The organism is Pontibacter aydingkolensis (genome assembly GCF_019443125.1).
GTDB classification, from domain to species: domain Bacteria; phylum Bacteroidota; class Bacteroidia; order Cytophagales; family Hymenobacteraceae; genus Pontibacter; species Pontibacter aydingkolensis.
The window spans coordinates 1-57,671 of sequence record NZ_JAHYXK010000004.1; the positions used below are offsets into that span (position 1 = coordinate 1).

Annotated in this window: 51 protein-coding genes and 1 pseudogene (1 of these 52 running past the window's edge); 39 read left to right on the plus strand and 13 right to left on the minus strand. The window is 45.7% G+C overall.

The window, feature by feature from the left end; translation table 11 throughout:
* Window positions 1-136 precede the first annotated feature (136 nt).
* The 6 genes from K0O23_RS06210 to K0O23_RS06235 all read left to right on the plus strand — a co-directional run bounded on the left by K0O23_RS06210 (window position 137) and on the right by K0O23_RS06235 (window position 4,469).
* Window positions 137-850, plus strand: a complete 714-nt coding sequence (locus K0O23_RS06210; protein WP_219876543.1) for a hypothetical protein — start codon at window positions 137-139, stop codon at window positions 848-850.
* 2 nt (window positions 851-852) lie between these two features.
* Window positions 853-1,404 (plus strand): hypothetical protein, encoded by a 552-nt coding sequence (locus tag K0O23_RS06215; protein ID WP_219876544.1) that lies wholly within the window; start codon window positions 853-855, stop codon window positions 1,402-1,404.
* A 117-nt stretch (window positions 1,405-1,521) separates the two neighbouring features.
* On the plus strand, window positions 1,522-1,932 hold the full coding sequence (locus K0O23_RS06220; RefSeq protein WP_219876545.1) for a hypothetical protein: 411 nt from the start codon (window positions 1,522-1,524) through the stop codon (window positions 1,930-1,932).
* Between the two features lie 56 nt (window positions 1,933-1,988).
* Window positions 1,989-2,555 (plus strand): alpha/beta hydrolase family protein, encoded by a 567-nt coding sequence (locus tag K0O23_RS06225; protein WP_219876546.1) that lies wholly within the window; start codon window positions 1,989-1,991, stop codon window positions 2,553-2,555.
* Between the two features lie 149 nt (window positions 2,556-2,704).
* Window positions 2,705-3,805, plus strand: coding sequence for a Fic family protein (locus tag K0O23_RS06230; protein WP_246596960.1), 1,101 nt, complete (start codon window positions 2,705-2,707; stop codon window positions 3,803-3,805).
* Between the two features lie 172 nt (window positions 3,806-3,977).
* Window positions 3,978-4,469, plus strand: a complete 492-nt coding sequence (locus K0O23_RS06235; RefSeq protein ID WP_219876548.1) for a hypothetical protein — start codon at window positions 3,978-3,980, stop codon at window positions 4,467-4,469.
* Window positions 4,470-4,634: 165 nt separating this feature from the next.
* On the opposite strand, the gene K0O23_RS06240 is transcribed toward K0O23_RS06235, so the two are convergent.
* The gene (locus K0O23_RS06240; protein WP_219876549.1) at window positions 4,635-4,868 is read right to left on the minus strand and encodes a hypothetical protein; all 234 of its coding nucleotides are present in this window, start codon (window positions 4,866-4,868) and stop codon (window positions 4,635-4,637) included.
* 222 nt (window positions 4,869-5,090) lie between these two features.
* Between K0O23_RS06240 and K0O23_RS06245 the strand changes: the two genes are divergently transcribed.
* From K0O23_RS06245 to K0O23_RS06255, 3 genes are all read left to right on the plus strand, one after another.
* A complete protein-coding gene (locus K0O23_RS06245) occupies window positions 5,091-5,984 on the plus strand; it encodes a transglutaminase (protein ID WP_219876550.1) in 894 nt (297 codons plus the stop codon).
* Between the two features lie 193 nt (window positions 5,985-6,177).
* Window positions 6,178-6,816, plus strand: a complete 639-nt coding sequence (locus tag K0O23_RS06250) for a YczE/YyaS/YitT family protein (protein WP_219876551.1) — start codon at window positions 6,178-6,180, stop codon at window positions 6,814-6,816.
* Window positions 6,817-6,920: 104 nt separating this feature from the next.
* A complete protein-coding gene (locus K0O23_RS06255; RefSeq protein WP_219876552.1) occupies window positions 6,921-8,384 on the plus strand; it encodes an aminoacyl-histidine dipeptidase in 1,464 nt (487 codons plus the stop codon).
* 231 nt (window positions 8,385-8,615) lie between these two features.
* Here the strand turns inward: K0O23_RS06255 and glgP are convergent, their stop codons facing one another.
* A complete protein-coding gene (gene glgP, locus K0O23_RS06260; RefSeq protein WP_219876553.1) occupies window positions 8,616-10,268 on the minus strand; it encodes an alpha-glucan family phosphorylase in 1,653 nt (550 codons plus the stop codon).
* 350 nt (window positions 10,269-10,618) lie between these two features.
* Window positions 10,619-10,888, minus strand: coding sequence for a hypothetical protein (locus K0O23_RS06265; protein WP_219876554.1), 270 nt, complete (start codon window positions 10,886-10,888; stop codon window positions 10,619-10,621).
* A 532-nt stretch (window positions 10,889-11,420) separates the two neighbouring features.
* On the opposite strand from K0O23_RS06265, the gene K0O23_RS06270 reads away from it, so the two are divergent.
* From K0O23_RS06270 to K0O23_RS06330, 13 genes are all read left to right on the plus strand, one after another.
* Window positions 11,421-12,317: an EboA domain-containing protein gene (locus K0O23_RS06270; protein WP_219876555.1), complete on the plus strand. Its 897-nt coding sequence runs from the start codon at window positions 11,421-11,423 to the stop codon at window positions 12,315-12,317.
* A gap of 52 nt (window positions 12,318-12,369) precedes the next feature.
* Window positions 12,370-13,311 carry a TatD family hydrolase gene (locus K0O23_RS06275; protein ID WP_219876556.1) on the plus strand — a complete coding sequence of 314 codons (942 nt, stop codon included), beginning with the start codon at window positions 12,370-12,372 and terminating at the stop codon, window positions 13,309-13,311.
* Window positions 13,312-13,315: 4 nt separating this feature from the next.
* Window positions 13,316-14,224 (plus strand): UbiA-like protein EboC, encoded by a 909-nt coding sequence (gene eboC / locus K0O23_RS06280; protein WP_219876557.1) that lies wholly within the window; start codon window positions 13,316-13,318, stop codon window positions 14,222-14,224.
* 101 nt (window positions 14,225-14,325) lie between these two features.
* A complete protein-coding gene (locus K0O23_RS06285; RefSeq protein ID WP_219876558.1) occupies window positions 14,326-15,513 on the plus strand; it encodes a 3-dehydroquinate synthase in 1,188 nt (395 codons plus the stop codon).
* A gap of 150 nt (window positions 15,514-15,663) precedes the next feature.
* Window positions 15,664-16,944, plus strand: coding sequence for a metabolite traffic protein EboE (gene eboE / locus K0O23_RS06290; RefSeq protein WP_219876559.1), 1,281 nt, complete (start codon window positions 15,664-15,666; stop codon window positions 16,942-16,944).
* The gene (locus K0O23_RS06295) at window positions 16,889-18,292 is read left to right on the plus strand and encodes an alkaline phosphatase family protein (protein ID WP_219876560.1); all 1,404 of its coding nucleotides are present in this window, start codon (window positions 16,889-16,891) and stop codon (window positions 18,290-18,292) included. The genes eboE and K0O23_RS06295 overlap by 56 nt, the downstream gene beginning before the upstream one ends.
* Before the next feature lie 215 nt (window positions 18,293-18,507).
* Entirely contained in the window at window positions 18,508-18,939 is a 432-nt protein-coding gene (locus K0O23_RS06300) for an HYC_CC_PP family protein (RefSeq protein ID WP_219876561.1), read from the plus strand.
* Window positions 18,940-19,036: 97 nt separating this feature from the next.
* On the plus strand, window positions 19,037-22,798 hold the full coding sequence (locus K0O23_RS06305; protein ID WP_219876562.1) for an efflux RND transporter permease subunit: 3,762 nt from the start codon (window positions 19,037-19,039) through the stop codon (window positions 22,796-22,798).
* Complete coding sequence (locus K0O23_RS06310; protein WP_219876563.1) at window positions 22,795-24,267, plus strand: TolC family protein; 1,473 nt, start codon at window positions 22,795-22,797, stop codon at window positions 24,265-24,267. The genes K0O23_RS06305 and K0O23_RS06310 overlap by 4 nt, the downstream gene beginning before the upstream one ends.
* Window positions 24,251-26,017, plus strand: a complete 1,767-nt coding sequence (locus K0O23_RS06315; protein WP_219876564.1) for an efflux RND transporter periplasmic adaptor subunit — start codon at window positions 24,251-24,253, stop codon at window positions 26,015-26,017. Before K0O23_RS06310 ends, K0O23_RS06315 begins: the two co-directional genes overlap by 17 nt.
* Before the next feature lie 232 nt (window positions 26,018-26,249).
* Window positions 26,250-26,882 (plus strand): DUF3347 domain-containing protein, encoded by a 633-nt coding sequence (locus tag K0O23_RS06320; RefSeq protein WP_219876565.1) that lies wholly within the window; start codon window positions 26,250-26,252, stop codon window positions 26,880-26,882.
* A 301-nt stretch (window positions 26,883-27,183) separates the two neighbouring features.
* Window positions 27,184-29,604 (plus strand): outer membrane beta-barrel family protein, encoded by a 2,421-nt coding sequence (locus K0O23_RS06325; protein ID WP_219876566.1) that lies wholly within the window; start codon window positions 27,184-27,186, stop codon window positions 29,602-29,604.
* A 125-nt stretch (window positions 29,605-29,729) separates the two neighbouring features.
* Window positions 29,730-30,185, plus strand: a complete 456-nt coding sequence (locus K0O23_RS06330) for a DMT family transporter (protein WP_219876567.1) — start codon at window positions 29,730-29,732, stop codon at window positions 30,183-30,185.
* A 10-nt stretch (window positions 30,186-30,195) separates the two neighbouring features.
* On the opposite strand, the gene K0O23_RS06335 is transcribed toward K0O23_RS06330, so the two are convergent.
* Complete coding sequence (locus K0O23_RS06335; RefSeq protein ID WP_219876568.1) at window positions 30,196-30,417, minus strand: hypothetical protein; 222 nt, start codon at window positions 30,415-30,417, stop codon at window positions 30,196-30,198.
* 257 nt (window positions 30,418-30,674) lie between these two features.
* On the opposite strand from K0O23_RS06335, the gene K0O23_RS06340 reads away from it, so the two are divergent.
* The 3 genes from K0O23_RS06340 to K0O23_RS06350 all read left to right on the plus strand — a co-directional run bounded on the left by K0O23_RS06340 (window position 30,675) and on the right by K0O23_RS06350 (window position 33,878).
* Window positions 30,675-31,304 carry a hypothetical protein gene (locus K0O23_RS06340; protein ID WP_219876569.1) on the plus strand — a complete coding sequence of 210 codons (630 nt, stop codon included), beginning with the start codon at window positions 30,675-30,677 and terminating at the stop codon, window positions 31,302-31,304.
* A 516-nt stretch (window positions 31,305-31,820) separates the two neighbouring features.
* Entirely contained in the window at window positions 31,821-32,825 is a 1,005-nt protein-coding gene (locus K0O23_RS06345) for an L-threonylcarbamoyladenylate synthase (protein ID WP_219876570.1), read from the plus strand.
* A gap of 87 nt (window positions 32,826-32,912) precedes the next feature.
* Complete coding sequence (locus K0O23_RS06350; protein ID WP_219876571.1) at window positions 32,913-33,878, plus strand: sodium-dependent bicarbonate transport family permease; 966 nt, start codon at window positions 32,913-32,915, stop codon at window positions 33,876-33,878.
* A gap of 40 nt (window positions 33,879-33,918) precedes the next feature.
* Here K0O23_RS06350 and K0O23_RS06355 read toward each other — a convergent pair whose 3' ends face one another.
* Window positions 33,919-34,842 (minus strand): LysR family transcriptional regulator, encoded by a 924-nt coding sequence (locus tag K0O23_RS06355; protein ID WP_219876572.1) that lies wholly within the window; start codon window positions 34,840-34,842, stop codon window positions 33,919-33,921.
* A gap of 63 nt (window positions 34,843-34,905) precedes the next feature.
* Between K0O23_RS06355 and K0O23_RS06360 the strand changes: the two genes are divergently transcribed.
* The 3 genes from K0O23_RS06360 to K0O23_RS06370 are packed head-to-tail and all read left to right on the plus strand — an operon-like array spanning window position 34,906 to window position 36,396.
* Entirely contained in the window at window positions 34,906-35,262 is a 357-nt protein-coding gene (locus tag K0O23_RS06360; protein ID WP_219876573.1) for a hypothetical protein, read from the plus strand.
* A gap of 11 nt (window positions 35,263-35,273) precedes the next feature.
* Window positions 35,274-35,594, plus strand: coding sequence for a hypothetical protein (locus tag K0O23_RS06365; protein WP_219876574.1), 321 nt, complete (start codon window positions 35,274-35,276; stop codon window positions 35,592-35,594).
* Entirely contained in the window at window positions 35,533-36,396 is an 864-nt protein-coding gene (locus K0O23_RS06370; protein WP_246596961.1) for a DUF6671 family protein, read from the plus strand. The genes K0O23_RS06365 and K0O23_RS06370 overlap by 62 nt, the downstream gene beginning before the upstream one ends.
* A gap of 241 nt (window positions 36,397-36,637) precedes the next feature.
* On the opposite strand, the gene K0O23_RS06375 is transcribed toward K0O23_RS06370, so the two are convergent.
* Entirely contained in the window at window positions 36,638-36,820 is a 183-nt protein-coding gene (locus tag K0O23_RS06375) for a hypothetical protein (RefSeq protein ID WP_219876575.1), read from the minus strand.
* 464 nt (window positions 36,821-37,284) lie between these two features.
* Here K0O23_RS06375 and K0O23_RS06380 point away from each other — a divergent pair.
* Window positions 37,285-38,178, plus strand: a pseudogene (locus K0O23_RS06380) (dienelactone hydrolase family protein).
* A gap of 145 nt (window positions 38,179-38,323) precedes the next feature.
* On the opposite strand, the gene K0O23_RS06385 reads toward K0O23_RS06380, so the two are convergent.
* Window positions 38,324-38,797 carry a vitamin K epoxide reductase family protein gene (locus K0O23_RS06385; protein ID WP_219876576.1) on the minus strand — a complete coding sequence of 158 codons (474 nt, stop codon included), beginning with the start codon at window positions 38,795-38,797 and terminating at the stop codon, window positions 38,324-38,326.
* 156 nt (window positions 38,798-38,953) lie between these two features.
* Here K0O23_RS06385 and K0O23_RS06390 point away from each other — a divergent pair, with 156 nt between their 5' ends.
* The 8 genes from K0O23_RS06390 to K0O23_RS06425 all read left to right on the plus strand — a co-directional run bounded on the left by K0O23_RS06390 (window position 38,954) and on the right by K0O23_RS06425 (window position 48,532).
* Window positions 38,954-39,997, plus strand: coding sequence for an SDR family oxidoreductase (locus tag K0O23_RS06390; RefSeq protein WP_246596962.1), 1,044 nt, complete (start codon window positions 38,954-38,956; stop codon window positions 39,995-39,997).
* Window positions 39,998-40,423: 426 nt separating this feature from the next.
* Window positions 40,424-40,870, plus strand: a complete 447-nt coding sequence (locus tag K0O23_RS06395) for a hypothetical protein (protein WP_219876577.1) — start codon at window positions 40,424-40,426, stop codon at window positions 40,868-40,870.
* 199 nt (window positions 40,871-41,069) lie between these two features.
* A complete protein-coding gene (locus K0O23_RS06400; protein WP_219876578.1) occupies window positions 41,070-41,531 on the plus strand; it encodes a GbsR/MarR family transcriptional regulator in 462 nt (153 codons plus the stop codon).
* Between the two features lie 76 nt (window positions 41,532-41,607).
* A complete protein-coding gene (locus tag K0O23_RS06405; protein WP_317195656.1) occupies window positions 41,608-42,969 on the plus strand; it encodes a TolC family protein in 1,362 nt (453 codons plus the stop codon).
* A 20-nt stretch (window positions 42,970-42,989) separates the two neighbouring features.
* Window positions 42,990-44,045 carry an efflux RND transporter periplasmic adaptor subunit gene (locus tag K0O23_RS06410; protein WP_219876579.1) on the plus strand — a complete coding sequence of 352 codons (1,056 nt, stop codon included), beginning with the start codon at window positions 42,990-42,992 and terminating at the stop codon, window positions 44,043-44,045.
* 197 nt (window positions 44,046-44,242) lie between these two features.
* Window positions 44,243-47,422 (plus strand): efflux RND transporter permease subunit, encoded by a 3,180-nt coding sequence (locus K0O23_RS06415; protein WP_219876580.1) that lies wholly within the window; start codon window positions 44,243-44,245, stop codon window positions 47,420-47,422.
* Between the two features lie 92 nt (window positions 47,423-47,514).
* Entirely contained in the window at window positions 47,515-47,778 is a 264-nt protein-coding gene (locus K0O23_RS06420; RefSeq protein WP_219876581.1) for an acyl carrier protein, read from the plus strand.
* Between the two features lie 271 nt (window positions 47,779-48,049).
* The gene (locus K0O23_RS06425; protein ID WP_246596963.1) at window positions 48,050-48,532 is read left to right on the plus strand and encodes a DUF4126 family protein; all 483 of its coding nucleotides are present in this window, start codon (window positions 48,050-48,052) and stop codon (window positions 48,530-48,532) included.
* Window positions 48,533-48,595: 63 nt separating this feature from the next.
* Here K0O23_RS06425 and K0O23_RS06430 read toward each other — a convergent pair whose 3' ends face one another.
* The 4 genes from K0O23_RS06430 to K0O23_RS06445 all read right to left on the minus strand — a co-directional run bounded on the left by K0O23_RS06430 (window position 48,596) and on the right by K0O23_RS06445 (window position 52,969).
* Window positions 48,596-49,666 carry a fatty acid desaturase family protein gene (locus tag K0O23_RS06430; RefSeq protein WP_219876582.1) on the minus strand — a complete coding sequence of 357 codons (1,071 nt, stop codon included), beginning with the start codon at window positions 49,664-49,666 and terminating at the stop codon, window positions 48,596-48,598.
* A 226-nt stretch (window positions 49,667-49,892) separates the two neighbouring features.
* On the minus strand, window positions 49,893-50,642 hold the full coding sequence (locus tag K0O23_RS06435) for a metallophosphoesterase family protein (protein WP_219876583.1): 750 nt from the start codon (window positions 50,640-50,642) through the stop codon (window positions 49,893-49,895).
* 3 nt (window positions 50,643-50,645) lie between these two features.
* On the minus strand, window positions 50,646-51,401 hold the full coding sequence (locus tag K0O23_RS06440) for a nucleotidyltransferase (RefSeq protein ID WP_219876584.1): 756 nt from the start codon (window positions 51,399-51,401) through the stop codon (window positions 50,646-50,648).
* A 236-nt stretch (window positions 51,402-51,637) separates the two neighbouring features.
* Complete coding sequence (locus K0O23_RS06445; protein ID WP_219876585.1) at window positions 51,638-52,969, minus strand: glycoside hydrolase family 2 TIM barrel-domain containing protein; 1,332 nt, start codon at window positions 52,967-52,969, stop codon at window positions 51,638-51,640.
* A gap of 191 nt (window positions 52,970-53,160) precedes the next feature.
* Between K0O23_RS06445 and K0O23_RS06450 the strand changes: the two genes are divergently transcribed.
* Window positions 53,161-54,981 (plus strand): glycosyltransferase family 2 protein, encoded by a 1,821-nt coding sequence (locus tag K0O23_RS06450; protein WP_246596964.1) that lies wholly within the window; start codon window positions 53,161-53,163, stop codon window positions 54,979-54,981.
* A gap of 83 nt (window positions 54,982-55,064) precedes the next feature.
* Window positions 55,065-55,988 (plus strand): hypothetical protein, encoded by a 924-nt coding sequence (locus K0O23_RS06455; protein WP_219876586.1) that lies wholly within the window; start codon window positions 55,065-55,067, stop codon window positions 55,986-55,988.
* 49 nt (window positions 55,989-56,037) lie between these two features.
* Here the strand turns inward: K0O23_RS06455 and K0O23_RS06460 are convergent, their stop codons facing one another.
* Both K0O23_RS06460 and K0O23_RS06465 read right to left on the minus strand, forming a co-directional pair.
* Complete coding sequence (locus K0O23_RS06460; RefSeq protein WP_246596965.1) at window positions 56,038-56,967, minus strand: glycoside hydrolase family 25 protein; 930 nt, start codon at window positions 56,965-56,967, stop codon at window positions 56,038-56,040.
* 2 nt (window positions 56,968-56,969) lie between these two features.
* On the minus strand, window positions 56,970-57,671 hold the 3' portion of the coding sequence (locus K0O23_RS06465) for an alanine racemase (protein ID WP_219876587.1). It continues 408 nt past the right edge of the window; the window shows 702 of its 1,110 coding nt (coding positions 409-1,110); its start codon lies off the right edge, out of view — the gene reads right to left on this strand; its stop codon occupies window positions 56,970-56,972.

Here is a 57,671-nt window from a genome sequence, read left to right on the forward strand (position 1 = left end):
TACTCGCAGTCCTTACTTGGAAAAAGGGAGAACAACCTCGACCAACAATGTCTAGATGCCATTGGAGGTACACGCAGAGCACAGCGACCCTCCAACGAAACACCATCTAGACCAAACGTTGTGTCAAATAAAAAGCATGAAAACACTCTTTGCCATACTTAGTTTAACCGCTCTATTTTCTTGTAGCTCCGTTTCAGAAAAGGAACCAGAAAGGACACCTGACTACCAAACTTCAGGAACACCTTTGCCAGTTACAGCAGAAGAAGATACACTAAGGTTACCATATCATCAGTATTATCTTGCAGACCTAAGTCAACAGGAAATAGTAAGGCTAATTTTAGAAGGCAGCCTTCAGCCAGCGGATAATCACGTGACATTTGCCCTAATGGATTCATTAAGTTCTCCCAATAAAGCAACTAGAGATTTTATTTTTCCTGCCTTTAAGGAAGTTGTGGAAAAGTCAGATGGTGCATTATCTGAAGTTGTAGGACTTTACGCTATTAAATATGTGGAAGGCTACCCGAAAGAGTTTGCTGAAAGATACTCTTGCTGCCTTGCAGAGCTATCGCAACTGACCAACTATATTGGGTACGAAATTATGATGTCACAAGAACCAACATCTGAATATAAGCAGCTTTTTGAGACAATAAATCAGAAGTACCCGAAGTACGAGCAAGACAAAAGTATGCGAGCCTTCAAAGAGAAGCTTGAAACATACATGCAGTCCTTACTTGGAAAAAGGGAGAACAACCTCGACCAACAATGTCTAGATGCCATTGGAGGTACACGCAGAGCACAGCGACCCTCCAACGAAACACCATCTAGACCAAACGTTGGCGTCAATAGATAATTATGAACAAGTCCTTACATGTAGTTTTACTGTTTTTTCTGTTTTCCTGTAATGGAACAGAAGAAAGAGCACATGTAAAGGAAAAAGAGCATCAAATAAAGCATTTTGAAGAATTTGTCTTTTCGATAGAGCCGGGCTGGAGCACAGATGACAGCAAGGATGTGGAAATACATAAAGACGGCACTACTTATCTTCGCTTGAGAGACAATAGAGAAATCAAAGAGAACTATAAAGCGAAACTTGACTCTCAGAGCCTAAGGCAGATTTTTCTACTTGTTGACTCTATGAACGTTGAAGCGTTAGATACTTTTTACCAAGAGTATGAAGATGGAGCCTATTACTCAATGCGTTTGAAAAATAATGGCAAAGAAGTAAGAACTAAAGGTATGGACTTTCCGATTGAAGTACAGAAAATGCTCATGGAGTTGGTTGAAATTGTGGAAGGGCAGCAATTAGTCAAAACTTTTAACAGACGCTTTGCAACAACCAAAGATGTCTTGTGGCCACTCCCTCCAGGTTATGTGGAATCACAGGCTGTTTTAGATAGCTTGTAGTAAAGAAGGGGTAAAACTAATAACGCCAACAAGGTTCATAGTTCAGGCTGCGGCTATGCCTTGTCCATACTATGCACGAAACGTTGAGCGGCTAATAAATCAAATACAAACTGAAGAGTGAAAAGGCTTTACATATTTTTCGTCTTACTTAGTTGCTTTGTCATTCAGGCAGTAGCACAATCTGGAAAGCCAGAAGACTTTGGCTACCGTCACCTGCAAATGCGCTACCAGAATGATCCTGTAGACATACTGGTGCTGTCAAAGAAAGGTGAAGAGCAAAAAGCAAAGCCAATTATTCTTTTCGACCAAGGCTCTCAGGCACGCCCTCTTATTTTACTTGACAATGAAGGGAAGCCTTATAGGGTATTTCCATATCAGACCGATAGCCTATTGGTCAATTTCCACTTGGTTGTAGTTGGGAAGCCATACGTGCCGCTTATTGCTAAACACAGCGACTTAAAGAACGGTGCTTATGCTGACCCAAAACAGGTATTCCTCCTGCCCAATTATATTCCCGGGATAACGTAGACTACTACGTCAGCCGAGCTCAAGAAGTAATAAAGCATCTCAAGAAAAAGCAATGGGTGAAAAAGGACAAGCTGATAGTGGCAGGTCACTCAGCAGGCTCAACCGTGGCGGCGAAGCTTGCCTTTGAGAGCAAAGACGTGACGCATCTGATCTACTCAGGCGGCAATCCTTTTGGTCGAATGGCCTCGATTGTCTCTCAAGCCAGAGCTTATGATGACTCCACAGGCACAAGGGCTGAGAGAAGCTTCAAATACTGGGAAGAAGTAGTGAAAGACCCCGCCGATGTTGCATCTCAGGGCGGTGACTCAAACAAAACTACCTATGACTTCTCCTTGCCTCCAATTGATTACCTGTTGAAGCTACAGATACCTGTGCTTGTCACTTATGGCACAAAGGATCATGGCGTTGCTTTCAACGACTACCTGCGGCTGGAGACTATTAGAAAAGGAAAGAGCAACTTTACCTTTAAGCCATACATTGGAGTTGAACATAACTACTTCGGCTTTGACAAAGCAGGTAAAATCGACTATGACAAGTTCGGCTGGGATCAGGTGGCACTGGATTGGCAGGCTTGGCTTAAAAAGAAAGAAATTCATCGTTCAACCAAACCTATAGTGCATTAAAACACACCATAGCAAAACCGTTTTGCTTCAAGCAGTATATGGATTGAACCTACAGGAGTAATTTTTACATCTAAATAAACAACAAGTGTAATAAATTGCTATTTTTACCCTTGTTTATAAAACAAGGGTAAATGTTACCTCCGTTATCTATGGCTCCATTTCACAGAGAAAAACCTTATAATGATTTACCCCTGCTTCCTCCGGAGATAGATCTGGAAACAAGGGACGTCATGCGTAAGACCGTAAAAGCGAGCAGGGCCTTGGCGCAGCTGAATGGAGCCATAATCAACCTGCCCAACCCAAGCCTCTTCTTGGACACAATTCATCTGCAGGAAGCCAAGGCAAGTTCTGAGATAGAAAACATTATCACCACGAATGATGATCTCTACAAATCAGTTGTGGCTGAAAAAAGGTATGAATCCACGGCAGCAAAAGAGGTTATAAGCTACAAAGAGGCGCTATGGTACGGCTTGGAAAAACTAAAAGAGCGGCCATTCATCACAACGAACCTTTGTGTGGAGATCATGCAATGCATCAAGCAGAACACATCAAGTATCAGGGCCACTCCGGGCACGACCTTATCCAACACGCAGGGTGAAATAATTTACACACCACCGGCAGGAGAAGCAGTGATACGTGAGAAACTGGCCAACCTGGAGCACTTCATTAACGAGGAGAGCACGCTAGACCCGCTCATCAAAATGGCCATCATGCACTATCAGTTCGAGGCTATACATCCGTTCATAGATGGCAACGGACGAACAGGAAGAATACTGCTCCTGCTCTACTTAAAAATGGAGAAATTGCTAGATGTGCCTGCTCTATACCTGAGTGAGTATATAATCCACAACAAGTCGGCTTATTATCAGAAGCTAAGGGACGTCACAGAAACTAGAGATTGGGAAGGCTGGGTGCTATACATGCTTGACATGATAGAAAAAACAGCCATTAGCGGACTAATAAAGTTGGAAGAGATCATGGCTGTCATGGAAGCCACTTCAGAAGAGATAAGAGAGAAACTCCCCAAAGTATACTCGAAAGAGTTACTAGAGATACTTTTCAGGCTGCCCTATACAAAGCGCCAGTTTCTGATTGACGCAAATATGGGAACACCAAAGACAGTAGGCAATTACCTGATAGCGCTTGAGCAGGAAGGCTTCTTAAAGGCAACCAAGGTAGGGAAAGAAAAACTTTACCTAAACCATCGATTAATGGAAGTTCTGGAGAATAAAAGAAAAGCACAACCCTAGCTATGGTGCATAAATGCACCCCAGCCCATCCGTTGGCAATAATGGTATTTACTTTATTAAAACAGAAACAGATCCAACAGGAGGATCCACTTACACTAATTCTGGAACTAGCTAATTATTAAGTGTACCTTACGCATTACATGCTAAAACTACTGATAGAGTAATAGGCGGAGTGAGTCTTTCTGCAGGTTCTTCGCCTGGCAACACGCTATATTGGGATGGGAATAAATGGGTTTCTAATAGCAGCAATATTTTTAACAATGGTGGAAAAGTAGGGATTAAGACTGCAACGCCTAGTGAAAACTTAGTAGTTTCTGAAATAGCCGGTGCTACAGCAAGTACTAGAAACTTCTTTTTAGTTGAAACATTAGTTAATCCGTTTGTATCATCTACCCAAGGTATTATCATCCAAAAAGATGATGGCCAAAAACGTGGTTTCAAGATGTCTCAGGATGGATGTGACGATTCAAACACTCTTTTCAAAATAGCTTCTTTTAGTGCAAGTGCTGATATTGATCGTTTGGTAATTAAAAGAGGTAATGTAGGTATTGGAACGAGTAACCCAACAAGTAAATTACAAGTTGTCGGCCTTCCGGTCTTCGCAGCCAATACGGCAGCGAAGACCGGAAGGCCTCTCTGTAGGTGCTTTTATATTAATTTGTAGGGCGAACAATATACAGGACTTACATCTAAAATAACAATATTAATGATTTTCATACTGCAGAAACTTTAGGTAAAACTTTTGGGACTTTGCCTACACTTTTTTCCTGATTGCACCTTTATCTAATGACACAACAAAAGGCTACACTGCACGAACTGCCATGCCTTACTACCAGTAGTTTGCCATCTGTAAGTGTATGTCAGCGGCCATTAACAGTATAACGCTCCCTTCCCGATAAACATACTTCAGCGCATAGCTATGCTGACTTATAGTTTCTCCAAAATACTCTTTAAAAAAGGAATGGTAGAAATGGGAAATGTCCGGCGGAACAGATACGGCAGCCTGGCCTGCTACCAGCCTGGAGAAACTGGGTACAATGGTTTCTGAGTAGGTAATTTTCATAGTCAGGTAAAGGGTAGCAGCATTAAACTGGTTTTCAAGTATATAAATTTATCTCTTTTCAGGCATTAAAGAAATAATCTGAAAATAATTTAAAAAATATGTAACTTAAAGGAGCAAAAAGGCCTGCCTTTTGCGTTACAAAATAACAGAGCGTAAGTGCCGGGCATCTCATAACTGCCTGCATTTGATTACCAGCGCCAGGACCCTCAAATCTGAGATCATATGACGCAATTTTTCCGACCTGCCGAACTCCTGAACTTTGCTATACGGTTCATACAGATCATTATTGTATTTCCGATGGCTGTGCTGTTCAGCTTTTACATACCACCCTACAGCTCCATGGACTATGAGCTGCACTTTTTACTGTGCCTTATGTTCGCGGCTGCCATTTCCGTAATCGTTACTAAGATCAGCCGTAAGCTGATCGTGCTTATGTTTATTGGCATACTAAGTATACTTGCTTTTAACAGTACTTTTAAGGACCAGACGCTGGACGGCATTTACGCCGATTACAACGCCATGCTGGTAAACATGACCAGCAACCCGCACAAGGTCTCTTACTTTAAGCCAGTGCGCGGCACTTACTTCCAGGACCAGCGTGTGAAAAGCGCCATGCAGCCTACGCACCCCAAAGTACGGGCATTTGCCGTAGAGAATTCTACCCGTTATTTCCACGACGAGTACTACCGTAAGTTTGGTAAGGCCACGCGTTATTTCTCGCTCTTCAAGCACATCCGCATGAACTGGAAGTACGTGAACGACCCGCTGGGTATGGACTATTACTCCCCGCCAACAGAGAGTATGGGTTTACTCGCCGGCGACTGTGATGACTATGCGATCCTGATGGCTTCGTCGGTGATGGCAATTGGAGGCGAGGCGCGCATCGTTATCTCTCCGAGCCACATGTATACAGAGGTTAAAGTAGGCACTATTGAGGATATCGATAAAGTGAGCTTTGCTATCAGAACACTGTTCCCGGATGAGGTGAACGGTGGTAAGATACATTTCCACGAAACCGGCGGCGAGCTTTGGGTTAACTTCGATTATACGGGCAGTTACCCTGGCGGCCCTTTCCTGGAGCCAGAGCTTTACAGCGTGATCACATTTAAAAAGTAAAACAAAGTACATTTGCTTAAGCCCTTCTGCTTTGGTAGAGGGGCTTTTGTTTTGTGCCTTTTGTGTACTTAATCCACCTTGTAAAACAAATACTCCCTATTCCTTTCTGCTTTAGATTTCGTAATCTTGCGCCGGCTTGCACAAAAGGTGTTTATTTTTGTTATGGGTGCTGGTGCCTGAATTTATACTGGAGATGAGAGATTGGATTATACGCTATACGTTCTTTTTTATGGGTCTGCTTTTGTTTGGCCTGGGCAATGCGCTTGCTTTTAAGGTTAAGTACCTGGGCCTGCACCCCTGGGAAGTGCTGAACGTGGCTTTCTGGCAAAAATTCGGTTTTACGGTAGGTACCTGGAGCGTTATTACAGGTTTGTTCCTGGTAGGAGTGTCGTGGTTCATGCACCGCAAGTACATCAGCATCGGCACTTTCCTGAATGCTTTGCTTATCGGTCCGTTCATGGATTTTTTCCTTTGGCTGGACATCCTGCCTGATAAAACCGGAACCTGGGTAGATTATACTTTTCTGCTCACGGCCATTGTGATCGGAGGTATAGCAGGCGGCATGTATGTGGCTGGTGGAATAGGTGCCGGCCCGCGCGATGGCTTTATGCTTTCTATTTCCGACAGAACAAAGCTATCTATCAGCAAGGCGCGTATTTTAGTGGAGTCGGTGGTGCTGGTGATCGGTTGGCTGATGGGCGGGCCAGTGTTCGTTGTCACGTTTTTTTATACCTTGCTGTTCAGCCCTATCTTCCAGTTTACCTTAAAATTCTTCGTGAACCTGCGTGAAAAGCTAAGTCCTACTCCAGCCAAACAGGAAGCCAACGTATAATCCTTGGCCTGCAGATGCCGCATAATCCTGCTAAACTTACTATCTTTAGCAACTATAAAACACAGTAGCAGCAAGTATAAAGCTGCAGCATAAACCTCTTAACTATGAGCACAGAAGTGAGAAACCTGGAGCCCAAAGCGCTCTGGAATAATTTTGCAGACCTAAACCAAGTACCCCGACCTTCTAAAAAGGAAGAACGCGTTATCAAATTCATAAAGGAGTTTGGAGAAGGCCTTGGCCTGGAAACCTATGTAGATGAGGTAGGCAACGTAATAGTTAAAAAGCCCGCTACCAAAGGCATGGAAAACCGCCAGACAGTTGCCATACAGAGCCACCTGGACATGGTGCACCAGAAAAACGCTGACACAGATTTCAACTTCGACACACAAGGTATAGACATGTACGTAGACGGTGACTGGGTAAGAGCCAAAGGCACCACGCTAGGCGCAGACAATGGTATGGGTGTTGCTTCTATCATGACATTACTTGCCTCTACCGATATTCCGCACCCCGCTATTGAGGCAATGTTTACCATTGACGAAGAAACCGGCATGACCGGCGCCATGGGTCTGAAAGGCGGCTTGCTGGATGCCAGCATCATGCTTAACCTGGACACCGAAGACGACCGTGAATTAACCATTGGCTGTGCTGGCGGTATAGACATAACGGCAACCGGAAAGTATGAACAGGAACAAACTCCGGTTGGTGCTAAAGGCTACAAGCTGACCTTAAAAGGTTTAACCGGTGGCCACTCCGGTATGGATATACACCGCGGCCGCGGCAATGCAAACAAACTCATGAACCGTATGTTGTCGCAGGCAGCAGAGCAATTTGGACTGCGCGTGGCCACTATAGACGGAGGCAGCTTGCGTAATGCCATTCCGCGTGAGAGCTTTGCTGAAGTTGCTGTGCCAGGCGATAAGGAAGTAGCGTTTAAGGCATTTGCAGAAGAGCAAACAGCTATACTTAAAAAAGAGCACAGCACTACCGACCCTAACCTGCAGGTTATACTTGAAAGTATAGACACGCCTGCAAAAGTTGCTGCAACCGAGTTTACAGGCAAATTATTACGTGGATTATACGCTTGCCCGAACGGCATTTACCGCATGAGCCCCGACATCGAGCACTTGGTACAGACATCTAACAACGTAGCACGTGTGCTGGTGAAAGACGGCGAATATACTATACTTTGCCTTACCCGCAGCTCTGTAGATACGGAGAAGATGGACCTGGCTCGTGCTATAAAGTCTGCTTTGGAATTGGCTGGAGCCAATGTAAAACTCAGCGGCTCTTACCCAGGCTGGATGCCAAAACCAGATGCTGCCATCGTGAAACTGATGAGTGACTTATACCGCTCTAAGTTTAAGGATGAACCACACGTAAATGCCTGCCACGCTGGCTTAGAGTGCGGTATTCTTGGAGCCAATTACCCTGATATGGAGATGATCTCTTTTGGCCCGAACATTACCGGTGCCCACTCCCCCGACGAGAAGGTGCAGATCAGTTCTGTACAGAAGTTCTGGGACTTTCTGCTGGATACACTGGCTAAGACACCGGAGAAAGTATAAAGTATAATTTTGGTAACAGAAGAGCCGCTAAAGTTTATACTTTGAGCGGCTCTTCTGTTTTATCACAATGATTAATTCTTGATATACATTCGTCCTCGCTCATCTCTCGCGAGTGTGAGTTATTTTGCGGCCTCTGGCCGCTTTGGTATTTACTAGTAGCATAAAGTGGCGGGACACCACAGGATACCTCACACTCGCCAGAGACCAGCGAGGGCAATTTCCTTTAGCTCACTAATAATTGTACATCTTCTCATAATACTCATGCGCCATCCTGTCTGCATCAAAAGCAGGTATAACATCGCGCATACTTTGCTTTGTAATTTCCAGCCATTGGTCTGGGTTGTTATAGTATGTCGGGATAATCTCTTTTTCTAAAATACGCATCATGTTATCGTAATCAATATCATCCTGTACATGATCGGGCAAAGTAGTATCTACAATTGGCAGTATAAAGCTGTTTTTGCCATGCTGTGAAAACTCTGGTATCCAGCCGTCCTGCACCGAAAAATTAACCGAACCGTTCATGGCTGCCGTCATGCCGCTGGTGCCAGATGCCTCGCGTGGTCGCCGTGGTGTGTTAAGCCACACATCGGAGCCCTGCTTTAATTGCCGCGACAAAGCCAGTTCATACCCCGTGAGCACCGTTACGTTATCGCGCTTATAGGCCATTTTCACCAGTTTGTTAAAGGTTTGCACCGCACCGTGGTCGAATGGATATGGCTTACCGGCCCATATTACCTGCACCGGGTAATCGGGGTTGCTGATTAGCCTGAAAAAACGCTCTGCATCCCGAAGCAGCAGGTCGGCACGCTTGTAGGCGGCAAAGCGACGGGCCCATACAATAGTAAGCACATCCGGCTTAAACAGCTTACCTGACTGGTTGGCCACGACTTCAAACAACTGCTTCTTCATTTCGGTTTTACGCCTTTTCAGCGCTGCATCATCTCCCTGCTCCAAAGCATCCTGCATGGTTTTATCCATCCAGTAGGGTACGTTTTGGGCATTGGTTATGGCTTTAATCTCGCATACGCCCTCATTATCATACCACATAGTGCGAGCTACCTCGCCATGTAATTGCGACACCCCATTAGATACCTTAGACAAGCGCAACGCCGCCAGTGTGTGGTTAAACATAAGCGCGTGCATGCCTGTTATCCGGCGGGCTTCTTCTAAGGGGATACCATTAAAAAAGCCCATTTGGTCGAGCAGGTGAATGTCGTGCTCCTCGTTACCTGCCTTTTCAGGTGTGTGAGTGGTAAACACCATTCGCTTGCGCACCTCCCCTACATCGCGGTACTGTTTATACAGGTGAAATGCCAGCGGCAGTGCGTGGCCTTCATTCATATGGTAAATCTCGGCGCCACCCAGGGCCTCCACAACTTTTGCACCGCCAATACCCAGCACTATACTTTGGGCAATGCGTGCCATCGGTTCAGGGTCGTAAAGGCGTTGGGTTATGGTTTGTGCCAGGTGATCATTCTCAGATATTTCGGTAGTCAGGAAGTACATGGGCACAGTACCGAAAATCTCGGGCTTCAGCACCATCGCTTTAACCAAGACGGGATGCTCGTTTATCTCCACTTCTACAGTAATGCCGCTATCTTCCAGGTAATTGTAATACTTTTTTTGAAACAGAACACGCATGGTCTGATCCTCGCTGCGCTCCTGGTCGTAGTAGCCATACTTCCAAAGCATGCCCACCCCGATCATATCCTGACGCAGGTCAAAAGCGCTGCGCATGTGCGATCCGGCCAAAAAGCCTAATCCGCCTGAGTAAGTCTTTAAGGCCTGGTGTATGGCAAACTCCATACTAAAGTAAGCTACCCTTTTTGTGTATCGTGGATCTATGTCGTGTGGGTGCGACCAACGGTTGTATTGCGTCATGATTAGTTTTACATTAAAAATTGCGCTGTATACTTCAGCATTAGTAAACAGCATCCATATACTAAACTCCTAATAGTTAAAGTGAAGTATAAAACAGGCTATACATGCTAACCTGTGAATTGGTGCATACTACAAGGCTACGCCAATTATACTTAAACTGATACACTTTTATAGTATTAATGAGTAAAGCTGTGGCACCAGCAGAAATGGTTAATATACAATACATGCTTTTGCAGCAGGGCTATGGCATACACTTAAGCAAGATACAGCAGAAAATAGTGCAAAAAAAAGCCGCTCCATCTTTTGCGGGATAATGGAGCGGTTAATCAGTTAAAAGAAGCAGTAGCAGCCTACTTGAGTTCCTCATATAGTTTCTTTGTTTTTACACTTAGCGAAAACCAGTCGTAATTATTACGTAACTGCTGAAAATTGATCCCTTCCACAATTCCGTTAGTGCCTTTTTCGCTCAGAGCCTGGGCTAACACATTATCTTTAATTGTAAAAGAATCAACAACAAGACCTTCTTTCACAAAAGAGCATGTAAGGCCTCTATCCTCGTTTTTGTAGAGCAAAACGTGGCTTTCCACAAGCCCTTCTTTCAGTCTATCTAATTCTTTCATATGTGCTAAAATATACCCTTTACACGTTCAAAAAAGCAGGATAGTTCAAATTAAACCAGAAAAATTTATTATAATTAAACTTTTTGGGTGAAGGGATGTTTTTTTTGGGTTAATACAAGCTATAGCAGCTTCAAATAGCATTAAGGTATATGTACAGCTATACTTCCGGATACGAATTTCAATTTACTCATAAGGTACTGTCCTTAGTTAACAAGTCTGTTACAAGTGATTTTAAGAGTTGACTAAAGTATAGAGTGGCCTGGTGCAATTCAAAAAGCTCCTTTAAAACAGTGCAATTTATTTTTAAACCTTAAGGGTACCTTTTCGTAAAAGCCTATCAGTAATTATTGCATTGCTGTTAAGTATTCAACTTTTGGCCCAAACTTCTTACATATCAATGCTCCGATATACTTACAAATGCGCCGCAATGCGCATTTCCAGGAATAAGTGTATGGTTGCAAAGCATTTCTGTTAAGCCCGAAGCTGAATCACTTATAAAAATGATTAAGTAAAACTCAAAACTTCACCCGTTTTGTATCAGGCAGACATTTACCAGACGACTACCTTTCTGAAGGACTTAGTAAGCAGCGTTACCTCTCCGCAAGGAATGGACTGGCTTGCCCAAAAAGTGGAATTTCTTTCTGCTGATACTTCACAACCAAAAGACCTCTACATAGCCTTTAGCGCCGCTCCGCGCTTTATAGGTAAAGAAAAACTGCAGGTATCCGAGCAGGTTATCCAAACTGCAGCCAATATCAGAGCCGGATTTAACCCTGCTAACTGGTCTACTGCACAAGCTGCACGCACCATACTTATACTTTCTATACCACACCAAAACGCTGAAGTATACCTGGCAACCATAGAAAAGCTGTTTAACACAGCCGATATGGGCGAACTGGTGGCTCTGTACGCAGCACTTCCTTTATTGCCGCATCCGGAAAGCTTTAAGAAAAGAGCCTCTGAAGGCGTGCGCACTAATATGGGAGATGTTTTTGAGGCAATCGCGCTAAACAACCCCTACCCTGCCGACTACATGGAAGAGGATGCCTGGAACCAACTGGTGCTGAAGACCCTATTTGTTGGAAAACCCATTTACCGCATTTATGGCATCGAAAAACGCGTGAACCCAAAGCTGGCACGCATGCTGAGTGACTACGCCCACGAACGCTGGGCTGCTGGCCGTACTGTATCCCCAGAACTATGGCGCTCAGTTGGCCCTTGCCTGGATGATACCTTGCTAAACGACATAAAAAAGCTTTTCGCACAGCCAAACGAACTTGAAAGAGAAGCGGCAGCGCTTGCCTGTACCCAAAGCACCTTTGCCCCTGCTCATGATCTGCTGAACGAGCACACTACATTAAAAGAGCGTGTAAACCGTGGCGAAATTACCTGGGACCTCATCGGCAACAGGCTTTTAGAAATGAACTAACCAATCAAATTATACTTCCTGATTAACCATTACACTTACAACTTTTAGCCTTATGAACACACACAACCTCATGCTGATCGATCCGCATATTCACATGACCTCCCGTACCACTGACGATTATCAGCGTATGCGCGAGGCAGGCATCGTGGCCATTATTGAACCGGCCTTCTGGCTGGGGCAGCCCCGCACCGAAGTCGGATCTTTTAAAGATTACTTTAGCAGCCTGGTAGGTTGGGAGCGTTTCAGGGCCAGCCAGTTTGGTATAAAGCACTACTGCACCATCGGCTTAAATTCAAAAGAGGCGAATAACGAGGCACTGGCCGAGCAGGTAATGGAGCTGCTTCCGTTGTTTGTGTGCAAAGAAGGCGTGGTAGGTATCGGAGAGATAGGCTACGACGACCAGACCCCTGCCGAAGACAGGTTCTTCAGAGCGCAGCTAGACCTGGCAAAAGAGGTTGGATTGCCAGTACAGGTACACACGCCACACCGCGATAAGAAAGCAGGCACCATTACAAGTATGGAAGTATGCCTGGAGCATGGCATCGCCCCTGACATGGTAGTAATTGACCATAACAACGAAGAAACTGTGCGCGATGTGCTGGACCGTGGTTTCTGGGCTGCCTTTACCATTTACCCGAACTCTAAAATGGGCAACGAACGCATGGTAGAGATCGTGAAACAATATGGATCTGAACGCATTATCGTAAACAGCTCTGCCGACTGGGGTGTATCTGACCCATTGTCTGTGCCTAAAACAGCCTCGCTTATGCTGGAGAAAGGCATAAGTATAGAGGATGTCCGCAAAGTATGTTACCAGAATGCCTTGGATTCTTTTGGCAAAAGCGGCCAGATGCATGAATCTGATTGGCTGACAACCACTAACGTAGACCAGCGCGAAAAATTCTCTGACAACTCGGTACTTCGTGGCGGACAGACTCCGGTTATAGGTGAAATCAAAGCCGACACTGCACTGGAATCTAACATCGTACGATAAGCAAATGACAACATTCGGAGCATACCTGAGGCTGATGCGCCCTGCCAACATTATAACGGCGATTGCTGATATTATGATGGGCTTTGCGGCATCGGGTGCCTTATATTCGCTTACCTTATGGGATAACGGATTTATGCCGGAATACCTGCAGCCGCTGGGCTGGTTGGTGCTGGCAACCATTGGCCTGTATGGTGGCGGTGTGGTTTTTAACGATGTTTTTGATGCCGACCTGGATATGGTGGAGCGTCCGGAAAGACCTATACCAAGTGGTAAGGCAAGTATAACGGGAGCATCAATACTTGGTGCCATACTTTTGGCAGGTGGTATACTGGTTGCCTGGCAGGTATCGGTGGTAAGTGCCTCTATAGCCGTAACCATTGCCCTGCTAGCCCTGCTCTACGACTGGAAAGGAAAGCACCATACTTTGCTGGGCCCTGTAAACATGGGTGCCTGCCGCGGCGGTAATCTGCTTTTAGGTGTTAGTGCCATACCTGCCATGGTGGAAAGCCTATGGTTTATCGCCCTGATTCCGATTGTATACATAGCGGCCATTACCATGGTAAGCCGTGGCGAGGTGCACGGCGGTAACACAGCTGCCTTAAAAGGTGCAATGCTGATGTATGTGCTGGTGTTTGCCGGTATCTTCAGCCTTAGTCTGCTGCCGCAGTTTAACTTGATTTATAGTATTCCGTTTCTGCTACTATTTGCATACTTAATATTTCCTCCGTTGGTGCGCGCTATGCCTGCCAAAGAGCCCAAACTGATCTTTAAAGCCGTTAAGGCCGGTATACTTGCCCTCATTGTAATGAATGCAAGTATAGCGGCTGGTTTTGCCGGCTGGCAGTATGGTTTGCTCGTGCTCTTACTTTTACCAGTATCCATTTACATTGCCCGTAATTTTAGCGTAACATAAAATGAAATACCTTTTTAAAGCGTCTTGCATCATTTTCCGCAAGATCAATTCTTACTTACAACTATAGTTCATACTTCCGCTTACATTAAATACCACCCCTTATGCATACCACAATAGAACAGGAGTTTACAGTAAAATTTAAGTATGGGGTATACTTTACACAAAGCCTTTTTGCAGGAGATAACTCTCTGCTGACAGATATTCTTACGCAAAGCCATACTTCAGGAGCAGCGGCCAAAGTGCTGTTTGTAATTGATAGCGGCGTAGCCAACACTAATCCAGATTTACTGCAGCAGATAAAGGCTTACGCCCAGAACAACTCCGAAAGTATAAACCTGGTGGCAGAACCTATGCTTATACCTGGTGGCGAAGAATCCAAAAATAACCCGATTTACCTGCAGCAAATATTGCAGGCGGTAAACGAATTCGGGGTTTGCAGGCACTCTTACTTAATAGCTATTGGCGGCGGCGCAGTGCTTGACCTGGCTGGTTTTGCTGCTACCATTGCACACCGTGGCATACGGCATGTACGCATACCCACTACAGTATTATCACAGAATGACTCCGGTGTAGGTGTAAAGAATAGCATCAATGCCTTTGGTAAGAAGAATTTTATCGGCACGTTTGCTCCACCTGTAGCTGTTATCAACGACAGCGATTTTCTGCTCACACTCGATGACCGCGACTGGCGCGCAGGGATTTCGGAAGCAGTAAAAGTGGCGCTTATCAAAGATGTGGCCTTCTACCAAAGTATAAAACAGGATGCCGAAAAGCTGGCTAATCGCAACATGGAGGCCATGCAACGATTAATACACCGCTGCGCCGAACTACACGTACAACACATAGGTGGAGCCGATCCTTTTGAGACCGGCTCATCGCGTCCGCTGGACTTTGGCCATTGGGCAGCACACAAACTGGAACAACTAAGCAACTATAACCTGCGCCACGGCGAAGCAGTAGCCATTGGCATTGCCCTGGATGTGACGTATGCTTGTTTAAATGGGATGATAACACAAGCAGAATGCGATGATGTACTAAACCTGCTGCAGACCTTGGGCTTTGAACTGTTCACACCTGAATTATTAGACCAGCATGACCCTTTCAGCCAGCTATCTATTATAAAGGGTTTGCAGGAGTTTCAGGAGCACCTGGGAGGACAACTGACTATTATGCTGCTGAACAAGATAGGCCAGGGCCAGGAAGTACACCATATGAACGATCTGCTTATACTTAAAGCGATACAGCAATTACACGTTAATTATCAGCCGCAGGCATTGGCACAGGCTTGATAATTAAAAAAGTACAGTTTGACAAAAGACGATTTGACAAAGGAGTTATTCTTTATGGATGACGCTTCTAAATAGTAGTGCTACACGATACTTCCTTTGTATTTTGTAAAGTAGCCATCATCAAAAATTAAAATCTTACCTAAAATAAACATGGAGTTAGCAAAAGGATACCACCTCACATATTGCACCAACATCCATCCCGGTGAAACTTGGGAAGAGGTATTCATTTCGCTGAAGGAGTATCTTCCGTCGCTCAAAAAAAAGCTTTCTTCTGATCAGCCCTTTGGCATTGGCCTTAGACTGTCTAACCAGGCAAGCGAAGATATCCTGAAAAAAGACCAACTACAAGAGTTTAAAGTATGGCTGCAGCAAGAAGGCTTGTACGTATTCACGATAAACGGCTTTCCGTACGGCGGTTTCCATCATCAGGAGGTAAAAGACAATGTACATAAACCCGACTGGACAACTGACCTGAGAGTAGCCTATACTTGCAGGCTGGCAACCATTCTGGCTGAATTACTACCCGAAGGCATGGAAGGAGGCATTTCTACTTCGCCGCTCTCCTATAAACCCTGGTTTTTTGATGCGGATGACTTCAAAGTGACGTCGGTTTATACTTCATGCACAAATAACCTGCTGCAGGTAGTCGAATACTTATTGGAGCTTAAAGACAAAACAGGGAAAACTATACACATTGATATTGAGCCGGAACCGGATGGGTTTCTGGAGAACTCTAAAGAAGTAATAGCACTGTATACAGACAGACTTCTGCCCAAAGGAATTAAACGCCTGCAACAAAACAGAGGCTTACTGGAAGCTGAAGCAAGAGAAGCCATACTTGAACACGTGCAGCTATGCTACGATGTATGCCACTTTGCCCTGGCCTACGAAAAGCCATCCGAGGTATTTGCCAAGCTACAAGAAGCAGGTATTAAAACAGGTAAGATTCAACTGAGTGCCGCACTAAAAACCAGCTTACCCGAAGATGCTGAAACGCGTGGCGACATAGCCAGTGCATTAACAGCCCTGGCCGAATCTACTTACCTGCACCAGGTGGTAGAGCGCAGTTCCGATGGTGAACTGACAAGCTATCCAGACCTGACCTTTGCCCTGCAGCACATCCGGAAACCAAATGCCGTAGAGTGGCGCACTCATTTCCATGTGCCTCTTTTTACCCGGGCCTACAATGGTTTGCAGTCTACACAGGATGATGTGCGCGAAGTATTAAAGCTTTTGCAGCAACAGCCCTTAACACAGCACCTGGAGGTAGAAACATATACCTGGGAGGTTCTCCCGGAGGAGATAAAAAAAGATTTACCCGAATCCATCAAACGTGAACTCGAATGGGTTCTGAAAAGTATAAAACCCGCACATAATGCAGAAGACAGTAGTTCTGAACGTAGTAGGGCTCACAAAGTCGCTAATCGGTAAACACACCCCCTTTCTTGCAAAATGGTCTGAGCAGGCTAAGCAGGCAAATATAAAACCTGCCATTCCGGCTGTTACCTGTACTGTCCAGTCAACGTATTTAACCGGCAAATGGCCCCAAGAACACGGTATTGTTGCCAATGGCTGGTACTTCAGGGATGAGGACGAGGTAAAGCTTTGGCGGCAGTCGAACAAGCTGGTGCAGGCCCCCAAAGTATGGGATGTGGCTAGAGCAGCCAACCCGAACTTTACAGTGGCAAACATGGGCTGGTGGTATAACATGAACACCACTGCCGATTATACGCTAACGCCGCGTCCGCAATACCTGGCTGATGGCCGCAAACTACCCGACTGCTATACCCAACCAGCTGATTTGCGCGACACACTACAGGCAAAACTGGGTACCTTTCCGCTGTTCAACTACTGGGGGCCAAAAACAAGTATAAAATCAAGCAAGTGGATTGCAGACGCCTCTAAGATTACGGATGATCTGTATAACCCAACGCTTACACTTATCTACCTGCCTCACCTAGATTACAACCTGCAACGCCTTGGCCCATCGGACCCACGCATTGCCAAAGACTTGCAGGAAGTAGATGCCGTGGTAGGCGATTTGATTACATTTTATGAGGCGAAAGGTGCGCAGGTGATGGTGCTGTCGGAGTACGGCATAACAGACGTAAACCAGCCGGTGCACCTGAACCGTGTGCTGCGGGAGCATGGCTACATAGAAGTGCGCGAAGAACGTGGCACCGAGTTGCTGGATACTGCCATGAGCACAGCTTTTGCACTGGCTGATCATCAGGTGGCGCATGTGTACATCCACGAAAAATCGAAAATAGCTGAAGTAAAAGCGCTGCTACAACAGCAGGATGGCGTTGCCCAAGTACTGGCCGGCGAAGAACGCAACAAGTATAACCTGGCGCATGAGCGTTGCGGCGAACTGGTAGTTATTGCTAAAGCTAATGCCTGGTTTACCTACTACTTCTGGCTGGATGATAAAAAAGCCCCGGACTATGCCCGCATGGTTGACATCCACAAAAAGCCTGGCTACGACCCGGTTGAGATGTTCATAGACCCAAAGATCAAATTCCCTGTTCCGCTGGTGGTGGGCAAACTACTAAAGAAAAAGCTAGGCTTTAGAACCCTGATGAATATCATTCCGCTGGATGCTACACTTATAAAAGGTTCTCACGGCGCATTACCAGAAGATAAAAACGAATGGCCGGTGCTGCTTACAAAGTACCAACAGGAGTTGCCTTCAGAGATACAGGCTGTGGATGTGTTTGATCTTATACTTTCTCATCTGCAGTTATCGCAGCAAAAGCAGCGTGATTTGGCAGAAGTATAAACTCAAGCTGTCATTTCGAATAACGTGAGAAATCTAAAATATTACGGGACTATAAAATGCTCCAGATTTCTCACGTTGTTCGAAATGACGTTGTGATACCTCCTATCCTTTCACCTTTCTCACACCAAAATGAATAATATTGTAAAAGTTTTTGTTAATTGTGTAAGTATACTTGTTTATCACGTTATACCTTTGCAGCAAGTATAGACTAAAACATGAAGCTTTACCGCCAGATCATATTGCTAACCCTTACATTGCTAGTGCTCGTTTCCTCAACGGGTATGGCTGTGAGTATGCATATTTGTGGCGGCGAACTGCGCGATGTTACTTTCTTCGGAGCCGAGGCTGATTGCCCGATGGAGAAGGAAGAGGAAGTTGTTCCTCCCTGCCACGCTCCTAAACAAACTGCTGACGAGGAAGCCTGCTGCGAAGACCACCAGGTAATCGTGGAGCGGCTGGATGTAGCTGCCAAACACAAAGACTTATCACTGACCAGTCTGCAGGACATCCAATTGATGGCTGTAGTAAAGGCAGTTATACTTCAGTTTTATACTTCTGATACAGATCTAAAGCCTGCTTACGCGCTTTACGAGTCTCCCCCGCTGGCCCGCGACATACCGGTGCTGGTGCAATCTTTCCTACTATAAATTCTGCTCTTTTCGATGTATACCCGCCACTGCGGCTGGTATAAGGTGCTGCTGTGTTTTCAGTAGCCATACTTCTTTGTATTCAATCGAATAAAGCATGTTAAACAGCATTATAAAGTTTTTCCTGGAGCAGAAACTCGTAACGGTTTTGCTACTGCTACTTATAGTTAGCTGGGGTATTGTAGTGGCTCCTTTTAATTGGAACGTTAATTTTCTACCCCGCGATCCGGTACCCGTAGACGCCATTCCGGATATAGGTGAGAACCAGCAAATCATTTTTACCGAGTGGATGGGCCGTTCTCCGCAGGACGTGGAAGACCAGATCACCTATCCGCTTACTACTTCTCTCCTGGGTATGCCGGGTGTAAAAACCATCCGCTCTACCTCTATGTTCGGGTTTTCCAGCATTTACGTCATCTTCGACGAGGATACGGAATACTATTGGAGCCGTTCCCGCATTCTGGAGAAGTTAAACTCTCTGCCAGCCGACTTACTACCCGATGAAGTCACCCCGAAGCTTGGTCCGGATGCCACGGCACTGGGGCAGGTGTACTGGTATACTTTGGAAGGCCGGGATGAGAACGGTAAACCTGCCGGTGGCTGGGACCTGCACGAACTGCGCACCATCCAGGACTTTTATGTGCGCTATGCCTTGTCGGGTGCCGAAGGTGTAGCTGAAGTTGCCTCTGTGGGCGGTTATATAAAAGAGTACCAGGTTGATCTGGATCCGGTGGCCATGAAAGCCAACAACATTTCAATGATGGAGGTAATGAATGCCCTGCAAAACAGCAACCAGGATGTAGGCGCCAATACCGTAGAGATAAACCAGGTAGAGTACCTGGTGCGTGGCCTTGGCTATGTACAGAACCTTGAAGATATTGAAGATGCTGTAGTAAAAGTAGCATCCAACGTGCCCATCCGCATCCGCGACATTGCCAGGGTTAACATTGGCCCCGCCGACAGATCGATGCTCGGAGTGCTGGACAAAGGAGGCGCAGAGGCTGTGGGCGGTGTGGTAATTGCCCGCTACGGTGACAATCCGTTGGCTGTGATCGGCAACGTAAAAGAAAAGCTGGATGAGATTGCTGCCGGTTTACCAAGCAAGAAACTGGCTGACGGACGCACCTCCAAAGTAACCGTAGTGCCTTTCTACGATCGTACCCAACTGATCAACGAAACACTGGGAACGCTTAACTCCGCTATCATACTTCAGATTCTCATTACCATCATTGTGATCATCGTGATGGTGTACAACCTGCGTGCCTCCCTCCTGATATCTGCTCTTCTGCCGCTGGCGGTGCTGATGACGTTTATCATGATGAAGTACTTTAACGTGGACGCGAACATCGTTGCCTTGTCGGGCATCGCCATTGCCATTGGTACGATGGTGGACCTAGGCATTATCCTGAACGAGAACATACTCCGTCACATGGACGAAGCGCCTCCTGGGCAGTCGCTGCTGAAAACAGTATATGATGCCACCACAGAGGTTGCTACAGCCATACTTACAGCAGTTTCCACGACCATCGTCAGCTTTTTGCCGGTGTTTACTTTAGAGGCTGCGGAGGGTAAGCTGTTTGGCCCATTGGCGTTTACCAAAACCTTTGCGCTGGTAGCTTCGCTTATCTTCACCATACTCATTATGCCTGCCTTTGCGCATTCTATATTTGGGCTAAGATCAAAAAGTATAACCTGGACGAAGGTACTGAACATCCTGCTGCTGGTGCTTGGTTTGGTGGCTTTGTTTATACTTCCGCTGGCTGGCATCACGCTTATTTTGGTTGGCATCAACAACCTGCTTAATTATTACAGGCCAGTGCGTTATGGCAGGTACCACACACCTGTCATGATAGGCATTGCGGTTGTAGCTGTGTCGTGGTTGCTGGCTTCGGAGTGGGTGCCACTGGGTGTATCGGTTAGCCTGATCATAAACTTCCTGTTCATCCTGCTCATTATAGGGCTTGTGCTGGGCACTTTCACGTTATTTATCAGGGCTTACCCGCGCATACTTATGTGGTGCCTGGCCAATAAGGGTAAATTCTTAACGATACCGGTTTTTATCATGCTGCTTGGTTTGCTCAGTTGGTTAGGCTTTAACAGTTTGTTTGGTTGGGTGGCAAATGGCATCGACAAAACCGGTTACAACATCAGAACCTCCTCTGCCTGGAGCGGACTGGTGCATACTTTCCCGGGTATGGGCGAGGAATTTATGCCCTCCCTCGACGAAGGTGCTTTCCTGCTAATGCCTACCTCTATGCCGCACTCCGGTGTAGAAGCCAACAAACGTTACCTGCAGCAGCTGGACCTGATGATTACAGCCATTCCTGAAGTAGAAATGGTAGTAGGCAAAGCCGGACGCGCCGAAACAGCCCTGGACCCGGCTCCTATGTCTATGTACGAAAATATCATCCAGTACAAATCAGAGTATAAAACTGATGCCAACGGCCAGAAGATACGCTTTAAAGTTGACGATGAAGGTGAGTTTGTTCGGGATGCACAAGGTGAGCTGGTAGAGAATAAACGAGGGGAATACTATCGCCAGTGGCGCGATCATATAAAGAGTCCTGATGATATCTGGGACGAGATCGTGACTGCCGCCAACATACCCGGCGTTACGTCTGCCCCAAAGCTACAGCCAATAGAAACGCGCCTGGTAATGCTCCAGACAGGTATGCGTGCGCCAATGGGTGTGAAAGTATATGGCCCTAACCTGAAAACAATAGAGGACTTCAGTTTGCAGATGGAGCGTTTCCTGAAAGAGGTGCCCTCTGTTAAACCGGAAGCTGTGTATGCCGACAGATCGCTTGGCAAGCCTTACATGGAAATAGAGTTGAACCGCCAGGCGATGGCCCGTTATGGGTTAAATGTAACCGATGTGCAGGAATATATCGAGGTGGCGATGGGCGGCATGGCCCTCACCACAACGGTAGAGGGCAGAGAACGCTACTCTATCCGTGCGCGCTACGCCCGCGAGCACAGAAGCGATCCGGAATCGGTAAACCGCATCATGATCACAACGGCAAGTGGTGCACAGGTGCCTTTAGGAGAGGTTGCCGAAGTAGTGTACCGCCCTGGCCCGATGATGATACGCGGGGAAAACTCCTTTTTAACGGGTTATGTACTGCTGGATAAACGCGACGGCTTTGCAGAGGTATCGGTAGTGGAAGATGCCCAGCGCTACTTAGATATGAAAATAAGAGAAGGTGAGTTAGTAGTGCCTGCCGGTGTAAGCTATAAATTCTCTGGCAACTACGAGAACCAGGTGCGGGCAGAGCAGCGGTTGGCAGTTATTATTCCGCTTAGTTTGCTCATCATCTTCCTGATCTTATACTTTCAGTTCCGGTCAGTTCTTACCACATTGTTCATCTTCTCGTCTATAGCTATGGCATTTGCAGGTGGCTTTATGATGCTGTGGCTGTACGGGCAGGATTGGTTCTTTAACTTCTCGTTTAGTGACACCAACATGCGGGAGCTCTTCCAGATGCGTGATTTTAACCTGAGCGTAGCGGTGTGGGTTGGCTTTATAGCCCTGTTCGGTATTGCCACAGACGATGGTGTAGTTATCGGTACATATTTAAAGCAAAGCTTTGCGAACCTAACACCCGAAACAAAGCAGGAAGTACGCCATGCAGTGCTGGAAGCAGGCAAGCGCAGAGTGCGCCCTTGTTTAATGACAACCGCCACTACCCTGCTGGCCCTGCTGCCTGTGCTCACCTCGTCAGGCCGCGGCTCCGATATTATGATCCCGATGGCTGTTCCGACTTTCGGCGGAATGGTAGTAGCATTAATAACACTCTTTATTGTTCCTGTACTCTACAGCTGGCGGGAAGAACTAAAGATTAAAAAATCAACAGTATGAAAAGAGTATTTATTTTAAGTATACTTCTGCTGGCATTTTCACTTAATCTGAAAGCACAAACCCTGGACGATTACCTGATAACTGCCGGAGAAAACAACCCGCTGCTAAAGGCCCGCTATGCGGAGTACGAAGCAGCATTGCAACGCGTGCCACAGGTAGGTGCACTACCAGACCCACAGGCCAATTTCAATTTCTTCCTGCAGCCTATGGAGCGCTTTATGGGCAACCAGGTGGGCGAAGCATCAGTTATGCAGATGTTCCCGTGGGTTGGCTCGCTGGGTGCTGCCAAAGATGAGGCAAGGTACATGGCCCGGATGAGACTGGCAGCCTTTAACGAGGCCAAGATAAACCTACACCACGATGTGTTTACTTCCTGGGTTAACTTATACCGCATAGACAAAGAGGCTGAACTGCTGGAAAAAGAACTGGAATTGCTGAAAGCCCTGGAGCGTATTGCGCTTGCAAAGTATAAATCTGCGCCTGTAAGCAGTCCCACCGGTGCCTCCAGGCAAGGTACAATGCCAGCATCTGGTACAAGTATGAGCAGCGCCACGCAATCAGGCAGCAATTCATCTGGTATGGCTGGTATGGGCGGTACTGCTACAGGTAGTGCTCCTGCCAACAGGCAAAACAACAGCATGAGTGGCGGAAACAACATGTCTTCTGGCATGGCAACCTCTGGTACTTCTATGGTAGACGTTATCCTGATCAGGGTACAGGTAAAGGACCTGGAAAACAGGCTTCAACTGCTACGCGACTCCAGAAAGCCGCAGGAGGTAGCATTTAACAATCTGCTTAACAGGCAACCAGATGCAGCTATTCAGGTTGCAGATACACTTTTACCCGCTGAACTTCCTGCCTCGCTCTCGCTTATCCAGGACTCTATCCGGCAAAACCACCCCATGCTGAAGATGTATGAGTGGGATGAGAAAGCAAGAGAAGCACAGTACCGCATGGCCCGGCTAATGGGCAGGCCCATGATCGGTTTAGGTGTCAATTATATGGTTTTTAAACCGCGCACCGACGAGGCAACCCAGATGACGATGGGCGGAGAAAACATGGTAATGCCCATGGTATCGGTTACGCTGCCTATTTACCGGGGAAAGTATAACGCAGCCAAACGCGAAGCACAGTTTGCCCAAAAAGCGGCAGTCTATCAAAAAGAGGCAGCTGAGCGGCAACTGTTCACCGAACTGGAGAACCTGCTGTATACGTACCAGCGCACTACCACCACGTTAGCATTACTGGAAGACCAGATAAAGCTGAATGAACAGGCCATACGCCTGCTTACCACGAACTACTCTGTTGCAGGAGGAGGCATCGAAGACATACTAAGGCAACGCCAAAGTATACTTACCTACAGGCAACAGCAACTGCAGGCCATCACCGATCAGCAGACTGCTGTGCATGATATCAGCCGCTTAATGAATACCCAAATTTATACCGTATCGCATGACACCTCGAAATAAAAGAACCCTAACGTATATAGCAGTAGCCCTGGGCGGTTTGCTGCTGGGCTGGATACTTTTCGGAGGAAGAACCTCTGAGGATGTACACGACCATACCGAAACGGCTGCCGGTGTAACAGAATACACCTGCTCCATGCACCCACAGATACGCCAGAACGAGCCGGGCAAATGCCCGCTTTGCGGCATGGACCTGATTCCGGTTACAACTGCAAGCAGCTCTGCAGTTGCCAGTCCTTATGTGCTGGAGATGACACCGGAGGCCATTGCGCTTGCCAACATCCAGACTTCACCGGTTAAAAGCGCCAATGCTGAAAACGAGCTGAGCATTTCTGGTACGGTGCAGCTAAACGAGCAAAAGGTATCTTCTATCACAGCCAAGTTTCCGGGCCGTATCGAAAAGCTGTATGTAAACTTTACGGGCCAGGAAGTGCGCAAAGGTGAAAGGCTGGCATCGGTATACTCTCCTGACCTTATCTCCGCGCAGCGCGAGTTGCAGGAAGCAGCCAGGTCGAAAGACATTATGCCGGAACTCTATGAGGCTGCTAAAACTAAATTACGCTTATGGAACCTGTCTAAAAGCCAGATTCAGCGTATCGAAAGCGCCAATCAACTCATTACCAACTTTGATATTTATTCCGACGCAACAGGTGTGGTAACGCAACGTGGGGTTTCCGTAGGCGATTATGTAAGCACTGGTACCGTTATGTTCGAGGTAGCAAACCTTTCTTCTGTTTGGGTGGTGCTGGATGCCTACGAAAGCGACCTTGCCTGGGTAAAAGAGGGCTCTAACGTTAACTTTACTGTACCAGGCATACCGGGCAAAGAGTTTACCGCGAAGGTTGCCTTTGTAACGCCTGTGCTTGATGCCAGTACACGTGCCGTGCAAGTACGTGCCGAAGTAGCCAATCCCGGCAACCAGTTAAAACCGGGTATGTTCGCCAATGCCACCATTAAAACATCGGCCCAGGCCAAAACCAACGGAGATGCCCTGGCTGTGCCCCGCACCGCTGTGCTCTGGACCGGCAAACGCTCTGTGGTATATGTAAAACTCGACAGAGAAACCCCGGCTTTTGAGATGCGGGAAGTAACCTTAGGCCCCCGCCTGGGCGATACTTACCTGGTTGAGGCGGGATTAAGCGAAGGCGAGCAGGTAGTAACTAACGGTGTGTTCGCTGTGGATGGTGCAGCCCAGCTAAGCGGCAACTATAGTATGATGTCGGCACCGGCAACCAAAACCATGGAAGTGCCCGAGGCGTTTAAGGAGCAGCTAACCGCAGCTGTAGAGCGTTATTATACTTTGAAAGATGCGCTGGTAGCCTCTGATGCGGCAGCCAGTAGCAACGCAGCAGTTGGTTTTACTGCCGCCTTAAACCAGGTGGATATGAGCCAGCTGGATGGCAGTACACATGCTAAATGGATGCAATTATTGCCGGCACTAAAGTCTAACGCAGCCACTATACAAAAGAGCACATCCGTAGAAAAGCAAAGGGAGGCTTTTAATGTGCTTTCAAATCACGTAATAGATGCAGTAGAAAGTTTTGGTGTAAACAAGGATGTTGTATACAAGCAATGGTGCCCGATGGCCAACAACGATCAAGGGGCTTTCTGGCTTAGCGATGAGAAAGCGGTACGCAACCCATACTTTGGTGATGCCATGCTAACTTGCGGAGAGGTGAAACAAACTTACCGCAAAGGCCAGCGTGTAGCCGCAGATAAAGAACCAGTACAAGCCAGGGAGCATGTGCATTAATAATGAAAATCATGGCGTGAGCCGAAGAGAGTGCTCCAAATGACAAAGAAACATTCCTGCGCCACTTTAAATGTAAGTATAAACAACCATGAAAGATTGTTGCAGAACAGGCGACCAGGAGCCAGCGCCAAAGTATAAAGCATGGCTAAAATGGCTTGTGTTTGCAGCCGTTGGAATTATAGTAACTTTTATAACCGTAAATCAAATAAATAGCTAATTAAATAAACCGAAAATGAAAAAGACACTTTTCGCAGCAGCTGTTGTAGCAGCTTTCACTTTCTCGGCTTGCTCTGAGAACACAACAGAAAACACAGAGGCAACAGCTGAACATCACGATGATATGGACCACGGCCATGCAGAAGCAGGTCAGGCAGACGGTACGGTTGTGGTAGAAACACCAGATTACGGTAATGTAGCTGAGCCTTTTAAAACACAGGTATCGCAGTTGGTAGACCAGTACATGAAGCTGACGGACGCTTTAGTTGCATCAGACCCAGCTACAGCAAAAGCAGCAGCAAACGAAGTGCTTACTGTGGCCAAAGCAATGCCAATTGCCACACTTACCACCGACGAAAAAGCCTATGCCGAAGAACACACAGCTGTAGTTGTTGACCGTGCAACCAAAATAGCCGGATCAGATGACCTGGCGGCGCAGCGCGAAAACCTGGAGCCGCTTTCAGAGTCTGTATTCTCAATGGCTAAGGCATTTGATGCAGCAGATGGTACGCTATACTACCAGCATTGCCCGATGGCATTTAATAACAAAGGCGCTTACTGGGTAAGCTCTAAAGAAGAGATCCGTAACCCATACTTTGGCGATGCCATGCTTTCGTGCGGCAGCAACAAGGAAGTGTACAAGAAATAAACAAGCGCTCTATTTAACTTATAAAAGGCGGGTAACCAACAGGTTGTCCGCCTTTTAATTTATCTCTCTCCTCCCTCTTCAGATTTTTTTATAACTCAGGCAACCTCTCTTGTACTTGCTACATCTAAAGCATTATAGCAGCTACAGCAAAAGTTCACCTCCTCAGCCAGGGCCCGGCAGAGTTAAGAGATAAAATCAGGCAATTCGTCTAAATCACCAAACAGTACCTTGCATTACAAAGTACTATATGTAACTTTGTGGAAGTAAATCAAACAACATTACTCCGAACCAAAATAAAACTATGAAAAAAGTATACTTCCTATTCTCGTTATTGCTGCTTTATAGCACAACTTTACTGGCCCAATCCGAAGGATTTTTAACCGGCGTTGTTTTAGATGAAAAACAACAGCCGGCGGGCTTTGTAAATGTGGCTGTACTGGAACTGGTTACCGCTAAAGTTGTAACCGGTGCCATTGCTGACATGGATGGCCACTTTCTGATCAAAACGCCTGCTGCCGGTAAGTACCAGCTTAAGATCAGCGGACTTGGCTACACCGAATTTAAAACTCCAGCCTTTGAGGTTACCGGAGCAAACTTTGCAAAAGACTTTGGCAAACTGCAGGTTAAATCCGATACCAAAGTACTAGCAGAAGTGCAGGTACAGACCATGCGCCCTACCGTAATCATGGAGCCGGATAAAATGGTGGTAAATGTAGAAGGGACGGCATTGGCCAGCGGCGCTACAGCTTATGAAGTACTCGAGAAGTCTCCGGGCGTGTGGGTAGACCAGGACGGTAACCTACAGCTAAACGGTAAGGCCGGGGTACAGGTAATGATCAATGGCAAGCGTTCTTTCCTGTCTGGCAGAGAGTTGCAGAACCTGCTGCAGGGCATGTCAGCCGAAAACATCAAAAATTTAGAGATCATCTCAAACCCATCCTCTAAACACGATGCTGAGGGAGCATCCGGTATCATCAACATTAATCTTAAAAAAGCGCAGGTTGCTGGCATGAGTGGCAGTGCTTATGCCGGTTACCAGTACAACAGACTAAGCACTTATACCACAGGCGGTGAGATCCATCACAAAAGCGGAAAATGGAACACATCTGCCAATATAGATTTTACCAGACGCATGTGGTTCAGAGATGCTGAACTGGACCGTGTGTTTGTGAATGAGAACGGCAGCAAAAGCAAGTATGACCAAACTGCTTTTGAAAAATCTGAGCGTGTATACCCTGCGATACGCGTTGGCACCGACTACGACCTTAACGGGAGACACAGCATCGGTGTAATGGCCCGTATTAACGCCGGCGAGAACAACACCAGGTTTAATTCTGATTCATACCTGCTAAATGGCAACGACTTATTTATACAGGCAAAAAACAGAACGGTAGATACTCACAACGGTGGCACTTACAACCTACACTATGTTGGTAAATTAGATACTCTGGGCACAACCTTATCTGCTGACCTGGATTATGTGCGCATCTCTTCAGAGACAAATTCAAAAATGAACAATAACTCGGAAAGAGTTAACCAGAGCCAGCCTGCCGATATTGAGCTACTGCAAAGTGATAACCCGGTTGCCTATAGTATCTATGCTGCCAAAGTTGATTTCACGAAAATGATGGGCAAGACCAAGATAGAAACGGGTGCAAAAGCCAGCTATGTAAAATCTGATAACGAGCTTAAATTTTTTGAAATAGCTGATGGCCAGCGTGTAACAGACCCGAAGCGTAGCAACCATTTTATTTACGAAGAGAATATCTTTGCGGCTTATGCCAACGTATCTGCAACATTAAGCAAAAGCCTGACAATGCAGGCAGGCTTACGTGCCGAGCAAACAATCTCTACAGGCCTGCTGGTTACTAAAAACGAAAAGGAAAACCGCGATTACCTGGAACTGTTTCCAAGTATCTTTTTACAACAAAAAGTAAACGACAACTACCAGATTGGGTACAAGTATAGCCGCCGCATTAACAGACCAAACTACCAGACGCTAAACCCGTTCATTTTCTACCTCGACCCTTATACTTATGTAAAAGGAAATCCGGACCTGAAGCCACAGTATGTGAACTCTGTTGAGGTAACACAAACCTATAAGCAGCGCTACAACCTGATACTGGGTTATGCCAACACAAAGGATTTTATGGCGGAGATTCCGGAGCAGAACCCAGAAGACAACACCACCATTTTCCAGCAGCAAAACGTGAAAGATTTGAAGAGCGCCACTGCTACAATGGTAGCCCCGATCACGATCTCGAACAAATGGCAGGTAAACAACAACATCATGACGATGTACCAGGAGTATACCACCATCTCGAAAGACGAAGTGATTGTAAACGATAAAATAACTGCCATCATCCAGAGTAACCACAGCATTATGCTGCCAAAGAACTTTAAACTGGAAGTAAACGGCGGTTACCAGAGCCCAGCTGTATTTGGCCTATACCAGATTGAAGACCAGTGGTGGGTAGATGCCGGCCTGAAGTATAGCATGCTGGATGATAAACTAACCTTTGGCCTGAACCTGACAGACATTTTTAAAGGCCGCGAAATGCAGATACAAACTAACCTGAACGGCAACGTAAATGCCATCGACCAATACCAGGGTACCCGCAGTGTTCGCCTTAACCTGCGCTACCGCTTTAACAAAGGCACTAAGTTCGAAGCCAAGAAACGTAACGTAAACCTGGAAGAACTTAACCGCACCGGTAATTGATAACAGAATAGAATTTGTGTGAAAGGCAGCGGCTTCTGGTCGCTGCTTTTTTTATGGCTATACCGCTGCAGCCAAACTTCGGCTGTAAAAATAGTTACCTTTGCTTCTGTACTATAAAATAGCCCATGCCACAGGTAAACTTAAACTGGATCATACTTTTACCCATACTAGCAGGCGTTGCAGTAGCTACGCAAACCGCCATAAACGGACAGCTGCGAGTTATAGTAGGCAGCCCTTTAGTAGCGGCGCTTATTTCTTTTTCGGTGGGTACACTTGTGCTGATTACACTCGTGCTGGTTACCAGACAGGAAATTCCTGCAATAAGCCAGCTCTCTGGCACAGCATGGTACAAATATATGGGAGGCTTGCTGGGTGTTTTTTTTATTACCAGTGTTATAGTGTCGGTGCAGCGCATGAGTGTGGCCAACCTACTGGCATTGGTGGTGACAGGGCAACTTGTTACCGCTCTGCTGTTCGATCATTTTGGCGCACTTGGGGTTAAGCAGAGCTCTCTAACGCTTACACGCGCCCTGGGAGCCATTGCACTTATACTTGGTGCTTACCTCATCAACAAGAAATAGCAAAATATACCTAAGGGCGGTACGTGGTTTTGTCGCTTGGCCGTACGAGCAACCAAACCAGTAAACCTAAAGGCCAGGCAAGTAAGGCTACAATAACGGCAACCAGTAAACCAGGTTTGCCACGTCTTTCGGCGTCTTTATAGGCCCATACAATACTCCAGATATATATCACTAAAACTACCAGAGCTATTATCAATCCGAAAATTCCAAGCCCAACTGCAAAGTCTTCCATAGTATAAAGTATAGTTTCTGAATGTTATTTAACGATTTACTTTAGTTTAGGTTGATATCCAATGCTTTATGCAGCAGACAAGTACATTTCGCAGTAATATTCCAGCATAAGGTTCTCTGTTGCTGTGGCAGCTAGATGCTGTACCGGCCCCTTAACCCGCTGCTCCTTAAGACATAAGCACCAACATCTGTCCGCGCTATGCGTACCTTTTCCGTAGTACAAAGTGTATCGTAACAGTTTAAGAAGGAGGAAGAAATATGTCTATCAAAGATATTTTTAATAAAGTAAAGAAAGAGCTGAAGGTGGTGCAGGGCGAGGAAACCAAAGACAAAGTATACACCAACGAGAATACCTTTGCTGATGAGGCGACGGCAAAAAAAGAGTTTGAGCGATCAAAAAGGAAGCTTTTTGATGTAAACAGCTGGACCATGCTAAGTGGTATAAACTCAACTTTCCAGCTGTATGACCGCCGTGGCCAGCGCAGCAACGCTAAAATACCAGAGATTGGTTACTACATAGAAATTGTTTTGCCAGCGTCAACCATTGAAAACTGGGTACAGGTATCGGACATACAACAGGCAGAAAACATGGCCGAATTTACCGTGCACCCCAGCGAAAAACCAAAGCAGCTTACCGAAGAAGAAGAGGAAGTACAGCACTTTTTTATAAAAGAGGCGAGCAGCACATTCAGGGTTACGAGGGATGGAACTAAGATAATTGGCTACGAGATTGGTAAAAACGAGGGCATAAATAACCAGGGCGAGGAAGCCGGAAACCGTGCCGTTTTAAACACGCTCGTGGCAGAAGGCGGCTGGGCACTTTTTCAGGAGATGCAATGGGATAAACTAACCAGCTACCTGGTGCACCTGGAGGAGATAAAAGAGTAAGACTTGCTATAAACAACTTAGACTAAAGCACCCGGCTTAGGGTGCTTTACATGCATTTTGTTTGCTTTAATCAGTTGAGCAAAACGCATGTTTAGCCACTGCAATTTGGCAGTAAAAAAGTATGTTTATAACGCTTAGCAAACAGTGAGTAAGAGATATCAGTAGAATTACTGGAAATAACGTTTTCTCCCTTTTCACCATTATCCTTAATCTGAAGTTTAATAACCAAATCTAAGTTATTAGTATATCTGATGCCAAAAGCAGTTGAAGCAAGCTCAACCTAAATTGGCTTACAGCTTCAAAATATTCTTTAAAAAAGCTGGAACGGCATATATATAATAAAGCGCCATTCTTTAAAGAAACTTTGCCTCTGGCTCAGCTATTAATAAGCTGATCTATAGCACACATAAATATATCTTATGGTTCTTATTAATAATATAAATTAAAACTTATACATCCGGTAGAGTATTTTTGCAGCCATCAATCATATTAGTACTACAACTATAATTTAAGCTGATGGCTATTACTGGATTAAATTACAAAAGAGCAGGCAGATTTTTGGCAGGAGGAAGATTAGTAGCCATACCAACCGAAACTGTTTACGGACTTGCAGCAAATGCTTTGGATGAGTCTGCTGTAGAACAAATTTTTACCACCAAAGGCAGGCCTCATTATAACCCCCTTATCATCCATATAGGCTCGAAAAACGACCTTAATAAATACGTAACGGCAGTGCCAGAAATGGCTCAACGCCTGATCGAAGCTTTTTGGCCAGGGCCTTTAACACTGTTACTGCCTAAAAAGGAAATTGTACCGGATCTTATAACAGCTTCTTTGCCACGTGTGGCTGTGCGCATGCCCAACCATCCTTTAACATTGAAGCTTTTACAATTGTTAGATTTTCCACTGGCTGCACCAAGCGCAAATCCTTTCTGCTACATCAGTCCTACCAGGGCTGAACATGTACAACAGCAAATAGGTGATAAGATTCCTTACATCCTGGATGGTGGCCCATGTGAACAGGGGCTTGAGTCTACTATAGTTGGCTTTGAGGAGGGGACTCCTGTAGTGTATCGCTTGGGCGCCATTACGCCGGAAGAAATTAAGGCAGTGGCAGGGCAGGTTAAAATGCATCAGAAATCCAGTGAGCAGCTAGAAGGTCCGGGTATGCTGCCTTTTCATTATTCACCCCGCACCCCGCTTTACTTTACAAATAATGTAGATGAGCTGCTTAAAGTATCTGACCCTGCAAAAACCGGAGTAATCTCATTTCAGAGAGCGATTGAAGGTTTGCCTGAGAAAAACCAGGTTGTACTGTCAGCTGCAGGCTATATGCAGGAGGCGGCCAGCAAGCTTTATGATTCACTGCATTATTTAGACGGATTAAATCTCAGTAGGATTATTGCGGAGAAACTACCGGAGTATGGTTTGGGAATGACAATAAACGAGCGATTGAGAAAAGCCGCTGGTAAAACCACGGAAAGTGCTTCTGAAGGTAGCCTAGTCCAACAGAAAGCTTAACACTGCTTTATTGGCATTAAAAATTTATCCGCTTAGTTCTTTCAAAGAGTTTACAAAGATACACTACATAATATCACTAGCCCTTCTATGAACCTCGATCTGTTAATCGATAACCTGACAAGTCCGGCTCTCTTATTTTTTGCGCTTGGAGTGCTTGCTGTCAAACTTAAGAGTGATCTGGAGATTCCTCCCACCTCATCTAAGTTTATCTCATTATACTTGCTCTTTTCGATTGGCTTTAAAGGTGGGCAGGAACTGGCCCACAGTATTTTTACAATAGATATCATCTGGGCAGTGCTGTTTGGAATCCTCCTATCACTGCTTATCCCTTTTTATTGTTTTTTTATTCTTAAAAGAAAACTTAGTGTAGAGAATTCCGGTGCCATTGCGGCCGCTTACGGCTCTGTAAGTGCAGTAACTTTTGTAACAGCTGTGTCTTTTCTTGAAATTCAGAATCTGGGCTTCGACGGGCATATGGTGGCAGTAATGGCGCTTATGGAAGCCCCTGCTATTATTGTTGGGGTAGTACTGATACGTTTATATTGCGAAGAGCAGGAGGACTCACCAAAGCTCGGTAAAATACTTTCGCACTCATTTACCAATGGCAGTGTGATGCTGATCCTGGGCAGCCTGCTGATTGGTTTGCTAGCAAGCGATCAGCAGGCACAAGGTATAAAGCCTTTCACCACAGACATTTTTAAGGGCTTTCTTGCTATCTTCCTGCTGGACATGGGTATCGTGAGTGGCAGAAAGTTGAATGACTTCTTTAAGAGTGGCTGGTTTACATCCTTGTTTGCGGTTGCCATACCTTTTATAAATGGGTGCCTGGTGGCAGTAGTAAGCGGACTTATAACAGATGACATCGGTAACAGGTTTATATTTGCTGTGCTGGCTTCGAGTGCCTCTTATATTGCAGTGCCGGCAGCCATGAAAATAGCAGTACCAAATGCAAATCCGGGAATTTACCTGCCAATGGCTTTGGCTGTAACTTTTCCTTTCAACATTACCTTAGGCATGCCAGTGTACCTGTCGATTATAGGATCTTACATATAGACATGTAATAAAGAATGATAAAGCATAGCAAACGTGACTCTTAAAACTGACCATACCAACCGAACCATTCCTGTATCGTTTTGCTTTTCTCCTGCTGCAGGTACTTGAGGTAGGCCGTTGCGACAGGAGAGAAACTTTTGTTCTTTAACCAGATCAGATTCCATATAGATTGAATCGGAAAGCCTTTTACCGGTATAATTTGCAAGTCCCCGTTGCTTAATTCATTTTTGATGCCGATCAGGGGCATAATGGAGTAACCGAGCCCTGCAATTACAGCCTGTTTTACTGCCTCATTGGAGGTTAACTCCATCTTCTTGATTACCCGCATGTTGTTTTGCTTAATGAAGTTCTCCATGATCTGTCGTGTGCCTGAACCGGCTTCACGATAGATCAGAGGCACTTCCTCCAGAATGCTGTTGTCATGGAGTTCTCCACTATACTGGTGTTCCCTGTTGCCTACCAGGAATAGTTTATTCTTCATTAGTTCGATGCTTTCTACCTGCATGTTTTCAGGTAAAACAGATACAAGCGAGAAGTCTACCTCGTTTCGTTTTAAACTTTCGATTACCATGGATTTATTCGTAACATCCAACACCAGTTCTACCCCAGGGTGTTGATTAAGGAAGTCCGATAAGAAATAAGGCATGACATACTTACCCGTAGACACCACCGTGATTTTTAAGCGGCCAATCAACTGCCCTTTATAAGCCAGAGTTTTATAGTTGATGGCGTGTACCTCGTTAAGAATTTTTTCGGCTGCTGCGGCTATTTCTTTACCAAAGTCTGTAATAAAAATCTTGCGCCCAATTACTTCTGTCAGTGGAATATCGAATTGATCCTGAAGATTCTTTAGCTGAATAGATACAGCAGGTTGCGTTAAATGCAGTTCTTCAGCTGCTTTGGTTATACTTTGCGTCTGTGTGATCTTAAGAAATACCAGAAGCTGGTGTAGAGTATAATTCATAAAAACTATTTATGATACGCATTAAAAGTATATATTTTTATTTATATAAACAATTGCAGAATTTTGAAGCATCAAAAAGCAGGTAATTATCTAAAAATGCCTGTTCATACTAAATTAAACCAGACACATTTTATGCTAACAACTACAGCTGAAAAAAGCGTGCCGACACTTGAAAATGAAATGCACCTGGTGGAGCAATCAATTCATTCTGCAATTACATCAAGTGAAAAAAACCAACCTTTAAAATCAATTTTAAAAAAGCTATATCTGCATGTAAGCGTGATAGGTATAGTATTGGTTATTTGCATCCTTTTTATAGGAGTAAAGAATCAGGATGTGATTATGATTGAGTGCTTTAAAGCGCTGCTAATCGTAGCTAGCCTAAACCTTCTTCGTGCATACTCAATTTCAAAAATTTAACCCATATCATCATGAAAATTTTAAATCTGATTTCTGGTAATTATACTCCGGCTGAAGCCAGAGAAGTGCTTCTTAAATTAATTGACATTAAAATTAGCTTTCATAAGATAAAGAACCTGAAATCGCAGGTTAACTTTGAAAAAGCTGATGTGGGTTCACAGGCGCGCATTAAAGAACTTCTGGAGATAAGAGCACAGATTGTGAGTCTGATTCAGGAGGCTATTGAAGGCAACCATAACGTGGAGGTTGAGTCAATACTTAATGTGGCTATTGAGGGAAAGGCCTACGAAGTTAGTCATGTTCAAGGGCAGGAAGTTGCTTATAGCAACTAAGCATAAAAAAGAGAGAGTACTTGCCCCTGTTTTGCAGGAGGCATTAGGCGTTGAGTGTATAATAGCAGAAGGCTTTGATACCGATACACTAGGCACTTTTACGGGAGAAACAGAACGGTTAGCTGACCCGGTAACAACAGTACGGACCAAATGCCTGAAAGCGATGGAGCTGTATGACTGCGATCTGGGAATTGCCAGTGAAGGTTCCTTTGGGCCGCATCCAACCTATTTCTTCCTACATGCTGACGAGGAGATTCTTATCCTTATTGACAAGAAGAATAAATTAGAGATACTGGTCAGGGAGCTAAGTACAGAAACAAATTTTGGAGGCGAAGAAGTTAGCACGGAAGAACAGTTAGTGAGTTTTGCAAAACGTGTTAAGTTTCCAGCACATGGTCTTATACTACGGCGCCAAGAAAATTGCTATGTTAATATAGTTAAAGGGATTACAGACTGGACACAGCTAAAGGATACCTTTTATCAGTTGTTGGAAAAGTATAAGACAGCCTATATTGAAACCGATATGCGGGCCATGTATAACCCGACCCGAATGGAGGTAATAAGGAAAGCAGGCCTGAAGCTGGCAGAAAAAGTAAACTGCAAATGCTCTGCCTGCGGTACTCCAGGGTTTAGTATAACAGAAGCTAGGCCAGGCTTACCCTGTGAAGGATGTAGATTCCCTACACAGTCTGTTTTAAGTTATATCTATAAATGTCAGAAGTGCGGCCTCTCTAAAGAAGAAAAATATCCGCATAAAAAATTTGTTGAGGATCCTATGTATTGCAATATGTGTAATCCATAATTTACAAAGCCAGTAAAGAGCTTAAGTAACCTAAATTGCTAGTTATGTAAATTCAGGATTTAACGAGACCAAAGTCCAGGATTAAAGGCAGAAGTTTTGTCTGTAACACCTGAAAAGTGACCGCATACATGGTGGCGGGCATCAAGGCGATTAGCTGTGAGAACTCTGTTTCTGCAGCTAATCGCATGTGCTCGTTTTGAATAACCTCATAAGGCTCCTTTGTTCTTTTGCTATTACATTTTCACTTCACTCTCCAGCCTATCTGTTCCTGCTCGTGCATGTCCTCAAGCAGGTAATTGGTGAAAATGATGTCAGAATAACGAATCTCGAGCTCAAAATTCAGGTGCAGGGACTTGAGAAAGCGCGACTCATGGGCTACACCAGGCAAAAACTCCACCTCCACCGGCAGTTCCTCTCCGGTCAAGACCAAGCACACTCTCATCCCGTAGAAGTACTCCAGCTTAGCCAAGCACAGCCCCGGCCTTCTCCAGGTTAGCCCGAAGCTCAGGTGTTTGCAGTATCGCTTTCTTCACTGCACGCCTCGCGTCGAACCAGCTTGCGCTTGTCGAAGACCCCGATTATTTCGGGGCTCACAAGCTTCACTAACTCGCCGCTATGGGACTTGCAGCCTCTGAATTAATATAGTATCTTGGATATCAGATGCCCATACTGGGCGCATACCAAACCCATAAGCCAACTGCGCCGCCTTGTGGCCAAATCCGGTAAAACTTTCTTCAGGTTTACCTACATACTCACATAAATATGGAAGCAAGAGCAGAGAACTGTGAGTAGATATCTAAGAGTTTGCTTTATCTTATTACTTATTATCTGTACGGTGGTGGCGGTAGCTCTAACCCTAAACCTTAGTAAATACATAAACATACTCCCTTGGACGAGATCAAAAAAGAAGACATCAAGCAGGAAGTGTTTGACCTTTACGATGACTACGCGCACAACCGTGTAACCAGGCGTGAGTTCATTCAAAAGCTGTCCATTTATGCCGTGGGCGGCCTTACGGTAGCCTCGCTCATGAGTTTTCTTATGCCCGATTACAAGGGTGCCGTCCAGATTAAGTCTGATGATCCGCGCATTAAATCCGAATACATAACATACCAGTCTCCGAAAGGTGGTGGAGAGATTAAAGCATTGCTCACCATGCCATGCCTGCCGATGCTAAAAAGAGACTTGGAGGCATTGTAGTTGTGCATGAGAACCGGGGACTAAACCCATACATAGAAGACGTGGCCAGAAGGGCCGCCCTGGCAGGTTTTGTATCGATAGCGCCGGATGCCTTAACACCGTTGGGCGGCTATCTGGGTAACGACGATGAAGGCCGTGCCATGCAAAGCAAACGCGACAGAAACGAAATGCTGGATGATTTTATAGCGGCCTACGATTAACCTTAAAGACCATAAACGCTGCAATGGCAAGGTGGGCGTAGTAGGCTTCTGTTTTGGCGGTTGGATCTCGAACATGATGGCAGTACGGATACCAGATCTGGCGGCCTCTGTCCCATTCTATGGCGGACAGCCTCCGCTGGAAGACGTTCCTAAGATAAAGGCCCCACTGCTCCTGCACTACGCCGAACTGGATACACGCGTTAACGAGGGCTGGCCAGCCTACGAAGCCGCTTTAAAAGAGCATGGCAAAGAATACACAGCTTACATGTATGCGCAGGCAAATCACGGCTTTCATAACGACACCACACCCCGCTACGACAAAGCCGCCGCAGAACTTGCCTGGACACGTACCATCAACTTTTTTAATGAGAAACTGAAATAAGTATCAAAACTTATACTTTAAGAGCCTGCACAGAATTTCTTTAGTGCAGGCTCTCTTGTTTAGTATCCTATTATCTGTTATACTTTATGATATCCTGACCTGCTGCATGCCAACACTCCCATAGTTATACTTTGATACGTTAGATTCATTTGCGAAACAGCCTGCTCAGTGGCTTTAGTGATGCAAAATTTAGTACGGCACCTGCCAGGCAGTAAATACAGGCCCTCTTTTGCTCGGAAGCCATACTTTTAAGGTAATAGGTAGCCCCAACAGCCTGGCCCAGTACAACACCCGCCAAAGCCAAATCCAGCACACGCGACTGCTTTTTGTAACGGGTAGCGGCCATTGCCAGAAAAATAGTGGCAGCATACCCTCCCAGGCTTATAACACCGTCAGGCATACCCAGCAGCATGGCTTCTTTTGATGTATTTACTTTATGGGTATCAAATATTTTACCCGGCAGGTCTGGCAATTGCTTTATCTTCCCCATCTGGAATAGCGATATCAGGCTAAAATCAAGTAAGCCAAGCGCCGCTAAAGCTGCAATATCTCGGCGGCTTTCTGTAGCTATACTTTTGTCGTTGCGTATCTTGTCTATTACTGTGGTTTCTTTTTTCATAGCTTTTGGTGTTATTGGTTTTAAGTCTACGCCAGTACGTGGCCAGGCGTTTTAAATGCATCCTATACTTGCTATAAGTATAACCCTGTGGGTGCTTATCCGCTTTTAAGGAACATACAGTTAAGCGCTGGCGTAACAAATGTTTACATATTGATCATGAATAAAAGCAACACGATGGATAACAATGAAAACACCAGAAAAGGCGTAGTGGTAATAACAGGAGCATCGGCAGGGTTGGGCAGGGCATGTGCCCGCAAATTTGCTGAGGATGGTTATGATGTGGGGCTACTTGCACGGGGCATAGACGGCCTGGAGGGCGCCAAAAAAGAAGTACTGCAACTGGGCAGAAAAGCCATGTACGTGCAGGTTGACGTTGCAGATGCCCAGGCTGTGGAAGACGCTGCCGCTAAGATAGAAGAAGAGCTTGGCGAGATAGATGTATGGGTAAACAATGCCATGAACAGCGTGTTCAGCCCGATAAAGGAAATGAAGGCGGAAGAGTATAAGCGGGTAACCGAAGTTACGTACCTGGGCCAGGTGTACGGCACCTTGTCTGCACTTAAGCGCATGCTGCCCCGTGATAAAGGCTCTATTATACTGGTTGGTTCTGCGCTGGCTTACCGTGGCATACCGCTGCAGTCGGCGTATTGCGGTTCTAAACATGCCATACAGGGCTTTTTTGATTCACTGCGATCCGAGCTGATGCACGACAAGAGTAATGTGCGCGTAACCATGGTGCAGCTACCTGCCATGAACACGACTCAGTTCGGTTTTGTGAAAACACGCCTGCCAAACAAGCCCAAGCCAATGGGCAAAATTTACCAACCCGAGGTAGCCGCAGATGCCATACTTTTTGCGGCACACCACAACCGCCGTGAAATTTACGTGGGCTATCCAACCGTACAAGCCATAGTAGGCGATAAAATTGCCCCGGAACTTGGCGACTATGTACTGGCAAAAACTGCGTTTGAAGGCCAGCAAACAAACATTCCCGAAGACCCTAACCGTAAACACAACCTCTGGGAACCCATCCCCGGCGACCACGGCGCGCACGGCGACTTTGATGCCGAAGCAACAGACTTTAGCCCTGAGCTCTGGGTAAGCAAAAATAAGTTTAAGCTTTTAACTGGTTTACTTGGCTTGGGAGGAATTCTGCTCGGAAGCATCGCAGCTCAAAAGTTGATGTCCGAAGAAGACTAAGTATAAATAAAAGTATGACAAATAGCCTCGCCACTTATCTGTTTACTGATAATTTGGCGGGGCTTATTAGCTGAGGCGGGTAGAGCTTTTTAATTTATGTTAACTTATACTTTAATTACGTGTTTATACTTTACCAGCAGCGTTTAGGTGACCACTATGCCATACTTTGGAAATTTTCCCAAATAAATTCCAAACCTTGGAATTTAAAAAAGGTGCCAGTACTCCTCTAACAATAAGTTCGTAAAATATACGCTTTAAGCTTCTGTTTGAAAGTATTAAAAGAATGAGCAGAATGGTCATTTTATAGTAAGTTCATACTATATAGTATGCCAGGAAAAATATTTTTATACTTTTGCTAAACAATTGGTTCGCAGTTTGTTATTGAAGTTCTATTGACTTCCTATTTCTTTATCTGAAGGTGCCTTTATGAATAAAATGCTGGATTACATCAAGTATGGGGTTGACGCCTCTAAAAAGCTATTGTATAGTAAATGGGCTATGCCAGTTGAGAGCGACCTTTACAGGGAAGGTTTGCAGCACCTGGCGCAGGTTATTCATGACCAGGACATCAGGCTTTGGATACATGAAAGCATGCACTTGAACAACCTTAGCATAGAGGATCAGAAGTGGACAACAGAGGTACTTGCCCTTGTGCTAACGCAGAGTAGATTAAAACATATAGCTATTATCCGTCCTCAGAATACTATCTCAAACGCGCCGGGCAACTCACTGCGCGAAAAGGCCTACCGTATTTATGGCAGAAATGTAGGGATAGAGTTTTTCGATTCAACTGAAGAAGCCAAGGCCTGGATATTACCCAACCTGCTCCACTACAGGCTGCCCGAGCAAAGCACTCCAGTAAAGTTAGACTGATTTAGTAAATACAATACTTTATTTCATTTACCTCCCTCCTTCCTGCCCACAGCAGTTATACGTGCATTTTATACTTATTAATTAAACCCTATATTTGAAGGTAAATTAAAAAGATGAAATTTAGTTCTGTAAATTTTGAACTAACAGAACTAAATTATACTTTTGCATTGTTCTAACAAAAGAACTTAGTAAACAGACCATGATTTTATCAGAGCAAAAGAAAGCCTTAATTGAGAAGATCGGCATTTTCTATGAGAAACTGGGCATGCAACCAGCTGCAGGTCGTATCATGGGTTTAATGTTTGTTTCAGACAGGCCGGAGCTTACATTCGATGAGATCAGGGAGTTGCTTAACATCAGCAAAAGTGCCACCAGCACCGCGCTTAACCTACTAATAGAAACCGGACCTGTAGAGTACATAACATTTGCCGGAGACAGAAAACGTTACTTCAAGTTGAAAACTTCTAACTGGCGCGATGCGCTTGCTCAGCGTTTTAACAACATTATTAGCTTTAAAACACTGTTGCAGGAAGTAATGGAAACCAGGTCAGACAAATCTACTGAGTTTAACTCCTGTCTCGAAGAATTCATAGATTTTTTAGAGTACCTGCAGCAGGAGCTACCTAGTCTGCTTAAAAAGTGGGAAGAAAGCCGGAAGTAAAAAAATTTATTTTATTGGTTCTTTAAATTCAGAACTAAATAGTATTCATTACACTTATATAAACTAAAAATATACCGTGATTAGAAAAAGTATACTTGTTGGCATGATGGCACTCTTGCTGTCCCCTGCCATTGCACAGAAGCAGGATACAGGCAGTGCCAAAGAACTTACGCTACAGCAAAGTATAAACTATGCGCTGGAGCACAACGAGTCGATCAAGAAAGCATCGTATGATGAACTGGGCTCTAAGTACCAGGTAAACGAAGCCCGCAGCGCAGGTTTGCCTCAGGTAGATATTAAAGGCACAGCGGTTAGAACCCTGGAAAAATCGATGATCGCTTTACCGGCAGACTTCAACCCGGAGGGCACAGGTCCGCTTATCAGACCGATGGGAACCGATAACACGATGCAGGCTGGTATTTCTGTCTCGCAACTACTGTTTAACAAGTCATACTTTGTAGGGCTTAAAGCAGTTAAAAGTGCCGAAGACCTGTACCGCATCCGCAAGGAAATGGCCGTTGAGGATGTGATCTATAATGTAGGCAGCGCTTACTTCCAGATTTTGCAAACCCGGGAGCAGTTCGAAAGCATCAATGCCAACCTTACCAAGCTGGAGCAACTGGAGAAGATCCTGACACTGCAATACAAAAACGACTTGGTAAAAAAGGTGGATGTAAACCGGATCAAGGTTAATAAGATTAACCTTGAAAACCAGAAACAGACACTACAGACAGCTTATGAGCAACAGCAGAATGTACTCAAATTCTTTATGGGCATGCCACTGGAGCAACCAATTACGCTTGCCGGCTCTGCTGACGAACAACTAAGTACAACTCAAACTGGTTTGGCCAATGCTGATGTCGCCTCAACAGAGCGGGCACAATTCAAGATCCTTAACAAGCAGAAAGAGCTTAAAACTCTTGAAATAGAAAACATCAGGGCTGGATATTACCCTTCGCTGGCTGCCTTTGGCAATTACAACTACCAGTCGCAGTATGATGGCAAGATGATCGGAAACCCGGATGCCATGTGGTTCCCAAACTCACAGGTAGGCCTGCAGCTAAACATACCTGTGTTTGATGGCCTGCGCAAAAAAGCCCAGGTGCAGCAGCGCGAAATAGAGATGCGCAAGCTGGATGTGGATATACAGCAATACAATAAAAACACACAGGTGGAGCTCTACAATGCGGTAAGCCAACTAAGCAACAGCCAGGGCACCATTGCAGCCCAGGAAAGGAATGTGGAGCTGGCCCGGGAAGTGTACGATACAACAAACCAGCTGTACAAGGAAGCCCTGGCGCCGCTAAGCGATCTGTTGAATGCAGAAACCGCCCTGCGCGAGGCCATGACCAACCTGAACAACGAAAAGCTGAAGTACCAGATAGCGCAACTTAACTATCTGAAAGCAAGAGGAGAATTAGAATCACTTACAAAATAAGACATACACCAAATACTAATATGAAGAAGGTAATTTATATCGTAGTTGTGCTTGTTATTCTGGCTGCCGTGGGCTTTAAGCTAATGAGCAATAAAGAACAGATGGCCGCTAATGCTGCCGTAGCCGAAATTAAAAGCGATGCCATTCCGGTAGCGGTAACAGAAGTGAAAAATGAAAAGCTGGATAAGTCCTTTACTGCGCAGGGCAACTTTGCCCCTATCCAAAGCCTGCCTCTTTTATCGGAAACGATGGGCCAGGTAAAGACTGTACTAAAGCGCAAAGGCGATAAAGTAAAAGCAGGCGAACTGCTGGCCCAGGTAGAAAGCAACACCATGGCCGCAGACCTGGCAACTGCTCAGACAAACGCCGAGAAAGCAAAGCGCGACCTGGAACGATTCGAGAACCTGGCAGCCGGCGAGGCCATCACCCAAAGGCAACTGGAAGACGCCCGTTTAGCCGCTAAGTCTACCCAGGCGCAGTTGATAGCTGCCCGCCAACGCTTATCCAAAACCCGCATTACGGCCCCTATCAGCGGCGAGATAAACGAGATATACATCGAAGTTGGCTCTTACCTGAACATGGGTACTAAGCTGTACGACATCGTAAACGTGGATAAGCTAAAGCTGAAAGTAAAAGCCTCGGAAAGCGAAGTGCTGCTGATAAATAGAGGCGATAAAGTAACCGTGAAAGCTAATGCCGGCGCAGGCCAGGAATATGAAGGTGTAGTTACCGCTATTGCCGCGCAAGCCGACCCTACCCTGAAGTTTGATGTAGAGGTGGAAGTAAAGAACGCCGCCAATAATAACCTGAGAGCTGGCATGTACGGCACTGCTTACTTTGAAGTAAACGACCAACGCGATGCCATGCTGTTACCGCGCGAAGCTATAGTGGGCAGCATACAGAACCCTGCGGTGTATGTGGTGAAAGATGGTGTTGCCACACAGCGCAAAGTAAAAGTAGGTGTGGTTACTCAAGATAAGGTAGAGATACTGGATGGCGTGCAGCCAGGCGATCAGATCGTTAGAAGTGGCCAGATAAACCTGCGCGAAGGCATTAAAGTGTCTGTGCTGAAGTAAGCAAACTATGGCGCGAGCGTCTTCGCTCGTGACGAACTATAGTTAGGGCCTCTGGCCCGGTGAAGTTGCTAAGCTCTTTCGGATTTGCAAATCAGAAGCAGCATAAGAAGAGCTTAAAGCGGCCAGAGGCCGCACTATAATAAACACGAGCGAAGACGCTCGCGCTATAGATCATTCTTTCTTAAGAACATTTAGAAATGAACATAACCAAATTATCGATACAGCGCTCAACCCTTGTGGTGGTGGTTTTTACCGTCCTCACGCTGCTTGGAATTGTCAGCTACCAATCGCTTAACTACGAACTGTTACCGAAATTCAACCCGCCGGTATTAACGATAACTACGGTGTACCCGGGTGCATCGCCAAACGAGGTAGAGAACTCCGTAACAAAAGAGATTGAAGATGCGCTTGCCTCACTGGAGAACGTGAAGGAGATGAAGAGTACCTCTTTGGAGAGCTTTTCCATGATCGTGATCAACCTGAACCAGGGAACAGACGTGGACCTGAGTTTGCAGGAAGCACAGCGCAAGATTAACACCATTCTGGCAAGGCTACCGGAAAATGCCGATGCGCCAACCCTGAATAAGTTCGACCTCGACGACCTGCCTATAATCAAAATGGGTGCAACGGCCAACATGTCGGGTACAGAATTCTACGACCTGATCGACAAGAAAATCAAGCCGGAGCTTTCGCGCATACAGGGTATGGCGGCTATAAAAGTGCTGGGTAGCCAGGAGCGTGAGATCAAAGTAAATATTGATGCAAACAAGCTGGAAGCATACAACCTGTCTATACTTCAGGTACAGCAGAAAATCCGAAACTCTAACCTCGACTTCCCTACCGGCAAAATAAAACAGGAAAGCGGACAAACGCAGATAAGACTTGCCGGTAAATATCAGTCGCTGGACCAGTTAAACAACCTTATCATCCGCCAGGACGACAAAGGTATTGTTCGCCTTTCGGACGTGGCTGAAGTACAGGACACGCAGAAGGACATTGAGGTGATGAACCGTATCAACGGAAACCCTTCGGTGGGTATAACAATTCAGAAACAGTCTGATGCAAACGCCGTGGAAGTAAGCCGCCTTACTAAGGAGGCTTTGACCCAATTAGAGAAGACTTATGAAGCCGAAGGTCTGAAATTCAACATCGCCAACGACTCTTCTGACTTTACCCTGGAGGCTGCCGACTCGGTAATGCACGACCTGGTGATTGCAGTTATACTTGTTGCCATTGTGATGTTGCTGTTCCTGCACTCATTGCGTAACGCGGTTATTGTGATGATCTCTATTCCGGCCTCGCTGGTGGCTACTTTTATTGCCATGTATTTGTTAGGGTACTCGCTTAACCTGATGTCGCTGCTAGCGCTTTCATTGGTTGTGGGTATTCTGGTAGACGATGCCATTGTGGTAATTGAGAACATTCACCGCCACATGGAAATGGGCAAAAAGCCTGCCCAGGCTGCTTACGACGGTATCCGTGAGATCATGGCGACGGTAACGTCCATAACACTGGTAATTGTGGTAGTGTTTATACCTATAGCCCTTTCCACGGGTCTGGTATCGGATATCCTGCGTCAGTTTGCAGTGGTGGTAGCCGTATCAACCATGATTTCACTATTTGTAGCTTTTACACTGATACCATTGCTAGCCAGCCGTTTCTCAAGACTGGAGCATATCTCGGATAAGAACATTTCCGGTAGGTTTATACTTGCTTTTGAGCGTTTCCTTGATAGAATCATCGATGGCTTTACAGCTGCGCTGAAGTGGGCTTTTAACCATAAGTTTATCACGCTGGGCGTAACATTCCTGCTGCTGATCGCCTCGTTCATGCTGGTGCCGTTTGGCTTTATCGGTTCCGAGTTTATACCTGCCGGTGATCGCGGTGAAGTGAGTTTACAGCTGGAGTTACCTAAAAACGCCACCGTAGAACAGACCAACTTTGCCGCGCGAAAAGTAGAGCAATACCTCGAAACCATACCAGAGGTAAAGAAAGTGTTCACAACCGTAGGTACTACTTCTTCGGCACAGGCCGGCCAGAATACCGCTTATAAAGCCGAGGTAGCAGTTTCGTTGATAGATGTGAAGGAACGTACTTTCAGCACCGAGCAGTTCAGCCGTCAGGCCAAAGCCGACATCGAAAGCAGGATACCTGACGTGGAAGTAACGCCTGTTCCGGTTGGCCTTGTGGGTACTTCCCAGGCTCCGATACAGATCATCATTTCCGGCTCAAACCTGGATAGTGTGATGGCTTTCTCGCAGCAGGTGATGGCAATTACAGAAAACGTGCAGGGTACTGCTGACATGGAGACCTCAGTAGAAGGCGGTAACCCGGAAATTGAAGTAGTTGTAGACCGCGACAAGATGGCAAACGTTGGCCTGTCGCTGGAGAGTGTGGGTGCAAGTATGCAGCTGGCCTTTAGCGGCAACTCTGATGTTACATTCCGTTCTGGCACTGAGGATTATGATATCAACATCAGGTTAGATGCATTTGACCGCCGCAGCGTAGACGATATCGGAAATCTGTCTTTTGTGAACAACAAAGGGCAGATAGTTCGCCTGGCACAGTTCGCTAACGTGAAACAATCTACGGGCCCGTCGCAGTTGGAACGCTTTAACCGCGTAACTTCCGTTAACGTGAACTCACAGGTTATTGGCCGTCCATCCGGTTCGGTAGGTGCCGATATACAGGCTAAAATGGCTGAAATAGAAATGCCTGCCGGCGTGAGTGTAGAAATGGGCGGTAACCTTAAAAACCAGAGCGAAGGTTTCGGTACGCTGGGTATTGCCCTACTTGCCTCTATCATCTTCGTGTACCTGATCATGGTGGCGCTATACGACTCTTACGTGTACCCGCTTGTGGTTCTCTTCTCTATTCCGTTGGCGATAATCGGTGCCTTACTGGCACTTGCTCTGGCTTCGCAGTCGCTGAGCATTTTCTCTATACTTGGTATTATTATGATGATCGGTCTGGTTGCGAAGAACGCGATTATGGTGGTAGACTTTACAAATAAGCTGAAAGACGAAGGCGTGGAAGTGAAGGAAGCCCTGATAGAGGCAGTACGCATCCGTTTCCGCCCGATACTGATGACAACGCTGGCAATGGTGATTGGTATGTTGCCGATTGCCTTGGCAGGTGGTTCGGTAGCTGCCACTAAAAATGGTCTGGCCTGGGCTTTGATCGGTGGTTTGAGCTCATCTATGTTCCTGACGTTGATTGTGGTTCCTATTATTTATTATGGCTTCGACAGGATACTGGCAAAATTCGGTTTGGATAAAAAGACTGTAATTGAGCTGGAAGATAAGTCATTGGAAGAACTGGAGCACGAAACAAAGGTTCTGGAAGAGAAGAAAATGGCGCATGAACTCGTGTATTAACATACTTTTCTGATGCTTCAGGGTCATATTTTGTTTTGAAAATGGTGTATGACCCTGAACTTAGATGCACTCTAAATTTTAATTTCAATGTTATGAGTACCTTACAATTTACTGCGCCTGCTATTCGCCAGGAAGTAGTGAAAGTTATCAGCACTTTAAAAAATATAAAACCTCAACGGTTAGTAGCTATCAACGACCTGACCGAACTTGGCTTCGATATTCTGGATGTGGTAGAAATAATTCTCAGACTGGAAAAGAAGTATGAGCTTACCATACCAGATGACGTGCCGGTTTATTCTGTAGATGATTTCGTTGATTTTATCTACAATTATAAACTCTATAATAAGGCCAGTTAGGTTTATACATTACAGCGGAAAGGAGACTTCAACGAGGTCTCCTTTTTGTTTTACTCCCATGCTTTAAGCTCAACCGCCTCCGCAAAGTATAAATTACATAGCTGAGGCCTTTCTGCGGACAGGTCGCGACCTGTTCCTACAAAATACTTACTCTATGAAATACTGTGACAGCTATTCAGGAGCCGACATCAAAAATAATAGCATAAATCAATCAAACCCCCTTAATCTGTGGTCATGGCTTACGTATACTTCAAAAACTAAAACAAACTTTATGCTATACGATCAAGATAATTACGTTTGGAAAACCGTGGGAATGGGAGCTGTGGCAGGCATGAGAGCCATGTCAGCGCCAGCATTACTAAGTGATGAACTGAGCAGGATTCCCTCTATGGGATTAGCCAACAGCCCGCTTCACTTTCTACAGTCAGACACTGTGGCTACAGGCTTAAAGGTATTGGCTGCTACAGAATTATTGGGCGATAAAATACCAGATGTGCCGGACAGGATTAGCCCACCTTCGCTGGCAGTAAGGGCTTTATCAGGGGCGGTTGTGGGAGCTACCATCTTTACCGCTAATAAAGACAGCTTGACAAAAGGAGCCATACTTGGTGCGGCAGCTGCCATTGCAGGAACATTTGCCAGCTTTTACCTCCGTAAAGCCATTAAAAAGTATACCCACCTCCCCGACTCCCTGAGCGGCGCCATAGAAGACGCACTTATGTTCGGCAGTGGCCTGGCCATTACAAAGGCTTAACAAAATAGGCGCAGCAAATAAATGCTGCGCCTATTTTGTTAAGCCTTAAAGTATAAACTTATACTATGGTCTTGATAGCTGCTTTAAGTGCGACACATGCGATACAACAGCCATGCGCATTTTAGGTATGTTGTGGTAAGGTATGTTGAAATCCATACAAGCCTGCGCAACAATCTTACTTAAAGCAGGGTAATGCACATGTGATATCTTAGGAAAAAGATGATGCTCTACCTGGAAGTTTAGTCCGCCTGAAAACCACGTAACCAGTTTGTTGTTGGTAGCAAAGTTGGCAGTTGTTTTAAGCTGATGTATGGCCCACTCATCTTCCATTTTATTTGTGGTAACCTCTGCTACCGGAAAGTGTGTTTCGCGGACTGTGTGTGCAAGTTGGAATACAATACTCATTACAAAGCCAACTACCAGGCCATAGGCAAAGAAACCTAGTAGCCACGGGAAGAAACCCACTGTATAGATAGGCAACACCGCGAAGAAGATTATATGCACTGCTTTAAAAGCCCAGAAACTAATATGGTCTGATGGCTTCATTTTCTTCAGCGGCATATTTCCCACTTTTTTAGTAAAGTATTTCTGGTAATCGGAGAAAAATGCCCAATAGAAAAATAGCATGGAATAAGCTGCCCAGAAGTAAAAATGCTGGAAACGGTGGATCTTACGAAGCTTTTGGGTCTCGCAAAGCCTTAACAGCGGGCCAGCGTCCAAGTCATCGTCCACGCCATCAATATTAGTATAAGCATGGTGAATCACATTATGCTTGGTGTTCCACATAAATTCGTTTGCCCCCAGCAGGTTCAAAAACAAACCGGCCATTTCGTTCAGCTTTTTCACTTTACTAAAACTACCGTGAGAGCCATCATGAACTACATTAAAGCCAATACCAGCCGTGATCATGCCCAGCATCATACACTCCAGCAATGCCAGCCAGGCACTTTCGGGGGTAAAGAAAACTACATGCGTGTATATCAGCAACAGCCCTAGAGTAAGGAGTATAGCTTTAGTGTAAAGTTTATAGTTGCCTGTTGTAGCGATACCTTCCTCCTGAAAGTAATCCTGTATTCTTCGCTTTAACTCGGCATGAAAAGAGTCTTTCTGAGACTGGAATTTTGGCGCAGCCATAAATATCATTTTAGTTAAATTCAGGCTGGATAAAAGTTTTCCGACCCAAAAGGGTGTAAAGGTAAATTAATTTTCGGGAGAATATATCAGTGGCGGCAAAGGATCGATATGTTACAGACTAACCTCCTGACTACCAACACGACTTTCTATACTTTAATTGCATTTGAATAAAACAAAACAGACCAATGCATAAAACCCGGCCCTGCTTCATAATTAAACGGTAAATCTATACTTCAAGTATAAAGTACGGCTGCTCGTATCCCTCTTTTAAAAGTATAGGTTTTGATACGTTAAAAACTTTAACGCCTTTAGAGGTCTCCCCTTTGAGTGTACCAATATGTGCATGACCGTGAAAAGCAGCAATTACGTCACGGCGATTCAGCGGCTCGGCAAGCCTTGATGAACCAAGGAAAGGAAATATCTGCTCGGGTTCTCCAACAACTGTGGCCTTTATTGGTGCATAATGTAGCAACACTACTTTTTTGATGTTCTCGTTTTCACTATCCAGCCTTGCCAGCGCACCGTCCAGTTTAAGGGCTTCGTCTACTGCCTCCTGCACAAAACTCTTGATCATCGGTTCTCCGAACATCCCCAGCATGCCCTTGTCAAAGCCTCCTCCAAATCCTTTTACACCTGCAAAGCCAACGCCATCAATCACAATACAGTCCCCGTCCAGCACATGCACATTTTCTCTTATCAGCGTTTTACGAATACCCTTTTGGTGGTCGCGCTCATAATCGTGGTTACCCATAACGGCTACCACTGGTATGGAACAAGCCTTTAACTCATGCGCCAGTACCTCGGCTTCTGCAACCCTGCCTGTGTCGGTCAGGTCGCCGCACAACAGCAGCACATCGGCTTTTTCGGATACTTCTCTGAAATACTCTTCCCACTTACCTGTATCGTTTTCCCGCACATGAATGTCGCCTACGGCTGCAATTCTTACTTTGGTGTTTTTGCTTTTCTTTGTTGTCATGTTTTACACAGATCTGATGGTTACAACCTTATATTCCCAATCGGTGATATCGGTTGCATACTGGGTTTGGTCTATCAGTGGCCCACGGCATATTTTTTCTACTGGCAGTGGCATGTCATACTGTTCCTGCGCCCTGATGAGCAGCTCATCAAAAAGCCACTTTGGAATCAGATCTCTTTCGGATGGATATACGAACTGGAATGACATAAACTGAGCAAGTAATAGCTGCCAATGTGTTTCCATGTGGGTCCATAGCCATTTCCAGTCTATTTTAGTGCCGTAGCGTAACATAATGTGGTTAATGTCTGCCCCATCGTATCGCTCTCTGTTCTGCACATACAGCTTAGACCAGATAAGGGTTTCCGCAGGTATTACACGCACCTTTATATCCAGCAGTTCACTTTTAACAGATTTCTCGAACCAGGTATCGTCCACGGCGCAGTGGTTGCCGGGGTTGTTAAAGATGATATCCATGAAATGCTCGCCGCTTTTTGCCTTGGCCAGCCAGCGTGCATCTGTCAGTTCTGTTTCGTAGCCATGCTCTTTAAAAACCTTTAATATTCGGGGGCAGTCGCCGGACCTGCAAAAAATGTCCAGGTCTTTTGTGTCGCGCATGATATCGGTGTAAAGGCGTAGTGCAAACCCTCCTCCTACTAAAAATTCAATTTTGCTCTCAGCAAGTATACTTAGCGCCTCACGGTAAAAATCATGCGCCTTCTGCTGGTGCAACCCTCCTTGTAACTCTATTACTTTTGCCATTCTGCTTGTTTTCAGTTTGTGAAATCAGAGGGGTAAATTGTTCAAAATAAATATTTAGAATATTGTATTTTTCCACATCTTCTCCGTCTCTCTTAAATAGAAGCATTTACTTGTCTTGGCGGCAGTTGGTTGTGTTTATACTTTAGATAAGCAGCATTTAGTTGATTAAAAGCAATTTTTAATTTATACAATCCAAATAACCTAAATTGAACATAAGCAAGTATGAGCTGCGACTATCAATCGTTTCGGACATAAAAAGGAATGTTGGCTGTAGCAAGGTTACTGTTACCATCGCGCACATATAAATACAACCGGTAGGCTCCCTCGCGTTTAGGTGTTTTCAGAGTAAGTTTATTATCATCGAAGCCAGACACCAGCCCCGGAATCGGTGCTGGTGTTTTTTCATTTCCGGTGTTTCCGTCTTCGCTTTTTACTTCCGGCAATACCTCCCAATGCAAACTAACAGAATCCTGGTCGGGGTCGAAAGTATAGGCTACGCCCTCGTATTTTTGTCCGGGGTGCAGGTAAATCTGGTCAAATGCAAACTGGTCGTTCAGTTTAAGATATGCAATGTATGGCGCTTTGTTTTTGGGTTCATCACCAGTCCACAGTTCCTGCATTACCCGCACCATTTCCGTTTCTTCCCCATTGCTGTTAATCATACTAAACCATGTTGGAGTGGTTTCCTGCTTATCGCCCCATAAAAACACATAAGAGCCAAGGCACTGCATAGTGTCTTTCGAGATAACTTCTTTATAAAATCTTCTTGTAAGTTCTGCTTTTTCAGAGCTGGTTTGTTCTATAGGCGCCATCCACCAGGTATAGTATGACTCCCAGTAACCCCGTGCTCCGAACTCCGAAACAATGTATGGCCCCTTCCAGTCTGTTTTCGCCAATTCGTCGCGTAAGGAATATAGCCCTGCAAACGAGTTGACAGACAGAATATCAAGGGCAGGGCAGCGTTCATTTATCAGGTTCACTACCTTTACCGGCACGTTCATCACGGTGGTGGTGGTAGGATGGTCAGGGTCTACTTCGTGTATCATTTCGGCAATCCCATTAACGGCATCCCATACTTTTACATTAGACCCCTCTGCATAAAGTTCGTTGCCTACTCCCCACATCAGCAGCGCCGGGTGGTCTTTATACTTAAGCACCACTTTCTTGAGCTCTTCACGCTGTAGCTTAACAAGTTCCTTATCGTAATAATTAAATCCTTCCCTCTCACGTGCCATCCACAGGCCCAGTGTTACCGTTAGTCCGTTTCTGTGGGCCTCATCGAGTATTCGCTGGGCATCATCAGTATGCCATACCCGCACTGAGTTGCCTCCGTACGCGGCCAGCCTGTCGTAGTAATGGTATCCGCCTGCTCCTTTTATATAGTATGGCTTTCCATTTCGGTAGAGTATAAATTTGCCGTCTTTTTCTTTTACCACTTCTACCTTGCGGTTTTGGACTTTATACTTCTCCTGCCTAGCCGACTTAGACGAGCACCCCACCCAGAATACAAAGAAAGAGATGACTACTGATAGAGTTACCAGCAAAAATGAACGCTTATAATTAAACATAAGGGCGACAATATATCATTATAAAAAGATTAAAGTTAAAATATATGGTAAACTTCAACCTTTAAAAGCATGGTAAGTATAGTTACGTGGATAGGGTGCATATGTTCACGGCTCAAGATGAGGCAATGTGATGATAGGCCCGCGCAGAGTCTGCGATGAAACGAATTACTGATCCTATTTATCCCTCTTACATGATGTCTTCTTTAAACCCAGAGCATCTTATAGCACAACAAAATAAACCAGACCTTGAAGTGGCTCCTAACCCGAAGGATGTTCATGCTATCCGGTTTATGATCATACTTGGCCTAATAACCATGGGCCTCTTCCTGTATTGGTTTCTGGACGAAGATCATGTTGGATATGGCCCACTTTACTGGCTGCTTACCACTGCCCTCGGTTTTAAACTGCTCCGAACTTTGCACGAGTGGTACCATTATTTTGATGTAAGCGTACCCGTAAAGCCCCGACTCAGAACAAAGTATAAAGTAGATATACTAACAACAGCCTGCCCAGGGGAGCCGCACAGTATGATCATCGGCACCCTAGAGGCAATTCAACAAATAAGGTACCCACACACCACCTACTTATGCGACGAAGGTGACGATCCGGTTTTAAAAGCTGCTTGTAAACGCTTAGGTGTAAAGCATATAACCCGTACTTTAAAGATAGACGCAAAAGCCGGCAACATAAACAATGCCCTGCAGCAGGCAACCGGAGACATATGCCTGATACTGGACCCAGACCATGTGCCACAGCCTGAGTTTCTGGATGAGGTGCTCCCTTATTTTGAAGATCCTGATGTGGGTTTTGTGCAGGTAGTGCAGGCATATAGCAACCAGAAAGAAAGCCTGATAGCTTACGGCGCGGCAGAACAGACCTATAGTTTCTATGGCCCCATGATGATGGGCATGAACAGCTACGGGACCGTACAGGCTATCGGTGCAAACTGCACCTTCCGCCGTAAAGCCCTTGACAGCATTGGCGGCCATGCAGCTGGTTTGTCGGAGGACATGCACACGGCCATGCAACTGCACGCCAAAGGCTGGAAATCGGTATATGTACCAAAAATACTTACAAGAGGCCTGGTGCCAGCAACACTGGCTGCTTACTATAAGCAACAGATAAAATGGGCACGCGGTACTTTTGAGTTACTTTTCGCAGTATACCCTAAGTTGTTCAGGCATTTTACCTGGAGGCAAAAAATCCATTACTTTACCTTGCCGCTTTATTACCTGTTCGGTGTGTTTAATTTATTCGACTTTATGATTCCGGTGCTGGCACTTATACTTGCCGAGTTTCCGTGGTATGTGTCGCTTGGCGAGTTTGTGGTAATGTTTATGCCTTTCTTCTGCATTTCTATCTGTATCAGGCAGTTTGCGCAGCGGTGGTACCACGAAAAAAACGAAAAGGGCTTCCATATGTTTGGCGGTATACTTCGTACGGGCACATGGTGGATCTTTGGCTTAGGCTTTATCTATTCTATACTCCGCGTAAAGGTGCCTTACATCCCAACGCCTAAAGACGATAAGCCTAAAAACAATTTCCTGCTTAGTATACCCAACATACTGGTTTGCCTGATCAGTATCGGTGCCATTTTGTACAGCCAGTACAAATACGACCACTTACATAACAACCCATATGTGCAGATGATGGCTATGTTTGCATTAACAAATGTGATTATTGTGGCGTCTATTGTTGTTATCGGGCAGGAACGCTTTATGGAATGGGTGAGGCATCATGTGCTGCATGCCTCTATACTTCAGCCGGCTATAATGCCGCTCAGACTGGCCGTACACCGTACACGCCATGGTTTTTACGATGGCATACGACACCTTGCCTATGCTGTAGTTATTGTGGCGGCCATCATTTCAGCTGCTTACACAGCCGGCCGAAGTCAGCTAAGCGAGTACATAAAACCGCTGACGGCAAAGGTAGAGCCTAAGCTTAAAGACCCTCAGGCACTAAAAGTTTTTTTCACTAAAGATAAATCCGGCCATCCCCAAAAGGATTAAAGATAAATTCCTTAACCCCATCTCCCTGCTTTCGTTAAGATAGAGAGTAAAATCGCTATTAAATAACCTTAAAAACGAAAGCTATGAACAGAAATCAATCAGATCAGTATGGAATGAACGAAGGCTACCAGACCCGGCGCTCTGAACGCTACAGGCACCCGGAACGGGATAGCAATTACCGCTTTGATGACTATGGCTCACCAGCAAGGGGTGGATATGGCGATGAAAGCCACAGCGGAACCTGGGGCAACCAGGGTAACGAAATGGGTGGTTCACGAAACCTAAGTGGCAGAGACAGAAGCGGCACGTACAGTACATCTCGTAACTTTGGCAACATGGGCAGCTACGGCGGCTCGCAGGGCTATGGCAGCAGCAGAGGAGGCTACCCAACACAGCGCGAGGAAGGCTCCGGCTCTCTTTACCACTACGAAAGCGGTATGGGAACTCGTTCCAGCTCACCAGCACAAGGACGCCGCTCTTATGGCTATAGCAGCGACTACGATAGCCACGGCTCCGGTTACCACCACGACGACACTCCTGAAGACCTTTACGGCTCAGATGTTTCCAGAAGATTCCAGGGCACAGATCAAGGCCGCTACGACTTTGACCGTAACCGCACCCAAGGCCGCAAAGACATGAGTGACAACAGCAACTACTGGGACCGCGACAATTATGACTCATCGGGCTATGGTGGCTCAGAAGGAAGCTACATGGGTAGTGGATACAATCGCACCACCAGAGGATCCGACATGGGCGATTACGGCTCTATGGGCTCTTATAGCAGCGATAATTATGGTATGAGAGGCTCTTCCGGTAGTGGTTACGGCCAGCGCCAGCAACACGATCCGTATGCGCGCGACAGAGAAAATGCCCGCATCCACCATCCGGACAGCGATTATGACTACGACCCAAACCATGCTTTTGACAGCAGAAAAAGACCGGATTTTTTAAGCAGCCATAACCGTGGCAGAACCTGGAACAGGGACAGAGACTTTGACAGATACTAAGTATAGAATATTTAAGACTAAAGAGGCGCAGCATATTTGCTGCGCCTCTTTAGTTTTTGGCAACAGGTGGCTGAATACAGAAACTCTTCAACTCGCGCATACTGCCGTAAAAAACATTGCAGTCTACGCTGCCTTTTATACCTTCTATTGCGCCTCTATCGGTGTGCTGCCAGAAAGAAAGCAGGGTTCTGGCGTCGCGTTTAAGCTTTAGTTCCTGTACATTATAATGGGCAATCCAGAGGGGGTACTCATCAAAATAGCCTTCCAGGTAATCTTTGTAAAAGCTGTAACCAGTATAAATGATAGGTTTAGCACCATATTTTCGTTCTACTTTCACCAGCCATTCTTTCAGGTCGCCACGGAAATGATTCAGCGGCATTTTACCTCTAACTTCCACATCCAATACTGGAGGCAGGTCGCCAGGACCCAGCGTTACAGTGCTGATGAAATTCTTAGCCTGCAGGTCCGGGCTTACGTTTGGCAGGTAAAAATGGTAAGCTCCCCTTATAATACCGGTTTTACCAGTGTTTTCCCAGTTACGTTCAAAAAAGCTGTCTTTTAATTTAGCACCCTCTGTAGCCTTCAGGAAAGCAAACGATACATCATTCTCTTTTACTTTTTCCCAATTGATTTTTTGCTGATACCGCGACACATCTATTCCCAATAAGGTACTTCCCATTGGGCTGTGCCCTTCCGGCCATGCAGCTTGCCGCTTAACGCCAAAAAACTCTACATAGAGCACCACCACTGCAATGGCAGCCAATACCGCAATCCCGATCCAGAATGGTCTGGTTGACTTCTGGGGCTTCTTTTTACCTCGTGGTTTTCGGGGTTTTGAAGGTTTTTTAGGCGATGCCGTCCGTTTAGCAGTTTGTTTATACTTTAGAGCCGGCTTTTTAATATTTTTTATACTTGCCAGCGCCATTTTTTCGTCGCGTGTAGCCTTGTCTTCAGGCCAGAAATCCATCTGCTTTGGCATAACTATACAAGCTGGCCTACACCCGACATATGCTCCAACTGTTCGCCGCCTGTAGTTAGGTAACCTTTCATAACATCAGCGGTAAGGCAGGAGTGAACCGGCAAAATCCCCATCAGATCACCTATTTTATACTTTCCGAACATCTTCGGTGTGGCTTTTACAATACCGTGCTCCTGCGACAGCGAACCCAGTTCAATGCCTTCCAGCGGTTCAGACCAGCCATTATCCGCAAGAGCCACAACACGTCCGAAAATAACCGAGCCATCAGCTAGCTGAAGCGAGTCCTTGGAGAAATGCACACTGCCGCCGTAAAGTATGATCTCGTGCCTGTCGGGGTGCAAGGCCACTACAGGGCAAGCCATGCACACTGCTATATCTGCGTAGTTACAAGAGCCAATATGCTCTTGTGTGAGGTCATAAAAAACAAAATTGCCTGGCCTGATCTCGTCTACCCCGCTCAGATCTTCCAGTATACTGCAGGACGGAGTGTCGCCCATGGAAAGCTTTAAATCAGGAAACTGTGCTTTATAGCGATCACGGAGCAGGTGCAGCAGGTAAACAGACGTGTTATGGATAGACCGTATGGCTTCAACTTCTGTTTCTTTATACGTATGACCATCATGCGTTAAAAATCCTTCGAAATGCAGCCTATCGCTTTTATGAATCAGATTCAGCATCTCGTCCAACTCTATATGTGCGTGTGG

Excerpts from the sequence above, each read along its gene's own strand:
- K0O23_RS06210 (WP_219876543.1), top strand. The coding sequence starts at position 137 with ATGAAAACACTCTTTGCCATACTTAGTTTAACCGCTCTATTTTCTTGT.
- K0O23_RS06215 (WP_219876544.1), top strand. The coding sequence starts at position 853 with ATGAACAAGTCCTTACATGTAGTTTTACTGTTTTTTCTGTTTTCCTGT.
- K0O23_RS06230 (WP_246596960.1), top strand. The coding sequence starts at position 2,705 with ATGGCTCCATTTCACAGAGAAAAACCTTATAATGATTTACCCCTGCTT.
- K0O23_RS06240 (WP_219876549.1), bottom strand. The coding sequence starts at position 4,868 with ATGAAAATTACCTACTCAGAAACCATTGTACCCAGTTTCTCCAGGCTG.
- K0O23_RS06245 (WP_219876550.1), top strand. The coding sequence starts at position 5,091 with ATGACGCAATTTTTCCGACCTGCCGAACTCCTGAACTTTGCTATACGG.
- K0O23_RS06250 (WP_219876551.1), top strand. The coding sequence starts at position 6,178 with ATGAGAGATTGGATTATACGCTATACGTTCTTTTTTATGGGTCTGCTT.
- K0O23_RS06255 (WP_219876552.1), top strand. The coding sequence starts at position 6,921 with ATGAGCACAGAAGTGAGAAACCTGGAGCCCAAAGCGCTCTGGAATAAT.
- glgP (WP_219876553.1), bottom strand. The coding sequence starts at position 10,268 with ATGACGCAATACAACCGTTGGTCGCACCCACACGACATAGATCCACGA.
- K0O23_RS06265 (WP_219876554.1), bottom strand. The coding sequence starts at position 10,888 with ATGAAAGAATTAGATAGACTGAAAGAAGGGCTTGTGGAAAGCCACGTT.
- K0O23_RS06275 (WP_219876556.1), top strand. The coding sequence starts at position 12,370 with ATGAACACACACAACCTCATGCTGATCGATCCGCATATTCACATGACC.
- eboC (WP_219876557.1), top strand. The coding sequence starts at position 13,316 with ATGACAACATTCGGAGCATACCTGAGGCTGATGCGCCCTGCCAACATT.
- K0O23_RS06285 (WP_219876558.1), top strand. The coding sequence starts at position 14,326 with ATGCATACCACAATAGAACAGGAGTTTACAGTAAAATTTAAGTATGGG.
- eboE (WP_219876559.1), top strand. The coding sequence starts at position 15,664 with ATGGAGTTAGCAAAAGGATACCACCTCACATATTGCACCAACATCCAT.
- K0O23_RS06295 (WP_219876560.1), top strand. The coding sequence starts at position 16,889 with ATGCAGAAGACAGTAGTTCTGAACGTAGTAGGGCTCACAAAGTCGCTA.
- K0O23_RS06300 (WP_219876561.1), top strand. The coding sequence starts at position 18,508 with ATGAAGCTTTACCGCCAGATCATATTGCTAACCCTTACATTGCTAGTG.
- K0O23_RS06305 (WP_219876562.1), top strand. The coding sequence starts at position 19,037 with ATGTTAAACAGCATTATAAAGTTTTTCCTGGAGCAGAAACTCGTAACG.
- K0O23_RS06310 (WP_219876563.1), top strand. The coding sequence starts at position 22,795 with ATGAAAAGAGTATTTATTTTAAGTATACTTCTGCTGGCATTTTCACTT.
- K0O23_RS06315 (WP_219876564.1), top strand. The coding sequence starts at position 24,251 with ATGACACCTCGAAATAAAAGAACCCTAACGTATATAGCAGTAGCCCTG.
- K0O23_RS06320 (WP_219876565.1), top strand. The coding sequence starts at position 26,250 with ATGAAAAAGACACTTTTCGCAGCAGCTGTTGTAGCAGCTTTCACTTTC.
- K0O23_RS06325 (WP_219876566.1), top strand. The coding sequence starts at position 27,184 with ATGAAAAAAGTATACTTCCTATTCTCGTTATTGCTGCTTTATAGCACA.
- K0O23_RS06330 (WP_219876567.1), top strand. The coding sequence starts at position 29,730 with ATGCCACAGGTAAACTTAAACTGGATCATACTTTTACCCATACTAGCA.
- K0O23_RS06335 (WP_219876568.1), bottom strand. The coding sequence starts at position 30,417 with ATGGAAGACTTTGCAGTTGGGCTTGGAATTTTCGGATTGATAATAGCT.
- K0O23_RS06340 (WP_219876569.1), top strand. The coding sequence starts at position 30,675 with ATGTCTATCAAAGATATTTTTAATAAAGTAAAGAAAGAGCTGAAGGTG.
- K0O23_RS06345 (WP_219876570.1), top strand. The coding sequence starts at position 31,821 with ATGGCTATTACTGGATTAAATTACAAAAGAGCAGGCAGATTTTTGGCA.
- K0O23_RS06350 (WP_219876571.1), top strand. The coding sequence starts at position 32,913 with ATGAACCTCGATCTGTTAATCGATAACCTGACAAGTCCGGCTCTCTTA.
- K0O23_RS06355 (WP_219876572.1), bottom strand. The coding sequence starts at position 34,842 with ATGAATTATACTCTACACCAGCTTCTGGTATTTCTTAAGATCACACAG.
- K0O23_RS06365 (WP_219876574.1), top strand. The coding sequence starts at position 35,274 with ATGAAAATTTTAAATCTGATTTCTGGTAATTATACTCCGGCTGAAGCC.
- K0O23_RS06385 (WP_219876576.1), bottom strand. The coding sequence starts at position 38,797 with ATGAAAAAAGAAACCACAGTAATAGACAAGATACGCAACGACAAAAGT.
- K0O23_RS06390 (WP_246596962.1), top strand. The coding sequence starts at position 38,954 with ATGAATAAAAGCAACACGATGGATAACAATGAAAACACCAGAAAAGGC.
- K0O23_RS06395 (WP_219876577.1), top strand. The coding sequence starts at position 40,424 with ATGAATAAAATGCTGGATTACATCAAGTATGGGGTTGACGCCTCTAAA.
- K0O23_RS06400 (WP_219876578.1), top strand. The coding sequence starts at position 41,070 with ATGATTTTATCAGAGCAAAAGAAAGCCTTAATTGAGAAGATCGGCATT.
- K0O23_RS06410 (WP_219876579.1), top strand. The coding sequence starts at position 42,990 with ATGAAGAAGGTAATTTATATCGTAGTTGTGCTTGTTATTCTGGCTGCC.
- K0O23_RS06415 (WP_219876580.1), top strand. The coding sequence starts at position 44,243 with ATGAACATAACCAAATTATCGATACAGCGCTCAACCCTTGTGGTGGTG.
- K0O23_RS06420 (WP_219876581.1), top strand. The coding sequence starts at position 47,515 with ATGAGTACCTTACAATTTACTGCGCCTGCTATTCGCCAGGAAGTAGTG.
- K0O23_RS06425 (WP_246596963.1), top strand. The coding sequence starts at position 48,050 with ATGCTATACGATCAAGATAATTACGTTTGGAAAACCGTGGGAATGGGA.
- K0O23_RS06430 (WP_219876582.1), bottom strand. The coding sequence starts at position 49,666 with ATGGCTGCGCCAAAATTCCAGTCTCAGAAAGACTCTTTTCATGCCGAG.
- K0O23_RS06435 (WP_219876583.1), bottom strand. The coding sequence starts at position 50,642 with ATGACAACAAAGAAAAGCAAAAACACCAAAGTAAGAATTGCAGCCGTA.
- K0O23_RS06440 (WP_219876584.1), bottom strand. The coding sequence starts at position 51,401 with ATGGCAAAAGTAATAGAGTTACAAGGAGGGTTGCACCAGCAGAAGGCG.
- K0O23_RS06445 (WP_219876585.1), bottom strand. The coding sequence starts at position 52,969 with ATGTTTAATTATAAGCGTTCATTTTTGCTGGTAACTCTATCAGTAGTC.
- K0O23_RS06450 (WP_246596964.1), top strand. The coding sequence starts at position 53,161 with ATGATGTCTTCTTTAAACCCAGAGCATCTTATAGCACAACAAAATAAA.
- K0O23_RS06455 (WP_219876586.1), top strand. The coding sequence starts at position 55,065 with ATGAACAGAAATCAATCAGATCAGTATGGAATGAACGAAGGCTACCAG.
- K0O23_RS06460 (WP_246596965.1), bottom strand. The coding sequence starts at position 56,967 with ATGCCAAAGCAGATGGATTTCTGGCCTGAAGACAAGGCTACACGCGAC.